This window comes from Acinetobacter sp., from assembly GCF_045628685.1.
Lineage (GTDB): Bacteria > Pseudomonadota > Gammaproteobacteria > Pseudomonadales > Moraxellaceae > Acinetobacter.
In genome coordinates this window covers 1-48,755 of sequence record NZ_JAZQPV010000058.1, presented here as the reverse complement: position 1 = coordinate 48,755, position 48,755 = coordinate 1, and the positions used below count along the sequence as shown (strand labels likewise).

Annotated in this window: 48 protein-coding genes and 2 pseudogenes; 20 read left to right on the top strand and 30 right to left on the bottom strand. The window is 40.5% G+C overall.

Annotation, left to right across the window (positions count from 1 at the left end):
- The first annotated feature begins 82 nt into the window (after nucleotides 1–82).
- From tnpA to ACKI4H_RS08650, 7 genes are all read left to right on the top strand, one after another.
- The gene (gene tnpA, locus ACKI4H_RS08680; RefSeq protein ID WP_407305122.1) at nucleotides 83–544 is read left to right on the top strand and encodes an IS66-like element accessory protein TnpA; all 462 of its coding nucleotides are present in this window, start codon (nucleotides 83–85) and stop codon (nucleotides 542–544) included.
- The gene (gene tnpB, locus ACKI4H_RS08675; protein ID WP_171545822.1) at nucleotides 541–876 is read left to right on the top strand and encodes an IS66 family insertion sequence element accessory protein TnpB; all 336 of its coding nucleotides are present in this window, start codon (nucleotides 541–543) and stop codon (nucleotides 874–876) included. Before tnpA ends, tnpB begins: the two co-directional genes overlap by 4 nt.
- Nucleotides 877–950: 74 nt before the next feature.
- Nucleotides 951–2,576 (top strand): IS66 family transposase, encoded by a 1,626-nt coding sequence (gene tnpC, locus ACKI4H_RS08670; protein ID WP_407305130.1) that lies wholly within the window; start codon nucleotides 951–953, stop codon nucleotides 2,574–2,576.
- Nucleotides 2,577–2,965: 389 nt separating this feature from the next.
- On the top strand, nucleotides 2,966–4,975 hold the full coding sequence (locus tag ACKI4H_RS08665) for a TniQ family protein (protein WP_407305120.1): 2,010 nt from the start codon (nucleotides 2,966–2,968) through the stop codon (nucleotides 4,973–4,975).
- A 232-nt stretch (nucleotides 4,976–5,207) separates the two neighbouring features.
- Complete coding sequence (locus ACKI4H_RS08660) at nucleotides 5,208–6,344, top strand: hypothetical protein (RefSeq protein WP_407305118.1); 1,137 nt, start codon at nucleotides 5,208–5,210, stop codon at nucleotides 6,342–6,344.
- A gap of 137 nt (nucleotides 6,345–6,481) precedes the next feature.
- Nucleotides 6,482–6,961: a hypothetical protein gene (locus ACKI4H_RS08655; RefSeq protein WP_407305116.1), complete on the top strand. Its 480-nt coding sequence runs from the start codon at nucleotides 6,482–6,484 to the stop codon at nucleotides 6,959–6,961.
- A 137-nt stretch (nucleotides 6,962–7,098) separates the two neighbouring features.
- Nucleotides 7,099–7,704 (top strand): DUF805 domain-containing protein, encoded by a 606-nt coding sequence (locus ACKI4H_RS08650; RefSeq protein ID WP_407305115.1) that lies wholly within the window; start codon nucleotides 7,099–7,101, stop codon nucleotides 7,702–7,704.
- A 45-nt stretch (nucleotides 7,705–7,749) separates the two neighbouring features.
- Here ACKI4H_RS08650 and ACKI4H_RS08645 read toward each other — a convergent pair whose 3' ends face one another.
- The 8 genes from ACKI4H_RS08645 to rutD all read right to left on the bottom strand — a co-directional run bounded on the left by ACKI4H_RS08645 (nucleotide 7,750) and on the right by rutD (nucleotide 14,804).
- Entirely contained in the window at nucleotides 7,750–8,163 is a 414-nt protein-coding gene (locus tag ACKI4H_RS08645; protein WP_407305114.1) for a TM2 domain-containing protein, read from the bottom strand.
- Between the two features lie 244 nt (nucleotides 8,164–8,407).
- A complete protein-coding gene (locus tag ACKI4H_RS08640; protein WP_407305113.1) occupies nucleotides 8,408–9,280 on the bottom strand; it encodes an NAD(P)-dependent oxidoreductase in 873 nt (290 codons plus the stop codon).
- A 9-nt stretch (nucleotides 9,281–9,289) separates the two neighbouring features.
- Nucleotides 9,290–10,651 carry a pyrimidine utilization transport protein G gene (gene rutG, locus ACKI4H_RS08635; RefSeq protein ID WP_407305112.1) on the bottom strand — a complete coding sequence of 454 codons (1,362 nt, stop codon included), beginning with the start codon at nucleotides 10,649–10,651 and terminating at the stop codon, nucleotides 9,290–9,292.
- A 34-nt stretch (nucleotides 10,652–10,685) separates the two neighbouring features.
- On the bottom strand, nucleotides 10,686–11,195 hold the full coding sequence (gene rutF / locus ACKI4H_RS08630; RefSeq protein WP_407305128.1) for an NADH-dependent FMN reductase RutF: 510 nt from the start codon (nucleotides 11,193–11,195) through the stop codon (nucleotides 10,686–10,688).
- Between the two features lie 172 nt (nucleotides 11,196–11,367).
- Complete coding sequence (rutC, locus tag ACKI4H_RS08625; protein ID WP_407305111.1) at nucleotides 11,368–11,748, bottom strand: pyrimidine utilization protein C; 381 nt, start codon at nucleotides 11,746–11,748, stop codon at nucleotides 11,368–11,370.
- A gap of 20 nt (nucleotides 11,749–11,768) precedes the next feature.
- Nucleotides 11,769–12,524 carry a pyrimidine utilization protein B gene (gene rutB, locus ACKI4H_RS08620; RefSeq protein WP_407305126.1) on the bottom strand — a complete coding sequence of 252 codons (756 nt, stop codon included), beginning with the start codon at nucleotides 12,522–12,524 and terminating at the stop codon, nucleotides 11,769–11,771.
- A 2-nt stretch (nucleotides 12,525–12,526) separates the two neighbouring features.
- Nucleotides 12,527–13,642, bottom strand: coding sequence for a pyrimidine utilization protein A (gene rutA / locus ACKI4H_RS08615; protein ID WP_407305109.1), 1,116 nt, complete (start codon nucleotides 13,640–13,642; stop codon nucleotides 12,527–12,529).
- A 340-nt stretch (nucleotides 13,643–13,982) separates the two neighbouring features.
- Complete coding sequence (gene rutD / locus ACKI4H_RS08610; protein ID WP_407305107.1) at nucleotides 13,983–14,804, bottom strand: pyrimidine utilization protein D; 822 nt, start codon at nucleotides 14,802–14,804, stop codon at nucleotides 13,983–13,985.
- Between the two features lie 467 nt (nucleotides 14,805–15,271).
- Between rutD and ACKI4H_RS08605 the strand changes: the two genes are divergently transcribed.
- On the top strand, nucleotides 15,272–15,868 hold the full coding sequence (locus ACKI4H_RS08605) for a hypothetical protein (protein ID WP_407305106.1): 597 nt from the start codon (nucleotides 15,272–15,274) through the stop codon (nucleotides 15,866–15,868).
- Nucleotides 15,869–15,908: 40 nt separating this feature from the next.
- Here the strand turns inward: ACKI4H_RS08605 and lysM are convergent, their stop codons facing one another.
- From lysM to ACKI4H_RS08575, 6 genes are all read right to left on the bottom strand, one after another.
- Nucleotides 15,909–16,391, bottom strand: a complete 483-nt coding sequence (gene lysM, locus ACKI4H_RS08600; protein WP_407305105.1) for a peptidoglycan-binding protein LysM — start codon at nucleotides 16,389–16,391, stop codon at nucleotides 15,909–15,911.
- Between the two features lie 201 nt (nucleotides 16,392–16,592).
- Entirely contained in the window at nucleotides 16,593–16,829 is a 237-nt protein-coding gene (acpP, locus tag ACKI4H_RS08595) for an acyl carrier protein (protein ID WP_004651013.1), read from the bottom strand.
- An 86-nt stretch (nucleotides 16,830–16,915) separates the two neighbouring features.
- Nucleotides 16,916–17,650: a 3-oxoacyl-ACP reductase FabG gene (gene fabG, locus ACKI4H_RS08590; RefSeq protein ID WP_407305103.1), complete on the bottom strand. Its 735-nt coding sequence runs from the start codon at nucleotides 17,648–17,650 to the stop codon at nucleotides 16,916–16,918.
- Nucleotides 17,647–18,633 (bottom strand): ACP S-malonyltransferase, encoded by a 987-nt coding sequence (gene fabD, locus ACKI4H_RS08585; protein ID WP_407305101.1) that lies wholly within the window; start codon nucleotides 18,631–18,633, stop codon nucleotides 17,647–17,649. Before fabD ends, fabG begins: the two co-directional genes overlap by 4 nt.
- Before the next feature lie 158 nt (nucleotides 18,634–18,791).
- On the bottom strand, nucleotides 18,792–18,977 hold the full coding sequence (gene rpmF, locus ACKI4H_RS08580; protein WP_407305099.1) for a 50S ribosomal protein L32: 186 nt from the start codon (nucleotides 18,975–18,977) through the stop codon (nucleotides 18,792–18,794).
- 75 nt (nucleotides 18,978–19,052) lie between these two features.
- Nucleotides 19,053–19,610 carry a DUF177 domain-containing protein gene (locus ACKI4H_RS08575; RefSeq protein ID WP_131382668.1) on the bottom strand — a complete coding sequence of 186 codons (558 nt, stop codon included), beginning with the start codon at nucleotides 19,608–19,610 and terminating at the stop codon, nucleotides 19,053–19,055.
- Nucleotides 19,611–19,707: 97 nt separating this feature from the next.
- Here ACKI4H_RS08575 and ACKI4H_RS08570 point away from each other — a divergent pair, with 97 nt between their 5' ends.
- Nucleotides 19,708–20,370 (top strand): elongation factor P hydroxylase, encoded by a 663-nt coding sequence (locus ACKI4H_RS08570; RefSeq protein ID WP_407305098.1) that lies wholly within the window; start codon nucleotides 19,708–19,710, stop codon nucleotides 20,368–20,370.
- 84 nt (nucleotides 20,371–20,454) lie between these two features.
- On the top strand, nucleotides 20,455–21,072 hold the full coding sequence (locus tag ACKI4H_RS08565) for an L-threonylcarbamoyladenylate synthase (protein WP_407305097.1): 618 nt from the start codon (nucleotides 20,455–20,457) through the stop codon (nucleotides 21,070–21,072).
- Between the two features lie 340 nt (nucleotides 21,073–21,412).
- Here ACKI4H_RS08565 and ACKI4H_RS08560 read toward each other — a convergent pair.
- Nucleotides 21,413–22,138, bottom strand: a pseudogene (locus ACKI4H_RS08560) (GNAT family N-acetyltransferase).
- 273 nt (nucleotides 22,139–22,411) lie between these two features.
- On the opposite strand from ACKI4H_RS08560, the gene ACKI4H_RS08555 reads away from it, so the two are divergent.
- Genes ACKI4H_RS08555 through rluB form a run of 3 tightly spaced genes read left to right on the top strand, consistent with a single transcriptional unit; the run spans nucleotide 22,412 to nucleotide 24,977 of the window.
- Complete coding sequence (locus tag ACKI4H_RS08555) at nucleotides 22,412–23,206, top strand: segregation and condensation protein A (protein ID WP_407305094.1); 795 nt, start codon at nucleotides 22,412–22,414, stop codon at nucleotides 23,204–23,206.
- The gene (scpB, locus tag ACKI4H_RS08550) at nucleotides 23,203–23,793 is read left to right on the top strand and encodes an SMC-Scp complex subunit ScpB (RefSeq protein ID WP_407305093.1); all 591 of its coding nucleotides are present in this window, start codon (nucleotides 23,203–23,205) and stop codon (nucleotides 23,791–23,793) included. The genes ACKI4H_RS08555 and scpB overlap by 4 nt, the downstream gene beginning before the upstream one ends.
- 41 nt (nucleotides 23,794–23,834) lie before the next feature.
- Nucleotides 23,835–24,977: a 23S rRNA pseudouridine(2605) synthase RluB gene (gene rluB, locus ACKI4H_RS08545; RefSeq protein ID WP_407305092.1), complete on the top strand. Its 1,143-nt coding sequence runs from the start codon at nucleotides 23,835–23,837 to the stop codon at nucleotides 24,975–24,977.
- A 68-nt stretch (nucleotides 24,978–25,045) separates the two neighbouring features.
- Here the strand turns inward: rluB and ACKI4H_RS08540 are convergent.
- Nucleotides 25,046–26,080, bottom strand: a pseudogene (locus ACKI4H_RS08540) (ATP-binding cassette domain-containing protein); the annotation flags it as partial.
- Between the two features lie 43 nt (nucleotides 26,081–26,123).
- Here ACKI4H_RS08540 and ACKI4H_RS08535 point away from each other — a divergent pair.
- Together ACKI4H_RS08535 and ACKI4H_RS08530 are read left to right on the top strand one after the other, a co-directional pair.
- A complete protein-coding gene (locus ACKI4H_RS08535; RefSeq protein WP_407305091.1) occupies nucleotides 26,124–26,549 on the top strand; it encodes an ExbD/TolR family protein in 426 nt (141 codons plus the stop codon).
- Nucleotides 26,550–26,569: 20 nt separating this feature from the next.
- Nucleotides 26,570–26,995: an ExbD/TolR family protein gene (locus ACKI4H_RS08530; protein ID WP_407305089.1), complete on the top strand. Its 426-nt coding sequence runs from the start codon at nucleotides 26,570–26,572 to the stop codon at nucleotides 26,993–26,995.
- 163 nt (nucleotides 26,996–27,158) lie between these two features.
- Here the strand turns inward: ACKI4H_RS08530 and bioD are convergent, their stop codons facing one another.
- The 5 genes from bioD to ACKI4H_RS08505 all read right to left on the bottom strand — a co-directional run bounded on the left by bioD (nucleotide 27,159) and on the right by ACKI4H_RS08505 (nucleotide 31,847).
- The gene (bioD, locus tag ACKI4H_RS08525; protein ID WP_407305087.1) at nucleotides 27,159–27,806 is read right to left on the bottom strand and encodes a dethiobiotin synthase; all 648 of its coding nucleotides are present in this window, start codon (nucleotides 27,804–27,806) and stop codon (nucleotides 27,159–27,161) included.
- On the bottom strand, nucleotides 27,803–28,576 hold the full coding sequence (bioC, locus tag ACKI4H_RS08520; RefSeq protein WP_407305086.1) for a malonyl-ACP O-methyltransferase BioC: 774 nt from the start codon (nucleotides 28,574–28,576) through the stop codon (nucleotides 27,803–27,805). The genes bioD and bioC overlap by 4 nt, the downstream gene beginning before the upstream one ends.
- Nucleotides 28,577–28,582: 6 nt before the next feature.
- Nucleotides 28,583–29,740, bottom strand: coding sequence for an 8-amino-7-oxononanoate synthase (locus tag ACKI4H_RS08515; RefSeq protein WP_407305085.1), 1,158 nt, complete (start codon nucleotides 29,738–29,740; stop codon nucleotides 28,583–28,585).
- Nucleotides 29,737–31,032 (bottom strand): adenosylmethionine--8-amino-7-oxononanoate transaminase, encoded by a 1,296-nt coding sequence (gene bioA, locus ACKI4H_RS08510; RefSeq protein ID WP_407305084.1) that lies wholly within the window; start codon nucleotides 31,030–31,032, stop codon nucleotides 29,737–29,739. Before bioA ends, ACKI4H_RS08515 begins: the two co-directional genes overlap by 4 nt.
- An 86-nt stretch (nucleotides 31,033–31,118) precedes the next feature.
- Nucleotides 31,119–31,847, bottom strand: coding sequence for a hydrolase (locus ACKI4H_RS08505; RefSeq protein ID WP_407305082.1), 729 nt, complete (start codon nucleotides 31,845–31,847; stop codon nucleotides 31,119–31,121).
- A gap of 193 nt (nucleotides 31,848–32,040) precedes the next feature.
- Between ACKI4H_RS08505 and ACKI4H_RS08500 the strand changes: the two genes are divergently transcribed.
- Nucleotides 32,041–32,571: a peroxiredoxin gene (locus ACKI4H_RS08500; protein WP_407305125.1), complete on the top strand. Its 531-nt coding sequence runs from the start codon at nucleotides 32,041–32,043 to the stop codon at nucleotides 32,569–32,571.
- A 125-nt stretch (nucleotides 32,572–32,696) separates the two neighbouring features.
- Here ACKI4H_RS08500 and bfr read toward each other — a convergent pair whose 3' ends face one another.
- The gene (gene bfr / locus ACKI4H_RS08495) at nucleotides 32,697–33,161 is read right to left on the bottom strand and encodes a bacterioferritin (protein ID WP_407305080.1); all 465 of its coding nucleotides are present in this window, start codon (nucleotides 33,159–33,161) and stop codon (nucleotides 32,697–32,699) included.
- A gap of 474 nt (nucleotides 33,162–33,635) precedes the next feature.
- Between bfr and ACKI4H_RS08490 the strand changes: the two genes are divergently transcribed.
- On the top strand, nucleotides 33,636–34,703 hold the full coding sequence (locus ACKI4H_RS08490) for an SDR family oxidoreductase (RefSeq protein WP_407305079.1): 1,068 nt from the start codon (nucleotides 33,636–33,638) through the stop codon (nucleotides 34,701–34,703).
- A 73-nt stretch (nucleotides 34,704–34,776) separates the two neighbouring features.
- On the opposite strand, the gene ligA is transcribed toward ACKI4H_RS08490, so the two are convergent.
- The 5 genes from ligA to ACKI4H_RS08465 all read right to left on the bottom strand — a co-directional run bounded on the left by ligA (nucleotide 34,777) and on the right by ACKI4H_RS08465 (nucleotide 43,010).
- The gene (gene ligA / locus ACKI4H_RS08485; RefSeq protein WP_407305077.1) at nucleotides 34,777–36,816 is read right to left on the bottom strand and encodes an NAD-dependent DNA ligase LigA; all 2,040 of its coding nucleotides are present in this window, start codon (nucleotides 36,814–36,816) and stop codon (nucleotides 34,777–34,779) included.
- Between the two features lie 90 nt (nucleotides 36,817–36,906).
- Complete coding sequence (locus ACKI4H_RS08480) at nucleotides 36,907–37,839, bottom strand: cell division protein ZipA C-terminal FtsZ-binding domain-containing protein (RefSeq protein ID WP_407305075.1); 933 nt, start codon at nucleotides 37,837–37,839, stop codon at nucleotides 36,907–36,909.
- A 1-nt stretch (nucleotide 37,840) separates the two neighbouring features.
- Complete coding sequence (smc, locus tag ACKI4H_RS08475) at nucleotides 37,841–41,293, bottom strand: chromosome segregation protein SMC (protein ID WP_407305123.1); 3,453 nt, start codon at nucleotides 41,291–41,293, stop codon at nucleotides 37,841–37,843.
- A 10-nt stretch (nucleotides 41,294–41,303) separates the two neighbouring features.
- The gene (locus tag ACKI4H_RS08470; protein WP_407305074.1) at nucleotides 41,304–41,999 is read right to left on the bottom strand and encodes a GntR family transcriptional regulator; all 696 of its coding nucleotides are present in this window, start codon (nucleotides 41,997–41,999) and stop codon (nucleotides 41,304–41,306) included.
- Between the two features lie 201 nt (nucleotides 42,000–42,200).
- Nucleotides 42,201–43,010, bottom strand: coding sequence for a sulfite exporter TauE/SafE family protein (locus ACKI4H_RS08465; protein ID WP_407305073.1), 810 nt, complete (start codon nucleotides 43,008–43,010; stop codon nucleotides 42,201–42,203).
- Between the two features lie 30 nt (nucleotides 43,011–43,040).
- Here ACKI4H_RS08465 and ACKI4H_RS08460 point away from each other — a divergent pair, with 30 nt between their 5' ends.
- Both ACKI4H_RS08460 and ACKI4H_RS08455 read left to right on the top strand, forming a co-directional pair.
- Complete coding sequence (locus tag ACKI4H_RS08460) at nucleotides 43,041–43,799, top strand: biotin--[acetyl-CoA-carboxylase] ligase (protein WP_407305071.1); 759 nt, start codon at nucleotides 43,041–43,043, stop codon at nucleotides 43,797–43,799.
- 9 nt (nucleotides 43,800–43,808) lie between these two features.
- Nucleotides 43,809–44,546, top strand: coding sequence for a type III pantothenate kinase (locus ACKI4H_RS08455; RefSeq protein ID WP_407305070.1), 738 nt, complete (start codon nucleotides 43,809–43,811; stop codon nucleotides 44,544–44,546).
- Here the strand turns inward: ACKI4H_RS08455 and ACKI4H_RS08450 are convergent.
- From ACKI4H_RS08450 to ffh, 3 genes are all read right to left on the bottom strand, one after another.
- Nucleotides 44,525–45,112 (bottom strand): RBBP9/YdeN family alpha/beta hydrolase, encoded by a 588-nt coding sequence (locus ACKI4H_RS08450; protein ID WP_407305069.1) that lies wholly within the window; start codon nucleotides 45,110–45,112, stop codon nucleotides 44,525–44,527. The two genes, ACKI4H_RS08455 and ACKI4H_RS08450, sit on opposite strands and share 22 nt — an antisense overlap.
- A gap of 130 nt (nucleotides 45,113–45,242) precedes the next feature.
- A complete protein-coding gene (locus ACKI4H_RS08445; protein WP_407305068.1) occupies nucleotides 45,243–45,818 on the bottom strand; it encodes an RBBP9/YdeN family alpha/beta hydrolase in 576 nt (191 codons plus the stop codon).
- Between the two features lie 187 nt (nucleotides 45,819–46,005).
- Nucleotides 46,006–47,412, bottom strand: coding sequence for a signal recognition particle protein (gene ffh / locus ACKI4H_RS08440; protein WP_407305067.1), 1,407 nt, complete (start codon nucleotides 47,410–47,412; stop codon nucleotides 46,006–46,008).
- A gap of 138 nt (nucleotides 47,413–47,550) precedes the next feature.
- On the opposite strand from ffh, the gene ACKI4H_RS08435 reads away from it, so the two are divergent.
- Nucleotides 47,551–48,357 carry an inner membrane protein YpjD gene (locus ACKI4H_RS08435; protein ID WP_407305065.1) on the top strand — a complete coding sequence of 269 codons (807 nt, stop codon included), beginning with the start codon at nucleotides 47,551–47,553 and terminating at the stop codon, nucleotides 48,355–48,357.
- Nucleotides 48,358–48,755 lie beyond the last annotated feature (398 nt).

The following is a 48,755-nucleotide window of genomic DNA, read 5'->3' as shown; positions in this document are numbered from 1 at the left end:
GTAAGCGTCCGCTGAACCCCACTTTTCTTATTTTCTCAATATCCCGATAGTGTCCATTATTTATTAAATGGACATTATGTTTATGGCCTTAGACACTTTTATAGACACTGAACAAACGACAGAAAGAACCCGCAGAATCTTCGCAACTGATTTTAAACAGCACCTGGTCGAGCTTTGCCTGCAGCCAGACACATCGGTGGCCAAGGTGGCAATGCAACATCAGATCAATGCCAATCTGCTGCATAAATGGATTCGCCAGTCCAGATCAATGGTCCCGGCATTAAAAAGCCCACCCAGTCCACAGACCGACTTTCTTCCCGTCATTCTTCACCCGACTCCAGTCAGACAAGAAGCACCTCTGCCACCTGACGCAACTAAACAAGAAACACCTCCACCACCTGTGCCGGAGAAGAATGCTGTCGCTCATATCAGGATTCCATTGCATAAGGAACAAGGTTCCGCAAGGGATCAGATGATCGAGATCGACTGGCCGCTGGAATCAGCAAAGGAATTACTGCCTTTAATTCAGGGCTTGATCAAATGATCCGTATCGATGAAATCTGGCTCTCTACCCAGCCGATGGATATGCGTGCAGGTATGGATACTGCCATGGCTCAGGTGCTGAGAGCCTTTGGCTATATCAAACCGCATTGTGCTTACCTGTTCTGTAATAAACGTGGCCATCGCATGAAAGTACTGGTGCATGATGGACTGGGCATCTGGCTGTGTGCCCGACGGCTGGAACAGGGCAAATTTCACTGGGCTCAGGTTCACCAAGGTGAAACAGTAGCCATCAGTCGGGAGCAGTTACAGGCACTGATCCAAGGTTTAGCTTGGCAAAGAATCGGTCTGCAGCAAGTGGTAACAATGCTCTAAACCAAGCTCATCCATTCTGCTATTCTCCAAACGTTTTATTTACACATATTCATGATCTCAGCCATACTGCGGTCATGAAAATGCTGCCTGATTTAAGCCAACTGACCCATGAACAACTGCTGGAATTTACCCGGCAGTTGGCGCTGCAGCATCAACAACTCGCAGAAGATAAACAACAATTAGATGCCAAAGTTCAGCATCTTGAAGTATCAAATAAGCAATTAGATGCTCAAGTTCAACATCTTTCTATTCTCAACCAAAAATACGAGCATGAACTTGCGCTATTTAAACAGCATAAATTCGGCAGTAAAAACGAACATCTAACCGCAAAACAAATCCACCTATGGGACGAAGCGGTTGAAGAAGATATTGCTGCGGTTGATCTGGAACTGGAACGACTGAATGCAGATAAAACGAATGCAGCTGCGCAGAAAGCCCCAGCCAACAAACCTAAACGTCGACTGCTGCCAGATCATCTGCCAACCCTCCGTATTGAGCATGAACCTGCATCAACCCAATGTGCTTGTGGCTGCACCTTGCGTCGTATCGGTGAAGATATCAGTGAAAAACTGAATTTCAGACCGGCACAGTTCTATAAGGAACAGCATATTCGAGGCAAATGGGTGTGTGATCAATGTGACACACTGACCCAACAAGCAATGCCGGCATATGTGATTGAGAAAGGAATCGCCAGTCCTGAATTACTCAGCCATGTACTGGTATCGAAGTATGCAGATCATTTACCGCTGTACCGTCAGCGCCAGATCTTTCTACGCGCAGGTGTTGATCTGTCCAGATCAACGTTATCTGACTGGATTGGTCGCTGTGGTGTAGAGTTAGAACGCCTAACCGATGCATTAAGAAAGGTGATCCTACAGCAAGCGGTGATTCATGCAGATGAAACACCCGTCACCATCATGCGGATGGATGATAAAGATAAAAAACCGAAGAAAGGTTATGTCTGGGCTTATGCAACAACCCAATATAATCCAATTCAAGCCGTGATTTATGACTTTCAAGACAGTCGCTCTGGTGAACATGCCGAAGCCTTTCTAAAAGATTGGCAAGGTCATTTAGTCTGTGATGATTACAGTGGCTACAAAGCACGCTTTAGATCAGGTCAGGTCATTGAGGTGGGCTGCATGGCACATGCACGACGTAAATTTCATGAGTTGCATGTGACCAAAAAAAGTCAGGTCGCTGAACAGGCATTAGTGCTGATTCAGAAACTGTATGCCATAGAAGCAGAACTCAGGAAAAAGACGGATGGTACAGCGCAACACCGCCGCGAATACCGACAACAGCATAGTCAACCGGTGATGCAACAACTATATGAATGGCTCAACCAACATTATCTGACGGTGCCGTCGAGTTCTCCAATTGCCAAGGCTATCAATTACACTCTGAAGCGTTGGCCAGCTTTAAGTCGCTATTTGGATGATGGCAACCTACCGATTTGCAATAATTGGGTCGAGAATCAAATGCGGCCTTGGGCTTTGGGGCGCAAGAACTGGTTATTTGCAGGTTCGCTGCGTAGTGGTCAACGAGCGGCCAATATCATGACTTTAATCCAGTCAGCAAAACTGAATGGGCTGGATCCGTATGCCTATTTAAGTGATGTCCTAAAAAGACTACCCACCCATAAAGTCACAGAAATTGAGGATTTGCTACCACACCGCTGGAAACCTGAACCTCGTTAAAACATAGCAATGGGGTTCAGCGGATGCTTACGTTTTACAGCTCAAGCCTTTGACTTTAAATCTAAACGATCAATCTGGGACACTTAATCCTTTTCTGAAACAGACCTCTTCATATATTGCAAAGAACTTTAATCTTACGTTTGATCCAGAAATTTGCTCGAGAGATCTCTCTAAGCGCATTTTTTTAGCCACTAGTGGCTATCAAGCTTATGTCATGCAACTCATATATCAAAGCTGCCTAAGTGCGATGAGCAACAACCGTGTAGTTGTTTCAATGGGTGACTTTCATACAGCTTATGCCTTAAAAAGTATCTTGTATAAGCCTCAGACTAGGAAAGATATTTTCCTGCTTAACTCTTCTCAAATTACTGAAATCCTAATTTAAAATCATGAAAAAATTATCTCTATCCCATACTCCAATTCCATTCCCTGATGAATTCATAGGGAGCTTTTTAATTAGAGCATCTTACGTTAATGGTTATGAATCCCCTAAAAAAATGTTAAATAGTGCTGGAATTCCAGTTTATACATCATCCTATGAATCAATATTTACTGATGAAAATAAATTTAAAAAAGTTATTGAACAATTAGAGCTTTCAAATGACTTATTAGATTTAGTAATTAAAAAAGTTCCTCCTACATACCAGAGTTTTTTTTGGAATAGTAATCAAGTAATTCAGGCTCCATTGGTTATAACTGAATTAAATAAATTCTGTCCAATTTGTTTAAATAGTAATGGATACTGGAAGAAGAACTGGTTGCTAAAACCGTTAGGAGTTTGTTTAGATCATCAGGTAAATTTGATAACTAACTGCCCAGAATGCCATGAACACTTACCAATAGATCGTAGATCATTATTTGTGTGCCCAAATTGTAATTTTGATCTTCGAACTCACAAAAGTATCCCTTCTACTGTCGATGATATTAAAATTAATAATTGGTTTTTAGAAAATCTCTATTCTGATGATGAGAGTTTTATAAAGATATTTTTCGATATATGGATCGCACTGTTTGAATATTTCTCAAATTTAGACATTCAGGTGAATAAATCTTATCTTTTAAAATTATGTCATACTTTCTTTCATAACGAAGATATTTTTATATCATCCCTTATTAAGGAAATCGAAAATAATTTAGATTATGCTCACCCGCAGATCCAGTTGCTTCCATTTTCTAGAAATAAGTCTAGGTTCAAATCTATTTTGACTAGAGTTCAATCTCAATTTAGCGACTATAAGCAATTTTCAGCGCAACCAATTGATAAAAAATTTAATAAAAATGAATCAATACATATACTTGGTGTTAGTTTCAGGTCGTTTCATAAAAGATTAAAAGAAGGGGTTCTATATCATGATCAACGTGGAAACCATGAAAAAAATAGTTTTAGTACCAAAATACTTGAGGATTGGTTGATTAATGATACAAGGAATATAAATGGTACTTATGAATATCAACATCCACCACAACTAGCTGATGAGTCAAACCACTATTACACTATTCCTGAAATTATGAAAATACTTAATCTTAATGATAGAAATACACGACTATTTCTTAAAATTCCAGATATTCCAACGACCAAGAAGTATCTCAATCGTTATACACAATTTTGTCTTGCAAAAGAATTTGTTAATGATTTTCATAAAAAATATATTTTTCTAGCCCCTCTTGCTAAATATTTTGGCGTTTCGACTCTTACACTAAGATATAAACTTTCTAGTTTGAAAATTGATCCTATATATAGCAATAAACTTTATCCTGCCTATTATGCAAGAAAAGATATTCATCATTTAGATAAATCCATGATTGAAAGTATTGTTACTTTCAAAAATAATTTAGGACGTAAAAAAGCAGGAACTGTAAATAAGAGTAAGAATAATGCTTTTGTTAGCCTTAATGAAGCAGCTCATCTTCTGAGTATTTCACCATCTCAAACAGCTCAACTCATTCAATACAAATGGCTCAAAGTAGAAAATTTAGATGAACGTCCTTATCGTATTCCGAGAAGAAGTATCGATAAATTAATACAACAAAAGAATGACCCTTCTTTTGTGGATATAGAGGTAGTTCTCAAAGCGCTAAATTGCTCATATAAACAACTACAAAAGAATTGGATTATGACAGGCTATTTGAAACTCCGGCATATAGGGTATTGGCAATTGTTCTCCAAAACAGAATTCAATAATGTGCTAGAAATTCATAAAGAATTCTTCACAGCTTCGGAGGCAAATAACTATTTAGGCATGCATCGAACTCATATTACTAATTTAGTGAGTCGCGGATTAATCAAACCCCACTTTTATGGCAATAAAAATTACTCCATAAGATTATTCAAAAAGGAGGATGTCAAAAAATTACTAAAAGAAGGATATGGAGTTCAAACACCATCCGGAAAATCTTAACTTATGTGTCATAAATTACTAGAAAATCTTAACTTATGTGGCAAAAACAAGTTGAGATTGAATGTCATAAAAACTTAAATGACTTTGATTTAATTAAAAAAATCAATCTCACATTATCTGTCTTTTACTGTTCAAAAATCCCGTCTATATGGCGGGATTTTTTATACTTAACAATTATGATAAATTGATAAAACACAAAAACTTAAATCCTAAAAATCGCAAGAACAACAATATGATGAAAAATATAAATCCCGCTCAGCCACCAAATTCCCCTGAACGTGAATTACTCAATATCTATCCTAAGACTTATAAATTCTGCGCTGCTTTAATGATGGTTGCAGTAGTGATCATCTTGATGATCCGCTGGCCAAGCCTAATCGAAAATAACTTTCCCTTAGGCAAAATTTTAGATTTAGTGGTGGTTTTTATTGGTGCTCTGTGGCTTTCTACAATGCGGGTCATTCTCACCATGCATCGTATTGTTCAGCGGATTCCATTTCTGAAGTATCAAATTAAACGGCAATATATAGAAGATATCAAAGTCGTACCAGATGTACGATCGCAACTACAAATGAAACACCCTCTTTGGTTAAAGCCTTTATTCAAAAAATTACCACAGCAGGATGATGACCATTGGCGTGAACATGGTTGTCTATGGTTTAAACATCAGCAACAACACTTGAGTTTATGGTCCATACGTATGGTAATACTACCCTTGCATATTTTTTCAACAGAACAGCGGCATGAATTGATCAGTGCAATTCAACGTCATTGGGGCTTTGATGCCACACAAGTAGAGCGCACTGTGGTACAGCCGATTCAAGCTAAATATGCGAGTGAGGATATTGGCAATCGCACCCCTTCGCTGATTATATTCAGTGTCCTCTTGGTGATTGCTGCGATGTTTGCCCCCGTATATCTATTCAAGGCACAACATTTTGCAGTTGAATCTTATTTATGGGTACTTCCATTGATCATGGTGATGACATTATTAGCCTACCCTTTTATTCGGGCAGAAAATAAAAAATATCCATACATTGGAACCATCTGTAGCGGTATTTTTTTAGGTGCTGCTCTTTATTTTGTCAGCTTGCAATTGAACCGTTGGTATAGTGAATCCCATCATTCGACTTTGAACAGTACGCTCACTCTAGAAAGTATAGAGAATAATGTACAAATTTGGCGTTTACCTCCAAACTTAGCAGAAAATGTGGGTACAGATAAAATTTATGTCTCAGACCGTATATCTGGATTTAACAACAAACTACAACCGCAGCAAAACTATAATATCGAAATTAAACAGGGTTTCTTTCAAGATTATTTTATTGATTCAGCAAGCCTGAAAAACATCCGAGCAATAGCTGAATAGATGTCATTGATATAATCCCGAACAATAAAGAATATTCGCATTACCCATGCCCTACATCATCTTGGGAATGGAGCAACTCTCCAAACTCATGCGTAAAGCGAAATAATGATCTTTCAATATCAATAGTGAAAAACTCAATGAGTCAAACCATGCTACAAGAAAAACAACGTGAGATTCCCAAAGCCATTTGGGTACAGATTTATCGTAATCATATGCAAATTTTAAATTCTCAAGGTCATGCTCAACATACTATTGTTGCGACTAAAAAATATGACCATCCACGCTCAATCTTGAATCAGTTTCATATTGGAGAAACGGCATTAAGCCAATTGCTTTCCATGCAAAAACAGCCTTGGTACGACAAAAATCCACTCCTTCTCCTCCAAGTCAGTGAACCCTATGAAGGAGGACTGACCTTCGTTGAGCAACGAGCTTTTCTAGAGCTTGGTTATAATGCGGGTGCTCGACACATCTGGCTATTTGATGATAAAGGCACATGGCTGAATACCGACCAACCTACAAAAAAGCCAAGTGCGCTTGATAATACCTTGAGTAAAGTGGTCTTTATTGTGATGCTCATCTTTTTCATTCTGATTGTTAAGTTTCTAAATTCCTAAGTTCAATCAAAAATTCAATAAAGTAACGATCATTTATTCACTTCAGATAATGAACTATGATTGATCATTACCTAGGTTATGCTCAGTTTAAATTTACAACTTACGATAACAATATAAAAATCAATCGGGTGTTAAGAATGAAAGGAACAATTTTGGATTTTTCAATCCAGACCAATACAGGCATCATCAGTGGTAATGACCAAAATCGCTATCACTTTACAGGTGCAGAATGGCGAGGTCAGCGCCCGCCTTTACGTGGAGAACATGTCGATTTTAATATTGATAATGCCGGCAATGCTAGCGAGATCTACATTGTAGTAGACCAGAACCCGATCATTCAAAACCTGTCCCAACAACTCGACAAAATTTCAAATCTGAATCAGTCTGAAGAACAATTCAACATGATTGACTGGTTTGTAAAATGCTTAAAAAATTATGTCACCTTTGATGGACGTGCGCGACGTAAGGAATTTTGGTTCTTTGTACTGGTTTCTTTCATTTTAGGCATTATTGTACAAATGATTGATGCGATATTAGGTACGCATCAAACTTTAAACGGTTTATTAAATCTGGCCTTATTTCTCCCTAGTTTGGCTGTAGGTTCTCGTCGTCTACATGACACAAATCGATCGGGTTGGTGGCAACTTCTTATTCTGACTGTTATTGGAATTATTCCTCTCATTATCTGGTGGGCTTCAGATACCAAACGGGAAAATAATCAATGGGGACAACCTGCTAAATAAAACAGACAAAAAAAGGGCGATATCGCCCTTTTATTCAATCAAAATTTAGCCATATTTTCGGGCAAAATCTTCATCTGAGGTACATAAGTAAATAATGAACTCGATGAAAGCCACCAAGGCTGGAATAAAGGTCCAGAAGAAAATCAGATAAACAATGCCCCAGCCGATTTGCCCCAAATAAAATTTATGAATACCGAAGCCACCGAGGAAAAAAGCCAAGATTGCTGCAATAATCCTGTTTTTATCGCCCACCTGAGTTGGAAATACCAAAGGTGAACTCAGGATATAAATGTCATTGGCCTGACCTGTTCCATCCACTGTAAAATCAACTTTCTGGCCCCGTGCAGGTGGAACTTGCCCACGCCAATGTGCGCCAGAAAACTGATAACGGTTTTGATCATCAGCACTGATCACTCCCGAATTGGTCTGGATGGAAAAATCTAATATCTGCCCTTTCATAAATATCCTTAGTTTTCTTTATATTATCTTTTTTAAATTATAGGTTTAATTGGCTGAATTTAAAACAAATATCGAAAAATCAATGCTTCGAACAGGACTTAAAATACTTGTACTTATAATCTTCTCTAAACCATTTTATAAAATAGTCCAACTAAACAACTTAATCATAAAAGCGCTTCAAACAAAAACTCGGACTTTTCAATCCGAGTTTTTAATGAATAATTTAATTTGAGGAGCTATATATTTATCGCAATTCGATTTGAGAGATCTTTTCCAACCCTTGTACAGCAGCAGAAAAATCCAGTTGACGCGCAGATTCCTTCTCGATTAAAGCAAATTGCTCCTGAATCAAATACATACTTGGAAGATTCAACGATTCCTCCTGAATCAAATCTACGGCAATACCGATATCTTTCTGCAATAAATCCAAAGCAAAGGTTTTATCAAAACTTCGGTTGAGTACCCGCTGCGCCATGATATTTTCAGAGATACTGCTTTTGCCACTGGAGTGATTGATACAATTTAAAGCAGCAGACAAATCTACCCCTTTCGATTTCAACACGGTGAGACCTTCGGCCAAAGCCCATAAATGGGTGGCCATCAAGGTATTATTAATCGCTTTTACCGCAAAACCTGAACCGCTTTCCCCGACATATTCAATTAAACCTGAAAATGCCGCAATGATCGGTTTGGCTTTTTCAAAGGCATCAACATCACCACCGATCATGACGCTTAAAGTGCCCTTTTTCGCACCGATGGTTTGACCTGAAACAGGTGCATCCAGATATTCAACCCCTATTTTTTTTAAAGTTTGACTTAACTGTTTTGCAGATTGTGGAACACCACTGGTGCAATCAATCCAAATACTGCCTGACTTGGGTGGATGCGCTGCAATCAATTGCTCTACATCTGCACTGGTCGGCAGGCAAGAGAAAATAAAATCGGCCTGTACGGCTTTTTCTATATCGACAGATTGCGTTTGAAAGGCAATCGAATGATGATCTGCCTTGGACGAGGTTCTGTTCCAGACCCAAACTTCGTGTCCAAGTTTAGGAAGATGAGAGGCCATATACCATCCCATTGCCCCGAGTCCAATAAATGCAATTGTCTGATTCAAAATGAACTCCTATTGATTGACCACTGGTGTAACTGAATTTTCGGTATCTACACTGGCTGGAGCTGGACGAGTTGCATCTTCACCCCGACTCAAAAATAGATTCAGCACAATCGCCGCTAAAGTTGCAGTTCCAATACCACCTAAATCGAAGATGCCAATTTTTAAACTAAAGTTACCCGCCCCCATAATCAGGCTAACCGCAGCAATAATTAAGGTGCTGTTTTTGCTGAAATCGATTTTGTTATCAATCCAGATTTTTGCGCCGGCCACGGTAATCAAACCAAATACCATAATGGATGCACCACCCAGCAATGCCACAGGAATGGTACTAATCACGGCGCCAAATTTAGGTGAAAGGCCGAGTAAAATCGCAAACACACCGGCAATGACAAATATCGTCGTTGAATAGACTTTAGTCACCGCCATCACGCCAATATTTTCTGCATAAGTGGTCATACCTGTACCACCCACCGATGCTGACATTGAAGTACATATACCATCTGCAAAGAATGCACGGCCCATATATGGATCAAGATTTTTGCCGGTCATGCCGGAAACTGCTTTAAAGTGACCCAAGTTTTCAGCCACTAAAATCAGTGCCACAGGTGCAATCAATAAAATGGCATTGGCGTTAAAAACAGGACTATGGAAAGTGGGAAGACCCATCCAGGCCGCGTCTGAAATAACGCTAAAATTAATCGGTGTACCGAAACCCATGACATTGGTCATCAGGAAATAAATGAAATAGGCAGCTACAAGGCCGAGTAAAAGCAATAAACGTCGCACCATCCCACGAGTAAACACCGCGACTACGCTAATACAGATAATGGTAACCACTGCCATCCATGTATCGAATGAACTAGCAGAAACACTTTTAATGGTCACTGGCGCGAGATTCAAACCAATGATCATAACAATTGCGCCAGTCACAATCGGGGGCATTAATTTTTCAATCCAGCTGGTACCAGTTTTCATGACAATCAAACCAATACCTGCATAGATCAGGCCACAGACGATGGTTCCGCCAAGCGCTAAGGCAATATTGGGATTGGATCCTGCACCGGCATAACCCGTCGCCGCGGCGACTGCACCAATAAAAGCAAAGCTGGAACCCAGATAACTCGGCATGCGTCCGCCGGTAATCAGGAAAAATAGAATGGTTCCGATCCCGGTAATTAAAATGGTCAGGTTCGGATCAAACCCCATCAACAAAGGTGCAAGCACCGTTGCACCAAACATTGCAAAAGCATGTTGCAGCCCTAAAACAATGCTTTTCCCCGCAGGTAAATATTCATCCATTTGGACTGGTGTTGTATCTAAATTGCCTTGGTAAGGCTTAAATTCCGGAAACCACAATTCTTTTTTTTGCATGGGTTTCCCCTCCCCCTCAATTAGGAATATTGGATTAGTTCATGGGTTGTGGCTCGCAATACGCACGATTGAAATACATCAATGCATTCATACCTTGATTTTGTTTCATGGCTTTGACCTGACAAATCAGTACATCATGACTGCCGACCGACATGCTTTGCACTACTTCACAGTCAAACGAAACCAGTGCATCAGCTAAAACTGGTGCCTGCGTGAGCAGTGTCGACCATTTACCCCGCAAGAATCGTTCCGACATTGGCGTTTTTCCACCAAAAACATTTGATAATTCAGTCTGATGTGCTGCTAGTGTATTTACACAAAGCACTTGGTTGCATTTAAAGGTTTCAAATACCGAAGCTGAACGATTTAAGCACACCAGTAAAGTCGGTGGTGAATCGGTGACGCTACACACAGCGGAAGCAGTAAAACCGGCCTGCCCCGCTGTCCCATCCGTAGTAATCACATTGACGGCTGCACCTAAATTGGACATGCCCTGTCTAAAAGTCGCCTGATCAATTTCTGTATGTGCTTCATGTGCCGTCATTTGAAAACTTTGCGCATTTTTTACTAAATTTTCTGTAGATTGAACCGACATGATTTTGCTGTTCATCACCGCCTCCCTCACCAAAACTCAATTCTTGATTATGCAATTTGAATTTCAGTTTTGTCCTTTATTAATAGCAATTTACTTCTGTTTTTTGAGATTTTTTTTCAATTTAAATATGCGCAATAGATGCAATTTCAACCAAAGCCTCTGGTTTTACCAAGCCCGTTTGCACACAATAACGTGCAGGTTTATCGCCCGGAAAATACTCGGCATAGACTGTATTGATCGCAGCATAATCGGTCCAGTCTTTGACAAAGACATGATTAAAGGTTACGTCATCCATCGACCCACCTGCAGTTTCAATGACTTTTTTGATGGTTTCCAAAATATGACGGGTCTGTGCTGCAGCATCACCAATATGTACAACGTTATTATTTTCGTCAAAAGCCAAAGTGCCTGAAACGTACACAATATTGTCCGCTTTGGTGGCCGGAACATACGGTGCCAATGGTTTTCCTGTACCTGCGGGTAAAATGATTTCTTTTGGCATGAGATTTTTCCTATAACGACTTAAGCTGATTTTTCTAAAAGATTACTATTGGCTTGAAAGGTTTCGACAAAATTTGCTGTGTCCGACACCCAGCCAAAGAAGGTTTTAATGTTGTACAGACTGGCTGCATGTACTTCAGTTGACCCTGCCTGATAACAGGCATCGTCCAGTGCCACACCAAAATACTCCAGGAAAAATCCATCTCTTAAAGTCGACTCGACACAGACATTGGTGGCAATACCGACAAACACCAGATTACGAATCCCTTTGCTACGGAGCATGCTGTCTAATGCTGTATTAAAGAAACCGCTATAACGAGGCTTTTCAATCACGATGTCTTGCGCTAAAGGTCTAAGCTCATCAATCAACTCAAAGTCCCAACCGCCTTTAGCCAATAACTTGCCCTGTAATTCAGGATTTTTACGCATGGTTTTTAAGGCATTGGATTTATGAAAATTAGGAGAATTCACGCCGCCTGCTTCGACATACTGATCATCCCAGCCATTTTTGAAATAAATCACTTGAATGTTTGATGCATGCGCGGCATCCACCGCTTTTTTAATGTTCTCCACTACAGGCTTGGTTTTTGAAACGTCAAAACCCGCCAAGTCTAAATAACCGCCTTTTGAGGTATAGGCATTTTGCATGTCTATTACGATTAATGCGGTTTGCTCAGGCGCCAGTTGAATGGCTTCCGGTTCTGCTTTTAGAACTTTTCCAGTACCTGCTGCTTGGGTAAATCCTGCACAGACTACATTTTTTAAGGATTCATTGATGTTCATGCTGATTTCTCCAAAGTTGGGATTTGAGTCGCCTCACCTTCAACCACAATATGCTCACGACATTTCATCAGCGGTTGAATTTTTTGGCCAAAATCTTCTACGCCTTGAATAAAATCATCAAAAGTTAAAAGAATGCCTTCGGTTCCGTCGATTTCACCAATTTCATCGAGCATTTTTGCGACATTTTCAAAAGAACCGACAATGGTGCCCATATTGATATTGACTGGAGATACACTGGATGCCATTTGACGAATGTTGGTATCGGCGCCAGATTTGGTATCTTTTCCACCTTGGTTCATCAGCCAGTTAATCGCTTCTACATCTGCTCCATCGTTATAGTTTTGCCATTTTGCGAATGCTTCTTCATCTGTTTCTGCCGCAATCACCATAAACAGCACATAAGTCTGAACATCGCGTCCGGTTTTGTCGGTATGTGCCTTTAAGCGATCATTAATATCTGCATACGCCTTTGGTGTATTTAAGCCTTTACCAAAGACAAAGTTATAGTCTGCATATTTGGCGGAGAACTCCAGCCCCGTATCGGACTGCCCTGCACAGATGATTTTCATATCGGCTTGCGGAACTGGGCTTACGCGGCAATCCTCCATTTGGAAATGCTCGCCTTTAAAGTCCGATTTACCTGTCGCCCAAAGCTCACGTAAAATTTCCACATATTCAGATAAATAGTCATAACGTTTGGCGAAGTATTCATCGCCCGGCCACATACCCATTTGTTTATATTCAGGTGCTTGCCATCCAGTCACCACATTCAGCCCAAAACGCCCATTTGAAATTGAGTCAATAGTAGATGCCATACGTGCCACAATTGCAGGCGGCATCACTAAAGTTGCAGCTGTGGCATAAATTTTAATTTTGCTGGTGACAGCAGCAAGACCCGCCATTAAAGTAAATGTTTCCAGGTTATGATCCCAAAATTCGGTTTTCCCACCAAAGCCACGCAACTTGATCATCGAGAGAGCAAAGTCGAAACCATAATGTTCTGCACGTTGCACAATTTGCTTGTTCATTTCAAAACTAGGTTTATATTGCGGTGCATTTTCAGACAGTAACCAACCATTATTTCCGATTGGACAAAAGACGCCTATTTTCATTATTAACACCTCATTTTTACCATTTGGTTATAAACATGCTTCAAGCAACCCACTTGAACTTTTATAGTTAATATTTAGCAAATGCTATGCCAACATTGTTAAAATTATATTTTTCAATAACTTGTAAATATTTTATTTTAACAAACAGTAAAATAACTCATAAGATGCCTGCACTGTTTTAGCGATAATGGCTCCAAAAAAATGCATAATCTTTAAAATTTGAAAATGCTCCATTGATCGATATCAAATTATTTTTATGAAAAAATGAATTAAAAAACCGCGATCTTAAAAATCGCGGTTGGATAAAAAATTTACTGGTTATTGCTGTAAATAAGCCTGCTTAATTCGATAATGAAACCACTTTTAAAAAATGATTGTGAAAAAATTTAAGCATGGTTTTATTTAATAATTCTGGTTCTATAACCGTGGAAGCATGTGCTCCTGAAACCAGCATAGTCAGTTGTCCATGTCCGAATATTTGTTTTAAATCGCTCGACTTGTGTACGGGTACCAAAAAGTCATCCTGATTGGCAATGAAATGTAGTTGGCTATGCTGCAACGCTTGTATATGCTGCTCATTGATTTTAAATTGCCGGGCAGCTTGAATCCGCTTCATTACATTGTGAATAGGCGGGAAATCTTCAAGTTGAATATTTTCTAAACTATTCAAATGCTGATGATTTTTTGAAATCCAGGCTGCGGGATATAGAAATAATCCCTGTGCTCGCACATAGGCTTCAGCACCTGCTGATTTTAATAAATCCAGACGGGCTTCAAAGCATTTTCTGGTATGCGGATCGAGTTCATCCCATGAATTGATACAGGTTAAACTTAATATTTTGGTTTCAGATGTTCCTATTAATACAGCCAGTTCTGCCCCGATAAATCCGCCAATGGCATGTCCAATAAAATGAAACTGCTGAATTTTTTCTAATTTTATTATTTCCAATAACTGCTGTGCCAGATCGGTAATTGAATACTCATCGGCTAGAAGAGCTGAATCAGCATGGCAACCTTGCTGATCATAACTTAATACATGAAAATATCGAGTGAATGCTTCAATTTGTGGCTTCCAAAAACTGGCATGACCGCCTAAACCTGAAGATAAAATTAAGAACTCAGCTGCTGAATTTTCTGTACATCGATGAATTTTATAGCTCATTTTTTACCATTCATTAAAATAGATTTAATAAGAAACAGCAAAATCTGTGCCTAAACTTCCGCATAAGTTTAGCCTCTAGGATCAATATCAAATCTCGATTACCGGGAAATATAGAAAACAAAATTTTATAAAAAGAAAAAAAGAAAAAAAGAAAAAAAGAAAAAATTTAATCAAGCAAATTTCATAACCACAAGGTTTACTTTCCTACTCAAATCTATAACAAAAATAGCTAAACTCAATTCAAGCCAAAAACTTAAAATAGATGAATACCACAAAGATGAATATAAGAAAATTATGAGATAAAACAAGTATTAAAAATCAAAATTCCCCTTACTCAACTGGAGTCCAGTTTATAACAATCTCAAGTACTCTCTGTCTCGTAATGAATCTGTCTCGTCATGGAACAGTCGGTGCGCTAGAAATAACAATCACACCCTATCTATACTTTTCTTGCAAGGTGATGGTTTATGGAAATAACAACTGAATATCCACTATTTCAATGTCACTATCTGCCGCGTTATTTCATTGGTCTGATCTTCATCCCCGCCATATTTATGGTTTTAGCACAACATTCACTCAGCAACTTCAATATGATTCAGGATTTCAGTAGCCTGATTCAGTATTTATTACATCAATCCTTGTCGGGTTGGTTAATGGTCATGCTCATCATCATGCTGGCGTGTATTGCTATAAATATAAAACTTGTGGTCACTAACCAGAGCATCTCCCTACAAAGTATTGGAATAAAGCTTAATAACATGGTGCAGCGTAATACCCTGTCCAAAGCCCAACTCTATTCTTCGCATGCCTTAAAATATCGTCTACTTAAGCCCCTTACAATAAAAGGATTAAGCCAACAACAGTGGAGAACCTGCAGTATCGGTTTTATCTTAAAACCTGAATTTCGCAAGCAATATAAAATGGCACATATTGATCTGAATATGTTGAATAAAGACAATCGGCAACAACTGATCCAGATTTTGGTGCAGCACTATCATTTAGACCTTAAATTTTTCCTAGGCAGAGAACAACTCGCCAGAAGAAAACTACAGCATAAATTTTAATAACAGAAGGCGCTTACAGCGCCTTTTTGTCTTTTAACATTTAAGCTGGAATACGAAGTACTTGTCCGGGATAAATATCATTAGCATCCTTTAACAAAGGACGGTTGGCTTCAAAAATTTTGTTATATTGATTTGCATCCCCATAATATTCTTTTGAAATTTTAGACAGGGTATCGCCAGATTTAACCGTATAAAATTTGCTTGCAGGTTCTGGCGTTGCAACAGTCATTTGATCATCAACTTTTGCCACATGATCTATATTACCGACTGCCAATACAATTTTTTCACGGTCTGCCTGGCTTTGTACTTGCCCTTTAATGGTCGCAAGATCAGAAGTTCCATTATAACTTACAGATAAGCCGGTTATAGGTAAGCCTAAAGCTTTGATATGACCAAGTAGCTTATTTGCAATTTCTTGTGCAGATGGCTCTACGGGAGTAGTTGAAGCTGCTGGAGTTGCTTGTGGTTCAGCAGGTGCTTTATTTTTCTTACCAATACCTTTTACAAAATCAAAAAGTCCCATTTTATTTCTCCATATTGTTATTTATGCTATTTCAAAAAAATAGTGTTCTATTTTTATACCTAAAATTTATCCCACTAAAGGTTGTCTTTGGTGAACCGAACGTAAAAATATGTAATAAAAGCAGTTTAAAAAAATTTGATTTCCTCATAAAAAAAGCCACCTAAAAGGTGGCTTTCATTTTCAGCAAAGCTGAAACAACAATTAACCTAATTTCTTAGAAACATAGTCAATTGCTGATTGAACAGTTGTGATTTCGTTAGAATCTTCATCAGGGATAGTGATGTCAAAATCATTTTCGAAAGACATAACAAGCTCAACCAAGTCCAAAGAGTCAGCACCTAAGTCATCCATGAAAGATGCTTCGTTTTTAATCTCTTCAGCTTTAAGACCAAGTTGTTCTGCAACCGCTTGTTTGATACGTAGTTCGATATCGCTCACAGGAATTCTCCTCATTGCTTGTGGCGTTTTTAATGCCGTTAGTTTAATTGAATATCTGGTTTTTTGAAAGTTTATCCATCAGCTAATTAGCTCATGTACAGACCGCCATTCACATGTAAAACAGTACCAGTGATATAACTTGCCTTCTCGCTAGCCAGAAAGCTCACTGCATTCGCGATATCTTGTGGGTCACCTAAACGGTTTAAGGCCACTTGATCAATCATTTTCTTACGAATTTCTTCACTTAACTGTTCTGTCATTTCTGTTGCAATAAAACCTGGCGCAACAGCATTCACCGTAATTTGGCGACTACCCATTTCTTTTGCAAGGCTACGGCCAAATGCTTCTATCCCTGCTTTTGCAGCAGAATAGTTGGCTTGTCCCGGATTTGCAAAGTGGGCAACGACAGAACTGATATTAATAATGCGTCCAAAACGTGCCTTGGTCATGCCTTTTAAAACACGCTTAGATAGACGGTATACAGCCTTCAAATGAATATTGAGAATATCATCCCAGTCATCTTCAGACATACGTAGTAACAAATTATCTTTGGTAATTCCGGCGTTATTTACCAGTACCAGAACAGAACCATATTTTTGTTCAATATCTGTAACTAAAGCATCAATTGCAGTCACATCCCGTACATCTAGCACTGCACCTGCGCCATTCTCAGCAAAGCTTGCAGATAATTTTTCTGCACCTGTTTCAGAAGTTGCCGTACCTACAACAAAATAACCGTCTAAGATTAATTGCTGAGCGATGGCAGCACCAATTCCTCTGCTAGCACCTGTGACCAATGCGACTTTACATTCTTGTGTCATGCAATTTTTCCTTCAGCCACCAAAATGGCATTTAATGCATCCTCAAGACGAGCTTTACTGTCTAGTGGAAATGCTTTTTCGATATTTGGCAAACGCTTCGCAAGATTGGCAAGAACATTGCCTGGACCACATTCAACTACATATTGCACACCTTGATCTTGCAGGTATTGCATGGTCTTGGTCCATTGTACAGATTGATACAATTGTGCAGTCAATGCCTGACGCACTCCAGCTACATCCGTGGCGATTTTCGCGTTGACATTTTGTATTACAGGAAGGTCAGGTAGCTCAATGGCCGTTTGTTCCAAAGCTGCCGCAAACTTTTCAGCCGCAGGTTTCATCAATGAACAATGTGAAGGAACAGATACCGGTAATGCAATCGCTTTACCTGACTGTTCTTTGGCCGCAGCCATCACCGCTTCTACAGGTGCTTTATCACCAGCAATGACTACTTGACCTTGAGCATTATAATTTGCAGCTTCAACCGAACCCAAACCTTGTGCATTTACCTGCTCGCAAAGTTGAATTACTTTAGCGTCATCTAGACCTAAAATAGCAGCCATTGCGCCCTGTCCTTGAGGAACAGCATCCTGCATGAGTTTGCCACGCAAATTCACAAGTTTTACTGCATCACCAAGGCTCATCGCCTCTGCAGCAACCAGTGCGCTGTACTCACCCAGTGAGTGACCTGCAAGATATTTTGGTGCAACACCACCCAATTCCAACCACACGCGCCATAAGGCGATACTTGCAGTCAGCAATACAGGTTGTGTAAATTCTGTTTGGTTTAACCCTTCACCACTTTGAGCAATGTGCCATAAATCAAAACCAATCGCTTCTGAAGCTTCAGCAAAAGTGTCGGTCACACCACTAAACTGTTCTGCAAGTTCAGCCAACATGCCTACTTTTTGCGAACCTTGACCAGGAAAAACAAAGGCGGTTTTTGTCGCTTGAGCGACTTGATCGAGTCTTTTAGCAGACATATAAAAATCCTTTCTTGAGTCTAAGCTCGTTTACGAAGCGAAATTTAACACTTAATTTTTGTTTTGGTAATTGCCAAATACAACAAAAAACAGCAACAAAAAAAGGGAGCTTTCGCTCCCATTTTTTCTACTAAGCTTGACGCTTAATACATCACCAATTATTCAGCAGCAGCTGCTTTAGCGAATAATTGACGACCACGGTAGATACCATCTTTAGTCACGTGGTGACGACGGTGAATTTCACCAGATGTTTGGTCTATAGTTAATGCATTCTCGGTTAAAGCGTCATGTGAACGGCGCATGTCACGGCGAGAGCGACTTTTACGGTTTTGCTGAACGGCCATGATGGCTCCTTACAAAGATCGAAAAATGGATCAGAACAAATTCAGTTGTCTTATACTTTACAGTATAACACAAAATTAGTTAAGTTTGCCCTTCAAACCTGCCAAAACATCAAACGGATTATCCCGTTTTTCTTCGGCAATGTCTTCATCGGCGGGTTGATGCTTATGTACACAAACTTCATGCTTGGGAGACAATGGCATCAACAATAACAATTCATCTTCTATCAGCGCGAGTAAATCAGCCGACGCAGGCGCATCAATGCTACCTTTTGTCGTTGCTTCACCTTCACCTAAGACGATGAAATCAGCATCCTCATCCAAGCGCTCTATCAGTGATTCATCATCCACAAGCGCTAAATGAAAGTCTGAAACGAGAGGAATTTCAACGGTCTGCAGACAACGCTGACATTCCATTGGGACTTTCGTTTCAACATGACCATCTAACCATACGATACGATGATACGCATCCATTGATAGTTTACAGTCTATGTTAATCAATTGATCATCAATTGATCCAACAGCTTCACGGGAAATACGAACAAAGCGAGACAATGGCAGGGTACCTGACCATGTAAAGCCTTGCTCAGCCCATTTAAACGGCTCAATCTGTGCCGGAAAGGTATTTGCTGACATAATTAAGGCGGCAATTCTACAAATTCATGGGTACTCTGTCAAAGATTAAGATACAATTTTGTACTTATTTAGACAGATCATTTGGGTAATACAAGTCATGCATCAGTTGCAGCCGCAACCTGAAGTCACCACTTCATTACGGTTAACCACTCATTCAACCTCAAATTCTGCGGTTTATTTAGACCATGTGCAACTCTCACCTTGGGCTAATTTGCAAACAGAAGTTCAACAAGTAGATTGGCTTATATTACACTTTAATCACTGGTTTTCCCACTTAAATGTGATGCTTGTACGTGGTGATTTTGAACCTGAATATTTTCCAGCAACCACAGACCTCCCTGCCCGAATTCAGTTTGCGCACGGTTTCTTTAATAGTGCATTACATGAAATCAGTCACTGGAGTATTGCTGGCGACAAAAGACGCTTACTGGCAGATTTAGGTTACTGGTATGCACCTGATGGTCGAACTGCCGAGCAACAGGCATTATTTGAACAGGTGGAAATTAAACCGCAAGCGATTGAATGGCTTTTTTCTCAAGCTTTTGGTCGAAAATTTCGTGTATCTCTGGATAATTTAACCGGTGATGGCGGTGATGGCGCGACATTTAAAGACAATGTTTATGCTCAAGTTCAGCGATATTTTAATGGAGAAGCCAAACTTCCGCGTGATGCTGCACACTTGATTCAGTGTATCTGTGCCTACACAAGAAGTGGCAAAACATTACAAAGTGATGAGTTTCGACGCGAAATGTTAGGTTGAATTACATAAAATCATCAAAGCTTAATTGCAAGACTTTGTAAATTCAACAGATAATGTCTAAAAATAAGTCGGGAGAGAATAAATATGCTTCATTTAAGAGTACATCCTGATAACCCTCAACCGCGTTTGATCACGCAGGCGGTAGAACGTATTCGTGCAGGCGATGTAGTGGTTTACCCGACCGATGCTGCTTATGCGATTGGTTGCCAGATCGGGAATAAAAATGCCATGGAACGGATTGCCCAGATTCGTGGCTTGGGACCAAAACATCAATATGCGATTCTGTGTTGTGACTTATCCGACATTGCCACTTATGCCAAAGTGGACAACGCCATGTATCGGTTGCTGAAAAGTAACACTCCCGCTGTGACCACCTTTATATTACCTGCCACCAGCGAAGTGCCTAAACGTTTGATGCACCCGAAAAAGAAAACCATTGGACTTCGCATTCCCAGTAACCCGATTTGTCGGATGTTACTGAAAGAATTGGGTGAACCGCTTTTAACCAGCACCCTGATTCTCCCCGATCACAAAGATCCTTTAGATGATCCTTATGATATTGAAATGGAGCTGGGTAAACGTATCGATGTATTTATTGATGGGGGTTTAGGTATTTTAAACACCACCAGTATTGTTGACTTATCCGGTGATCATCCCGAAGTGATCCGTCGCGGTGTTGGAGATGTAAGCGCTTTTGAATAAGGGCTTATTTTTTGGACTGTATTTAAAAATAAAGATAGAGATTGGAGAGGAATTAAATGGACTTATTTCATGTCTTAGTCAATATTCAGCAATTCTCTGCACACGATAGCATTTATGCCGAGCGTCCCTAGACATTCGAATCCGAGGCTCAAGTCCTTTCCAGTTCGGAGAATGCAAAAATGATCAGTATCGAAAATAAGGTTTTATAATACTTTCTGGACGTTTTCATTGTCGATAAATTATTAGCACAATGTATGCATCAAAATGTAGCATTTACGATACATCGCAACGTATTGTTGAATTTGCAATAAATACGGGACAACTGAAATAAGCCAAGCGCTTATTTACATAAATCGATAAAGTCTTTTAATTTCTTTATCTGCTGCCCATCAATATCAAAATTATCTGCTTTTAGCCAAGCCAGATATGCCTTTTCTAATTTAGGCCATTCCTCATCTAAAATTGAAAACCATGCCGTATTGCGGTTTCGACCTTTTGCTATACGATGTTGACGAAAGGTTCCTTCATACTGAAAGCCAAAGCGCAAAGCCGCACGTTTTGATGGCTGATTCAATTCATCACATTTCCATTCCACCCGACGAAAGCCTTGCTCAAAACACGCTTTCAATAATAGATAAACCACTTCAGTCGAGGCGGTAGACTGTTTCAACTGATGCGAAAAATAAACGTTACCAATTTCTATGACCTGATCCGCAGGACATTGATTAATTAAGCCCACCCATCCCACCATAGCGTGGTTCACTTCAATTAAATAATGGGTTGCTCTATTAAAACCAAAATGATTCTTTAAAGCGCTTCATAATTCATCTTCAGTTTCAAAACCAGAATAAGGTAAATAGTTCCAGCTGCGATCCACTTCGGTTTTTACACATGGCCAAATTTGCTTAAAATGCTCTTCACTCGGTGTGGTTGCAGACAAATCATGTAGTGTCGTACTGTTTCCATATAGATTTTATGCCAAAAGATGCACAGCTAAGAGATTAGATACTGGAATCCCAATCATTTGACCATATTCATTTTCTTGCACTTTTTGATAATTTTTCATCGCTGATTACATTGCGTTCTATTGATTTTATTTTGATCTAAAATACAGATCAAATAAGGACATCAAGTGCATTTTTTTCAGTTAAATAAAAATACCCTATTTATTTTAGGTTTTTTTGTCATTTGTTCACTTTTGTAATTTATTTGAACTCCATTTTCCTTTAGACTACGCAGATTAATTATGTGCTTTTTCTCATCATCCAGCACCTATCCTTAAAGCTGATCTGAAATAGCATCTTCATGCCTTTGAAAATTCGCGTGGCCTATAACTGTAATGAATCAACCGATCCATAATCCTATGGAGCAAGCTTCACCCATCCGAATCATGGATGAGTGGCAAGAATCAATTCCAGAGGATTTGTATATTCCTCCTGCTGCATTCGAAATTCTTTTAGAGCATTTCGAAGGACCACTCGACTTTCTGATTTACCTGATTCAAAAAAGCGGTTTCGACTTATTACAACTTGATATTGCCCCAATTGCAGCCCAGTATTTATCCTATATGGATGCAATGAAGTCTCTCAATATTGAATTAACGGCAGATTATATGGTGATGGCGGCGTTATTGGCCGATCTTAAATCACGCTTACTGCTACCAAAAACAAACTCATCCATTGTGATTGAAAAAGATCCAAAACAACAACTGATTGACCGTCTGGAAACGTATTTACGGGTGAAACAGGCGGCTGAACGTTTGAGTCAAATGCCCGTTTTAGAACGCGACACCTTCCCCACCAATGTAAGCCTCGGTCAGATTGCCCAAAACAACGAAGGCTATGATATTTGTCTGTTACGCGATGCCTTATTTTGCGTGTTTAATCGACCAGAACCGGTGATCCATCAAATTCAGCAAGAACCTGTACTGCTTGAAGAGCGCATTGCCTTTATTGAAAGCCGCTTACAGTCAGGTGAAATCCTACATTTCAAAGCCTTGCTGAAACCGAGTCAAGGGCGTCTGGGTATGGTGGTCACCTTTATGGCCATTTTAGAACTTACACGCCAACAAAAAGTGAATATTATTGCAACAGGCATTGAAGCGCCACTTGCGATTCAAGGAGTACAAGCATGATTGATGATCAAGCCTTAGCTCTATCTGTTCTAGATAACCAACATGAAGTTTTAATGCAACTGGAAGCGATTATTTTTGCCAGTGAAGCTGCGGTTTCACTTGCACGTTTAAAAGAAGCGTTCCAAAATCTATATACTCAACAAGAATTGCGTCAGTTCTTGCAACAACTTGCTATGCTACAACATGGCAGATCAATCGAACTGGTGGAAACTGCACAAGGTTTCCGTTTTCAGGTTCGTGCTAAATATCGCAATATCATTACCCAGGTTTGGCCAGAGCGACCAACTCGCTTGTCGCCAACCCTGCTCGAAACTGTTGCTGTGATTGCTTACCATCAACCCGTAACCCGAGCAGATATTGAACAGATTCGTGGGGTTTCTAACAATAGTCAAATACTAAGATCTTTGTTTGACTGGAACTGGATTAAAGAGTCCGGATTCAGAGAACTCCCTGGAAGACCCGCGTTGTTAGTTACAACGCCACAATTTTTAAATGCATTTGGCCTGTCGTCTTTAGGTCAATTGCCTCCCCTGCAGGATGCCAAGGAAGCTTTTATGGCCCTCGATGCTCACGCACCGAAGTCATAGATAGGTGAACTGTTGATGATAATTTCTAAGGTTATGCTGTCATGAGTGAAAAATTACAAAAGGTGCTTGCACGCGTTGGTTTGGGTTCTCGCCGTTATATGGAAGAAGTCATTGCCGCTGGTCGTGTAAGTATCAACGGACGCGTTGCCCAAGTGGGTGAACGCATTGAACCAGGTGATGAGCTTCGCATCGATGGTCGTAAAGTCCAATTCCAGATTGAAGACGAAATTCGTCGTCGTGTTCTGATTTACTACAAACCAGAAGGTGAAATTTGTTCACGCAATGACCCTGAATCACGTCCGACCGTATTCGAACAGCTACCATCAATCCCTGGTGATCGCTGGGTGATGGTGGGTCGTCTGGATATTAACTCTACCGGTCTTTTATTGTTCACGAACGATGGTGAATTGGCAAATCGCCTAATGCACCCTTCCAATGAAATTGAACGTGAATATGCTGTACGCGTGATGGGTGAAGTAACACCACAACTCAAAAAGAACATGACTGAAGGCGTGGTTCTTGATGATGGTCCAGCTAAGTTTGAATCATTCTCTGAAATTGGTGGTGAAGGGATTAACCGCTGGTATCAAGTGGTGGTAAAAGAAGGTCGTAACCGTGAAGTTCGTCGTATTTTCGAATCTCAAGGTCTTAAAGTCAGCCGCTTGCTTCGTACCCGTTATGGCACTGTAATTCTACCTCGCGAACTTCGTACGGGTCGCTGGATGGAACTTGATAAAGGCGATATCGACAACCTGACCAAATCTGTTGAGTTGAAACCGCGTCAAGGTACTGGCCTATTCGGTATGGCAAAACGTCGTAACGAACGTATGCAAGAAAAACCAATGGCTGCACGTCGTGGTGGTTATTTACGTCAGCAACGTCGCGATAACGAAGGTGAAGCTCAACCGGAACAGCGCCGTGACCAGCGTCAAGCGGGCACTGAAAATGGCCGTGCTGATAACCGCAGCGACAACCGTTTCAATAATCGTCCTGTTCGTACAGAAGGCACTAGCGACAACCGTTTTAACACGCGTAATGATCGTTCAGAACAACGTGGCGATGATCGTGGCAACCGTGCGCCTACTGAGCGTAATGGCAACACTTTTGAAAACCAAAACCGTGGTACAGATAAATTTGCACAACGTAAACCATTTGGTTTGAATAAAGGCTTCAAGAAATTTTAATTCTTAAATGCCTTTAAAAGAAAAGCCACTCAAATGAGTGGCTTTTTTTGTTTATTCAAAAAAATAAATTACACATGATGATAGGCACCCTGGGGGATCGCATTTAGTAACTGCTTAGTATATCCATGCTGGGGTGACTGATATAATTCATCTGAATTGGCAATCTCGACAATATCACCGTGATTCATGACCATGATCTGATCTGAAATATATTTCACCACAGACAAATCATGTGAAATAAAAATATAGCTAAGTCCGAATTCATCCTGTAAATCTTGTAGTAAATTCAGCACTTGAGCCTGCACCGACACATCCAGTGCCGACACCGATTCATCACAGATCAGAATTTCCGGTTTTAAAGTTAAACAACGTGCAATCGCAATACGCTGGCGTTGTCCTCCTGAAAACTCATGTGGATAACGGTCAAAGGCTTGAACAGGCAAACTGACTCGTTCTAGTAATTCCAGTGCTATTTTCTTACGTTCTTCGTCATTTTTACCAATGCTATGCACACGCATCGGTTCCAGCAAAATTTGCCCCACGGTAAAACGTGGATTTAATGATGCGTAAGGATTTTGGAAAATAATCTGAATTTTACGCTGATATTTGGCAAACTCTTTTTCACTCATTGAAAGAATATCTTTCCCTTCAAAAAGTGCCCTACCACCCGTTGCCTCTTGTAAGCGCATCAGTAATAAACCGATGGTAGTTTTACCAGATCCAGACTCTCCAACTAGTCCTAAAGTCTTCCCTTTGGCCAGCTGAAATGAAACGCCTTTAACAGCTTGAAATTCATCTTTTCCAAATAAGCCTTTACGGCTATAAAAAGATTTTTTTAAGCCTCGAACGTCCAGAATAATCTCTTCACCACCCACTAAGCCACGTTGTCGATCGATTTGTGTTGGATCCAAAACTTTAACATCTTCAATAAAACCTCCTTCTTCTTGTCGCATAAAATCACTAATCATCGGTAGACGATAAGGTCGCTTAGACAACTGAGGACGACAATGCAACAGAGCGCGAGTATAAATATCTTTTGGTCGCTCCAACACATCAGAAGCGAATCCTTGTTCGCGAATTTCACCGTTACGCATCACAATTAATAATCCAATCAATCGCGATCTAAAATAACAAGAGGTATCAATCATGGGAATGATGGCTAATTCAAATGAGAGCGATGATGATGTAATTGGAACCATTAATACCACTCCATTGGTTGATATTATGTTGGTTCTGCTGATTATCTTTTTAATTACGGTCCCGGTTGCCATACATACAGTTCCAGTAAAATTACCTGACGAGAAAAATACGCCTTATGTCACTACACCTGAAAATATTCAGTTGGCGGTCAACAGTGCCGGGGATATTTTCTGGAATGAAAAGTACGTGGCTGATAAAAAAACCTTATTGCTTCGCCTGCAAGCAGAGGCAGAAAAAAGACCTCAACCAGAGGTACATATACGCGGTGATCAATTAACTCATTATGAAGCGATTGATCGGGTCATCAGTGCAACGCAACAGGCAGGAATTGGCAAAATTGCTTTTGTCACCACTCCTCCTGTTTCACCTTAATTGCGCAGAAGGAATCCCTTATGAGTATGAATGTAGGTTCCAATAAACATGACGATGACGTAATAATCGATGTCAATATGACTCCGCTGATTGATGTCATGCTGGTACTTTTGATTATGTTCATTATTACCATCCCGATTCCCAACAATGCCATTAACATAAACTTGCCAAATGGCACACCGCCGCCGCAGGTTAACGATAAACCACCGGAAAGCGTCGATTTGCGTATAGATGCGCAAGGGAAAATTTTCTGGAATGAGCAACCTATAGCGGACCGTCAAGCTTTAGAAGCGTTGTTCCAAAATGTTTCTACAAAATCAGATCAGGATCAAATCAAATTGAAACCCGATCGAATGACGGAATATAAGGACGTAGCCATGGTGATGGCTTTAGCGCAAAGGCTGAATATTACAAAAATTGGGATTATCAGTAACAACACCCCTTAATACTTGTTAAAAAAATGCTAACAAAATTTTGTTAGCATTTTTTATTGTGTATAACTTTCTAATCTTCTGAATATCTCTTTACATCAAGTGATTACGGGTTATTCCAAGTAGATCATCATTTGAAATTAAACATGGGAAAATCTCTATGCTGCTTGCACCTGTTTTAAACCGAAAGATCAGGAATATCCACCCACTGCGCTTGTGGAAAATGTTTCGCCAAATACGCTTTTAAGTAATCCGAAGTGTCTTTAGAAATAAGCTGATCTTGCGATTCATCATTTAGGTTATAAGCTAATGCATACAATTCTAACCCACGACTTTTCAAAGCTTCCAAGCTCAGCAAAGTATGATTAATACTGCCTAAACGTCCTGAACTGACCAAAATCACCGGAAACTTCTTTTCAGCTAGATAATCAATCGTCAGCAATTCTGTGGTTAAAGGCACCATCAAACCACCTGCACCTTCCAGTAAAACCACATCATATTTATGAGCCAATTGCTGAGTCGCATCTTCAATTTTCTGAAAATCAATTTCGCGACCATCAATTTTGGTCGCCAAATGTGGCGAGGCGGGATAAGTGAAAATCTCAGGCATCGTCAGTTTGCTTTCATCTTCAGGAAACCAGCCCATCTGCATCATTTTACGGTGCTGTTCGATATCTTCAGAAATATCGGTATTGCCGGTTTGAATCAACTTTTGGGTAATGGTTTTTTTGCCCTGCGCATTCCATAACTTTGCCAGATAACCCGTGGTATAGGTCTTGCCAATGCCGGTATCAATACCACTGATAAAATAAACGGGTGCTGTCATGGCTTGCTCCGTGCAATGCAATAAATAGGATGATAGCTCAGCTGATAATGTCGCTGACCACGTTGATCAAGTTCTGAAAATTGCTGATAATCTTGATAAAACTGCTGCAAAGACTGTTTGCTCCAACGATGCTGCGATGCAGTTGCAGTCACGCCTGTGGCTTTTAAATGTTGCAGCACGTCTTTGGGATTTGAAAATGTCAGGGTTTCAATATTCTCTGAAAGATGCAGGATTTCAAAATTCTGCTGCATCAACTTTTGCTGAATAGATTCAATACTGAGATAATCCAGACCCTGTCCAGTCAGTGCCTTAATTTCTTTTAGGTTCTGCTGACCAAAGGTCGAAATACACAAATAGCCTTGCTGTGTTAAAGCATCAGAGCATTTTTTAAAGATGGCATCTAGATCACAGATCCATTGCAAAGCTGAACTGGACGCGATCAGGTCAAGGGATTGAGGAAAATCCAGTTGTTCAACATCGCCAATCAGCCATTCTAGTTTTTTAGATTCAGAAAAATGTTGTTGAACTTCTGGATACAGGTCATTTAAAAACAGTTGCTTGATTTGAAAATTCTGCATCAGCAAATGGCTTAAATTACCCGAACCACAACCGATTTCAAAAACACGATCTAGACTGTTTTTGGATAAGTGTTCTTGCATCAACCCAGTTAAATTCTGGCAAATCTGTTTTTGCACTACTGCGTGCTCGGTATAGCTTTGCGCTGCTTTCTCGAAGCGCTGCGCGACTTGTGATTTATCAATCTTCACCATGCAAACTCACAACAATGCCACAAGCTGTTCAAGGTCAGCCTGATTGACTTGAGAGGTCAGTGAAATACGTAATCTTGAACTGTGTTTCGGCACTGTAGGCGGACGCACCGGCATGATATAAAAACCCGCCTGCTGCAGCTGCGTGGCTTTATCCACGGTCTTTTGCGACTCGCCAATAATCACCGGCACAATATGCGAAGTAGAAGGACAATCAAAGCCTTTGCTCAGAACCACTTGCTGCAAGGACTGACTGATATTGTTTAAATGCTGTCGCTCATTTTTTAAAGTTAACACTTTTTGGAAAATAAAATCAGTCCATGCCATACACAGCGGTGGCTGTGCGGTACTGAAAATCAGCGGTCGCATGCTATTAATCAGGTATTCACGGATGATGGAATGGCAAATCAGATAACCGCCGACCGATGCCAATGCTTTACCAAAAGTCCCCACCAGCAAATCAATATCATCAATCACGCCATATTGCTCAGCGCAGCCCAAGCCCTGCTCACCACGTACACCGATGGCATGTGCTTCATCGACATACAGCATGACTTTAGCAAATTGCTTTTTAATCCGAACCAGTTCAGCCAGATCGGTTTCGTCGCCATCCATGCTAAAAATGGATTCAGTCACCACAATAATACGATCGAATGTTTCATCTACATGGTAGTTTTGCAAAAGTTGGCTCAGATGATTCAAGTCATTATGACGATATCGCACATACTTCGCTGTTGATAAACGGATGCCATCAATCATGCTGGCATGTACCAGTTTGTCTGCAAGAATTAAGGTTTTACTGTCACTTAAGGCAGGTAAAATCCCGATATTCATGTGATAACCACTGTTAAATAACAGTGCAGCACGCCCCTGAAAAGCCTGACTTAAGCTTGCTTCCAGTTGTTCATATTCAGGAAAATTCCCGGTCAACAAACGTGAAGATGATGAACTCATGATCCGCAGTTGATTTGGGGTTTCATCAAAAAACTGTTCACGAAGTTTAATATCAGATGCCAAGCCTAAATAATCATTGGATGAAAGATTGAGCATCTTCTGATTGTTAATTTCGATATAACGACCTTGCTGAATATTGGAAGTAAATTGGCGTAGATTACCCTGCTGCTTTAATTCATCCAGCTTTGCTGCATAGTCATTCAACAGGTTCATGCTGAAACCTCTTGCATCTGCTCAACCACTTCAACTAACTGTTGTAACAAGGTATTTAATTGTTGCTCACTAATCACGTATGGAGGCATCACATAGACCAGTTTTCCAAATGGACGAATCCAGATACCGCGCTGAACAAACTGTTGTTGCAGGATTTTCATATCGACATTAAAGCTCAGTTCAACCACACCAATGGCACCCAGTACCCGCACATCCTGTACATAATCCAGTTGTGACAGCGGTTGTAAATGTTGTTCTAACTGTTTTTCAATCCGCTGAATATTGGCTTGCCAATCCTGTGCCAATAAAACTTCGGTGCTTTTCAATGCAACAGCACATGCCAGTGGATTGGCCATAAAGGTTGGACCATGCATGAACACACCAGCCTCACCTTGGCTAATGGTCTGCGCAACATGCCTGGTGGTTAAGGTGGCCGAAAGCGTCATATAGCCCCCAGTTAATCCTTTACCAATGCACATAATATCCGGTTCAACTTGTGCATGTTCCCAAGCAAACAGCTTGCCGGTACGCCCAAAACCGGTGGCAATTTCATCAAAAATTAACAGTACCTGATATTGTTCACAGAGCAGTTTGGCTTGGCGTAAATATTCAGGATGATAAAACCGCATCCCGCCCGCACCTTGTACAATGGGCTCCAGAATCAAACCCGCAATCGTCTGGTGATGATTTTTTAGGACCTGTTCTAATTCAGCAATATCTGCTTGATTCCATTCATCATAAAAACCGACTTGTGGTGCCGGAACAAAGAAACGATTCGGTAGACTGGAACCAAAAATTTGATGCATGCCTGTGACGGGATCGCAGACCGACATCGCATTCCAGGTATCACCATGATAGCCAGAACGTGGCGTCACGAAATTGGTCTTCTGACTTTTCCCCTGTGAAGTCCAAAACTGTACCGCCATCTTTAACGCTACTTCAACAGCCACCGACCCTGAGTCTGCATAAAAGATTTTATCCAGGCTCGAAGGGGTAATTTTTAACAGGAGTTTGCCAAGTTCAATCGCAGGATCATGGGTAAATCCACCAAACATGATGTGCGACATCTTTTGTAATTGATCCGTTACTGCCTTGTTCAGCTCAGGATGATTATAACCATGAATGGCGCACCACCAAGATGACATCCCGTCAATCAATTGTCGTCCATCTTCCAGTTCGATGATTGCACCATAAGCCTTTTTGACTTTAAATGTTGGCAATGGATTGGTCATGGAGGTATAAGGATGCCAGATATGTTCAAGATCAAATTCTAGATCAGTTAATTCGGTCATCCTTACCTCTAACAGTACATAAAAATCCTAATTTTTAGATCTTAAACTGACACCGAATAAAAAGGAATTGCGATATAAGCCATTTCTCAAGATGTTTGTTTTATTTTCTTTAAATACTGGAAGATTTTGTCACTTGTTTCTGCTGCATGGAAGACAGGGAAACCATGCGAGCCAGAAACTAGTTCAACGTCTAAAAACTTTGCATTTAAATTTTTAAGATTATCTATAAGTTTGCAACTAACTAAAGCATCCTGCTGTGCAAACAAATGATATTGCTTCCCCTGATAGTTTTTTAATATATCTGCAACATTTAATTGCTCCAGTAAATTTAAACCTTGCTTTAATAGCTGAATTTGCTGTGGCTGAATTAAACTTTGCAAAGTGATGAAATCGGCCTTAGTAGTTTTCACACCCTGACACACCATATAGCCAAATTTCTTTAATGTCGCAATTGCATCCTGTTCAAAGGACTGTTTAAACTGCTGAAAAGTTGCTTGAGCCATTGCAGTTTGCCATGCCTCATTGGCAACAAAGCAGGGATTCGAAGCGAGCGTGATCAGCACTTTTCTTTGTGCATATTGCTGTTCAATTTGGTCCACCAGCAAAGCGGCCAGTTGCCCACCTAGAGACCAGCCCAGAATGACATCAAACTGTTTAGCCAGTTCAACCTGTTGTTGCAATATCTGCTCATCAAAGGCATTAAAGATATTGATCAATTCAACTTGATGACCTTGTTGTTGCAAGGCCTGTTTTAAAGGATTAAGTAGTCTGGTGCCACCGCCCCAGCCAGTGATGAGTAAAATACGTTGATGCAAGGTTAATCCTTAAATCTATGCTCTGCCTGACTGCAGTATATAAAATTTTATTGCTTTTAAACTGCACAAAATCCATCAAAAATAATATACGTTTGATGAATATTATTTTGTTAGTATTTGGAGAGACCCTAACAAAAAGAATATGCAGAATATTATGAACGCTTCTAAAATATGCAAAATCACTTTGCTCTGTATGAGTGTAAGCTTGAGTTTTTCTCAGCTCGCATCTGCTGAAAGCTCCATTTTTTCAAAGTCTGAAACATCTCAAAAACAATGGGTCGGAAAATCTGCACCTGCGTTTAAATTACAGGATCAAAACAGCAAATGGCATTCATTGAACCAATACAAAGGTAAATGGATCGTTCTATATTTTTATCCCAAAGACAATTCACTAGGTTGCACTCAAGAAGCCAATCAATTCAAGGCACTGTATCCACAATTTTTAAAAAGTAATGCTGTGGTTCTGGGGGTGAGTCTGGATGATGTCAAATCTCATCAAAAATTTTCAGAAAAGTTGGGTTTACCTTTTCCAATCCTGGCAGACAATAGTCATCAACTGGCACATCAATTCGGGATTGTCCGTAATCTAGGCATTACCAAAATTGCCAAGCGGGAAAGCTTTTTGATTGATCCCAAAGGAACCATTGTTTATCACTACAACAGTGTAAATACGCAATCGCATGCCGCTCAGGTCTTGGCAGATATTCAAAAGTTTTCTAAATAAATATTCAAATACTCAAAATCTAGACTATATGGATGGGTTCAAATAATAAACAAAGTTCAAATCATAAAAATGAAGATACAAAAAAACCCGACTATTGTCAGGCTTCTTTATTTTTGAAGTTAAGCTTACATTTGTGATTGAATATAGTTTTGCAAACCAATCAACTCGATTAAACGAATTTGTTTTTCCAGCCAATAGGTATGATCTTCTTCAGTATCAGACATTTGCTGACGAAGCATCTCGCGGGTTACGTAATCGCCTTTTTCTTCGCAAAGTTTTACACCTTGCGCCAATTTTTCACGTACATGATATTCGAGTTTTAAATCTGCTTTTAAACACGTTACAACATCTTCACCTGTTTCAATGTCATCACGGTTCATATTCGGTGTACCTTCCAGGAATAGTACACGGCGAATAATCGAATCGGCATGCGCTGCTTCTTCTTGCATTTCATGGTCGATCCGTTCGAAAATCTTGGTTAAACCCCAATCTTCATACATACGAGAATGAATCAAATATTGATCACGAGCTGCCAGTTCGCCACCGATCAACATATTTAGATAGTCTACGACTTCTGGATTGCCACGCATTTCAATTACTCCATACCCTTTTTCTAATATTATGGACAAAAGCTACTAGCAATGCAAAAGAAAAATTATGTAAGTTTATGATTTTTATAAAATTAAAATGAGAAACATACGCATTTGCAGTGTATTTAGCAAAACTTTCCATATAAAAAATAAGCCTTTGCGTAATTGAAGCAATTTCCGCGAGGATTATTTAAACTGTAAAAGTATATTTTTAAGATTTGTAACGATTACAAATAGTTCTTATTCCATTAACGACTAAATGACTTTAACCTAGTGCTACATGGCTTAGCTCATCATTCGGTAGCAATTGAATCTCATTTAAACAAATTAAAAATACAAGTTCCGCTGCGACTAATAACAAATAAAGTGCTGCTACATACAAATTTTAGCTGAAGTAAGCATCAATCGGTCAAAGACAACCCTGCTATTTCAATCTAAGATAGACACAAATTTAAAAACAACAATGGTTTAGCTATGACAAATCCACAACATACCGCACCCGTTCTTGTGACAGGTGCGACAGGCTACATTGCCAGTTGGGTGATTAAAAATTTACTGGAGCAAGGTCATACCGTACATGCCACTGTTCGTGACCTCAACAAAAAGCCAAGCTTTGCACATTTAGATAAAATTGCAGCAGGAACCATAGGCACACTTAAACTTTTTAAAGCCAATCTACTTGAACCTCATTCATTTGATGAAGCCATGCAAGGCTGTGAAATCGTGTTGCATATGGCCTCTCCTTTTGTGGTGAATAACTTTAAAGATGCGCTAAAAGACATTATTGAACCTGCTATTTTAGGCACTGAAAATGTGCTGAACAGTGTCAATAAAACCGAGTCAGTGAAACGTGTGATCGTAACCTCAAGTATTGCCGCAACTTATGGGGATGCCATTGATATTCAACACACTGCAAAGAATGAGTTTGATGAGTCGCACTGGAATACCACCAGCTCAGAAACACATCAGCCATATTCTTACTCCAAAGTCATGGCAGAACGTAAAGCATGGGAGATGCAAAAAACACAGCACCGTTGGGATCTGGTGTGCATTAACCCGGCGCTGGTTCTCGGTCCATCATTAACGGCAAATACCCAGTCAGGCAGCGTAGAGGTTCTACAACAATTTGCTAACGGCATGACCTTGCTTGGGGTACCGCCGATGTGGAATGGGATTGTCGATGTCCGTGATGTAGCCGAAGCACACGTTCAAGCTGCATTTAATCATGATGCCGAAGGGCGCTATATTATTAGTGGCGGCACTTTAAGCTTACTGGAAATGGGGGAAATTTTACGTCAGAACTTTGGGCCTAAGTTCCCATTCCCACGTAATAAACTCCCGAAAGCGGCTTTCAAACTGTTTGGCCCTTTGGTCGGTTTTTCCAAATCATTTGTAGAACTGAATATGGGCTATCCAATCTATTTTAATGCCCATAAAAGCCAGCAAAAACTCGGCATACAGTACCGCGACATTAAAACCAGTTTGATTGAGCATTTCCAGCAGTTACTGGATGATGGTGTGGTGAAAAAATACATTCCTTAATGTAAGGTCTAAAAAACCACATGTATTTGACATGTGGTTTTTTAACTGCACTGATTGAAACTTTAGGCACGTATTAAGCTTGTACTTGTCCGTATTCAGCCATGAAGCTTAAAAAGTCTTTTTCATTCATGACTTTTACGCCCAGCTTTTCAGCTTTTTCAAGTTTAGAACCGGCTTTTTCCCCAGCAACCACACATTTGGTTTTACTCGATACGCTACCGCTGACGCGTGCGCCTAAAGCTTGCAGTAAATGTGTCGCTTCATCACGCCCCATACTGCTGAGCGTCCCAGTGACCACCCAGCTCTCACCATTAAGAGGCTGACGTGTAGGTGCAATCGGTGCATCCCAGTGAATTCCAGCTTCAAGCAAACGATTGAGTACTTCCAGATTATGCGGCGCCTGAAAGAAATCGATAATCCATTCAGCGGTAATATCACCAACATCCGGCGTTTTCTTCAGCGCTTCAATATCTGCATGTTGTAATGCTTCAAAAGTCTGAAACGTATTGGCCAGCATACGTGCGGTGGTTTCTCCCACGCCACGGATACCAAGCGCATAAATAAAGGAAGCTAGTGTAGTTTTCTTGCTATTTTCAATGGCTTCAAGCAGGTTCTGTACCGACTTCTCCCCCATTTTTTCAATTGTCAGCAACTGTTCACGATGTTCATGCAAGCAATAAATATCGGCGACATTTTTAAGCAAGTCGAGGTGTAATAAAGATTCCACCCAACGCTCACCCAGACCTTCAATATCCATGGCCTTACGCGAAACAAAGTGACGGATGGTCTCGATTCGCTGTGCAGCACAATACAGTTCACCTGAACAGCGCGCCAAGGCTTCACCTTCTGGCATCACCACAGGCGAATCACAAACTGGACATTTTTCAGGGAGATGAATTTCTACTGCATCATCCGGACGGAATTCAGGCCAGACTTTTTCCACTTTTGGAATTACGTCACCACTACGATATACGCTTACAGTATCGCCAATACGTACATCTAGACGATGAATTTCTCCAATATTATGTAGCGTGACATTGGATACCGTTACCCCGCCCACCGCAACAGGATTTAAACGCGCAACCGGTGTTAAAGTACCAGTCCGGCCCACTTGCCAGTCAATATTTTCAACCGTGGTTAAAGCTGCAACTGCGGGGAATTTATAGGCGGTTGCCCAACGCGGTTCACGGCTCAGGAAACCCAATTGTTTTTGCTGTTTTAAGCTGTCGACTTTAATGACCATACCATCAATTTCAACACTCAAATTCGCGCGTTTCGCATTGATCTCTTCATAGCGCTGCTGCACTTCCTGAATGCTGTCACACACAAAATGACATTCACCCACCGCAAAGCCAAATTGAGTAAGCCATTCCAGACTGCCCGACATGGTGGTTTGACCATGATGTGGTTCGCACTGCGCAATGCCATAAGCATAAAATGCCAGTGGACGGGATCCTGCAATCGCTGGATCAAGCTGACGTAAACTGCCTGCAGCTGCATTACGCGGATTGGCAAAGGTTTTTTCACCTTTGGCTTCATTTTCAGCATTGAGTTTTTCAAAGCCTGCTTTCGGCATTAAAACTTCACCCCGCACTTCCAATAGCGTTGGAACTGGACCCTGAGCAGATGAAAGCACTTTGGGCAAGTTACGAATGGTTTTAACATTATGGGTAATATCTTCGCCCGTTTCGCCATCCCCTCGTGTCACCCCACGAACCAGCACCCCATTTTCATACCATAAAGAAATGGCCAGACCATCGAACTTCAATTCAACATCGTATTGGATTTTTTGATTCGGCAAACGCTCTTCTACACGGCGCGCAAAAGCAAACAGATCTTCTTGATTAAACACATTTCCCAAGGATAGCATTGGCACCGCATGGGTTACGCTTGCAAATTTAGAGAGTGCTTTGCCTCCCACCTTCTTGGTGGGGGTATCAGCCTGTACATATTCTGGATACTGCTCTTCTAAAGCCTTGAGCTGATGAAAGAGTTGATCATATTCACTATCTTCAATGCTTGGCTGATCCATCACATAATAGGCATGGTTATGCTTGGCTAAAATTTGAATCAATTGACGCATTTGCGCTTTGATAGTTGAATCTTGGGTCATACACTCACCATAAAAAAGGGCGGTGATTTCCGCCCTTAAACAATATTTTATCTACTCGCTATTATAGAAATCGAGTCCATCCGTTTCAAACTAAACTTCTGCAGTTTGTCCTGAACGATAATCGATTGCCTGATGACGCCATTGTTCACGTAACTGAGGTGTGAACTCTTGGTTGTTCTGATCATAAACGGTACCATCAATTTCACGCGCAATCAGGCGTGAAAGACTATCCATGGTATCAAAGGCATTTTGTACATCACTATGCGGCAAGGCCAGGAAGAATGCCAAACCTTTGACTTGTTCAGTGGACAAGGTTTCAAGGTCAAAACCAGCTGCGCCTTCATCGGTAATTTGCAAGACAGAAAACAGCAGTTTGCTGTCGTCTTGGCTGTAGCGATGGAAACACGCCATTTCACCAAAACGTAGACCATATTTAAGCAATACTTTTAAAGTTTTTTCACCTGAAAGAACACGACGTTCCGGGTAAACATTTAATGAAATAAACTCAACCGCAGTAGATAAGGCACTTTCCTCATCAACGCGTTGCTGTTCATGTAAATGTTCATCCAAAATACTGCTTTCATCTTCAAATTCTGAAATTTCAGCTTTTTCGATATTGGCATTTACGCTCTGTTGTGCCGAATTTTGTGCTTCGGTTTGATCAACTTGAACCGTTTGTTCTTTTACAGCTTCTGTTTTTGATTCAACTTGCGTTGTTTCTGTTGCAACTGGCGATTTCGCTTCAGCAGGTTCAGTTTTCACTACTACTTTTTTATCTTGAGCCAGCTCAACAGCTGCCTCTGTCAGCTTAGGTTCAACACGTTCTATGCTTGATGGCTCATTGGCGCTTTGTAATTGATCACGGACATGGCGAGGAATCACGGGTTGCTGGCTATCTGTGTCTATATGAAGTTCTGAATCCAATGAAGGTGCTGCATCAGCAGGTTTTTTGAACAGTATTCTTAAGCCGAATAACATAATGATAACGGCGATAACAATACCAACGACGGTGGTGATTTCCATATTATGACTCCGCGACTAAACCGTATTCTTTTGCCTGTTCCAAATCGACAGTGACTAATTTTGATGTACCAGGTTCTGGCATGGTAACACCTAACAAATCGGTTGCCATCGTCATTGCAACTTTATTGTGGGTAATGTAAATGAATTGAACTTGTTCAGACAGTTCTTTGACCAAATTACAAAACCGACCCACGTTTGCATCATCCAAAGGGGCATCGACCTCATCCAGAACACAGAACGGTGCCGGATTTAAACGGAAGATTGCAAACACCAATGCCAATGCTGTTAATGCTTTTTCACCACCAGACAATAAAGCCAAAGAGCTATTGCGCTTACCTGGCGGTCGAGCCATTAGTTTTACACCCGATTGCCAGTCATCTTCAAGACTTAAACTTGCTTCCCCGCCATTAAATACCTTAGGAAACAAATCCTGTAGCTCAAGATTGACCTGATCGAAGGTGGTCATAAACAGTTTGCGGGTTTCTTGATCAATACTTTTCATGGCCCCTTGTAATTGATCAACCGTATTTTGCAGGTCTTTAATTTGATGACTCAGTTCCTCAAAACGCTTGGACACTTCTTCATATTCTTCAGAAGCAGCCAAATTGACTGCGCCTAATTTTTCAAAGCGCTGTTGGGCTTTTTCCAGCTGTTGCTGATGTGAAACCAGGTCTATATTTAAACCGCTAATAACTTCACTATTCAAAGCATTAAGCTGTTCTGAATAATGCTGAAAGTCTGATTTGGCCACTTGCCAAGCCAGGCGTTTTTCTTCCAGTTGACCACGTAATTTCTCATCCTGCTGTTGTTGCTGATGACGCTGCTCAGTCAAATATTGCTGTTTTTCCTGAATGTTATTCAGTTCAACTTGCCACTCATTCCAGGTCTTTTGCAACTTCTCTGTGACTTGAGATTGTTGATTAAATTGTGATTCAAGTGCTGGCAGTTCCAGCTGCACCGGATCGACAATTTTTTTTGCCTGTTCCATTTGCGCAATAATCTGCTGATATTGTACTTTTGAGAATGAAGCATCTTTTTCCAGCAATTCTACCTGCTGCTGGGTTTGCGTGCTTTGACGCCGTAGCAATTCTAACTCTTGTTGAGCTTGCTGCCAGGTGTGCTGAGTATTTTCAAGCTGTTCGGTCAGTTCTTCAACCTGAAATTGCAGGGTTTTATAATTCGGTAAAGCCTGCTCAAGTTTCAGATTCAAGGCATGTAAATCAATTTCCAGATCATCTTTTTGCATCGCATCTTCTTCAAGCTGCTCATCCAGTTGCTGTAACTGATTTTGCAATTGCTGCTTTTGTACCGAAAATGCCTGAACCGTACTTTGTACTTTAGCAATATTGATATCGACCTGCTGCAACGCCTTTTGCTGCTGCTTCAACTGGTCTTGCTGTTCTTTCATATTGTTTTGCAGGGTTTGAATCTGTTGTATGACTTCCGGCAATTGTTGTTCCGCGGCTTCAAGCTGTGGTAACTGCTGTGTCAAGGCAGTTTCAATTTCATCTAGACGTATACGATGACTTAAGCGCCCTTGTCCTGCTTGACTCGCTTCGTCATAAAACAGGCCAATCACCCAATCCACACCGACATGATAGCCGTCCAAACTTAAGATAGATTTCCCTAAGCTTAATTCTGATTGTAAAGTCAATGCCTGGTTGAGATTGTCCGCAACCGCAACTTGCTGCCAGATTGAATGTTGTGGTGACTCAATCCAATCCGCCAAACAAGGCAAACCTGCGAGCTGAATTTGATCTTGTGAAACCTGAGTTTTCAGCTGACGGGCAATACTTTCAGTGAAATCAGCATTCGCATCTAATACTTGTGCAGAAAGCCATTTTGCCAAAAACTTTTCAATTAAGTTGGCATACGCTTTGGCTTGATCTTTCAGCTTGAGTACCTGCATCAACTGCATGGCATCGTTCTGAACGTTGGGAGTATTCTTCATCATCAACTGATTGAGATTATTCTGTTCCGATTGCAACACCTGAATCCCAGACTTCAAGCTCGAAACATCGTTTTTTTGCTGTGCGTATTGTGCTTGCAGCGACTCTAATGTCAGTTTCTGGGTTTGAATGTTGTGTTCTAACTGTTCAATCTGCTGGCCAAGCTGAACTTTTTCAGCTTCCAGCTGTTCAATATCATCTTGCTGATCCTGATTTTGGATCTGTGCTGACTGCTGTTGCAGGATCTGTTTTTGCTGTTCGATCCGAACAATATTTTTCGCCAACTGCTCACTTTGCACCAGCATCTGCATTTTTTGCTGTTGCTGTTTTTCTACCTGTGCTTTAACCAGTTCAAACTGTTGCTGTACTTGCTGCTGCTGTTTTTTTAAATGAGCAAAACTTTGGCTCTGATCTTGTCCCTGACTTTCTTGCTGTTGTAATTGTTCAGTCTGCTGTTCATATTGAGATTGTAAAGTTTCAATTTGCAATTCAATCAGTTGTAATCGTTCTTTGGTCTGTAGTTTTTGTTGTTCGAGCTGAGTTAAAGTTGATGTATTTTGCTGGAACAAGGACTGTTTTTGTTCCAGGGTCATTTTCAATTCAGAGAGTTTTTTCTCGGCCTGTTGCCATTCATTCCGCAGTGGCGTGGACTGCTGAATCAGACGCTGGAACAGTTCACTGGTCGATGTTAAATCATGTTCCAAGGTAGTTAATTCGGAACGAACCAGCTTAAAGGTATCCCCGAGCTCATTCATCTGCAGAGTATATTCTTGCTGCAAGCGGCTGCTTTGCTCGCATTGAAAAGACAATACTTCAACTTTGATGGTACGAATCTGAGTTTCGAGTTCTTTATATTGCACAGCAGTTTCAGACTGACGTTTCAGGGTTTTCAGCTGTGACTTGAGTTCAGAGGCAATATCTTCAAGACGCGATAAATTTTGCGTGGTGTGATCGAGATGCAATAAGGTTTCACGACGACGTGCCTGATAACGCGAAACACCTGCAGCTTCTTCAATAAACACCCTCATTTCTTCAGGTTTGGCATCTACCAGACGGTTAATCATGCCCTGTTCAATAATCGCGTATGAACGTGGACCTAGCCCGGTGCCCAAAAAAATATCAGTGATATCACGACGACGGCACTTGGTGCCATTTAGAAAGTACTCAGATTTACCATCACGGTTGACCTGACGACGTACTGCCAATTCATTATAGGCATTGTATGCACCACCGAGCTTGCCATAGGTATTATCAAAACGCAGTTCAACACTAGCTACACCGACAGGTTTACGTTTGGCGGTACCAGTAAAAATAACATCCTGCATGCTGCCACCACGGAGTTGGCGCGCACTGGACTCCCCCATCACCCAACGAATGGCATCAATCACATTAGATTTACCACAACCATTTGGCCCAACGACAGCGGTACGATTCGCCTTGAAATGTAAAGTCGTACTATCGGCAAAAGATTTAAAGCCGGAAAGTTTTAAGCTGCTTAAACGCATAATGTCCTGATCAACGTCGTGAACGTCTTGCCCATGCAAGTTCAATTTGTTTCATCCGTGTCAGAGATTCCAACACAAGGTTGCGCAAGTGTCGACAAAAATCATCCATAAATAAAGTAGCTTGTTGTGATTTTCGGATCAAAACTGCATCAGTCACCAACTTAAACAGTTCAAATGATTCCTCTAGCTCACGACGAGAGATATTTAAGGTTAAAAAATAGCTACGACGCATTGAGGGTAACAACTCTTGATAGAACTTCATCAGATAAGGATTACCCACCATTTCGTGCTGGCGTGCCATACTTTGAAAGATTAAATCGTAGAATTTTTCAGTATGTCCCTGACGCGTTTCTTCATGCAATTGGTCCAATAATGCCTGAATTCTTTCGGCTTCATAGGTGCGCCAGGTTTCTGCCACACGATGAACAATTTGTCCCAATAGCAATGCGCTCATATCAAATAAAGCACGAACTTGTTGCGCAGACATTTCTGAAACAACTGCACCACGGCGTGGGTAAATTTCGATCAGTTGCGTGCGTTCCAAGAGTAATAATGCTTCACGCACGGAACCACGACTGACATCAAGTTCAGACGATATTCGCAACTCTTGAATGCGTTCACCTTCCACCAATTCGCCACGAATAATCTGCTCACTAATATGTTTGGCAATTTGTTCGGATAAGCTGTTCTTTTCCTGTTCTTGCATACTCGTCCTATCTTGTTTTTATAAGATGCAATCGAAAAAATTTCACACGTTTGGATTGACCCTGTTATTTTTACTTGGTTTTATTGGCAAAAAACATGACATTGTCAGACAATTTTTGAGTCTTTAAAGCCAATATAAAAAAGGTGTGAACATTTAAACTGTAACACACCTTTTCATTCTATTTTTATCTCTTATTTGAAATCAAAAATAAGTCAAAAGACCTTGATAAATAAAATATAAACCCACAACACTTAAAAGGCAGGCAAAACATCTTTTTAACATGGCGGGTGACAGCTTATGGGCCACTTTTGCCCCAAATTTTGCAGTAATAAAGCTCATCACACTAATACCAATAAAAGCGTAAATATGCACATAACCAACACTATGCGGTATTTTAACTGGAGTATTCGAGCCAAACCACATAAAACCCAATGCTCCAGCAATTGCAATGGGCAAGCCACCTGCAGCGGATGTTGCTACCGCTTTTTGAATGACTACACCATGACGGATTAAATACGGTACCGTGAGACTGCCGCCCCCGATACCAAAAATAGCCGATGCGATCCCGATGCCACCACCCGCAAGCAGTTGCATTGCTTTAGACGGTAAATGATGCGAAGGATCAACGGGCTGACTTGCACCGTTAAACATGCCATATGCAACCCAAACTGCAAAGAACCCGATCAGCAACTGCAAGCCCTGACCCGACATATAGTCAGCAATGCCGGCACCTAAAAACGAACCGAAAGCTAGACCGGGTGCAAAATTACGGAATACCTCCCACATTACTGCACCACGTTTATGATGTGCTGAGACAGAGCTGATTGAAGTTACAATAATCGTCGCCAATGAAGTACCCACAGCCAAATGCATACTCACTGAAGGATCATAATGCAGCTGTTTGAACACAATATATAAAATTGGCACTATAATCAGGCCACCACCGACACCAAAAAGTCCCGCAGCAAAACCAGCCATTGCACCAATCAATAAATATATGATTAACTCCATTATTCACATTCCACTGTTGCTTAAATTTAAATGGATTTCGAGACTCGACAACTGCAAAAAACCCTCGACGAAGCTCATCAGCTCCCTGAAGTTTTAATACTGAAACCCGTCACGACTTCAACCAATGATGATGTGCGTGAAATTGCACTCAAAGGTGTTCAGAGCGTTTTAGTCTGTAGTTTGAGACAAACTCAAGGTCGTGGACAACGTCAACGACAATGGGTTTCACCTGAGGGAAATATCTATTTAAGCACATTGCTGAATACACGAACACCCATTGATGGTCGGCTTGCCCTTGAAATTGCATTAAATATTTTGCAAATGCCAAGTCTTAAAACTCTGGATTTGCAAGTGAAATGGCCGAATGATCTTTATAGTACCGAAGGAAAATGGGGCGGAATCCTGGTAGAACCGTTGTCCTCGCATCAGGTGATTGTCGGTATAGGGATTAATCTTGAAGCCGTAGCCAAAGAAAATATTGACCAACAGGCAACTTCACTCAATGAGTTGGGCTTGGCCAATATTTCACGTATTCAGCTTGTTGCAGAGTTATATATGGCGATTCAACAGGCCAGTGAATGGTTTGATCATCAGTGTTGTAATCTGGCTGCACGTTTTAATCACCATGCTGCCTTTAAAAATCAGGCTGTTGAATTTGAGCATCATTCAGGGTTATGTTCAGGGATCTTCTTAGGGATTCAGGATGATGGTGCGGTCAACATTGAAACCAGCGAAGGCTTAAAACAGTTTTATCAAGGGCGTTTACGTCGCTTAGAAACCTCTCTTTAGAGAAATGCAATGAAGAATTTATGGCTAGATATCGGTAATACCCGACTCAAATACTGGATTACGGAAAATGACCAGATTATCGAACAGGCTGCAGAATTGCATTTACAGTCTCCTGCAGAAATGCTGTTGGGTTTAATTCAGCATTTTAAAAGTTTAAGTCTGCATCAGGTTGGCGTGTCTTCTGTTCAGGACAAAAAGAACAATGAACGCATCCAGATGATTCTAAATTTTTTAGATGTGCCGGTGACCTTTGCCAAAGTCCATGCTGAATATGCAGGTTTACGCTGTGCGTATAAAGATACCAGCAAGTTTGGCATAGACCGCTGGTTACAAATGCTGGCCGTGGTCCATGATCCGAAGCAAAAATACTGTGTGGTGAGTTGTGGAACTGCCTTGACCATTGATCTGACGGATGGCATGCAACATTTAGGCGGTTACATCCTGCCAAACCTGTATTTACAGCGGGATTCTCTGATTCAGAATACAAAAGGTATTAAGATTCCCGATGCCACCTTCGATGAGCTTACGCCTGGCTGCAATACCATGGATGCTGTACATCACGGTATTCTGCTCAGCTTGGTGAGTACCATTGAAAAAGTACTGGATAAATACCCAAGCCAACTGATTCTGACTGGCGGAGATGCCTCATTATTTGCTAAATATCTTAGCCAATACCAGCCTCGAATCGAGCCAGATCTACTACTTAAAGGTCTGCAGAATTATATTTATTCGCTGGCTGAAGTCTGATCTTGGTGGATTAAATAGGGTTGTATGGCTTGCCAAACTTCAGGCAGTTCCGTACACCCTTCAGAATCGATAAAGTGTCCCTGCCATTGTGCGGAAATGAGCTCAGCATCCAAACTTTGCGCCTGTTCAATACTGAATTTTGGCGGAACATGATCATCACCTTCTGAATAGATCACCACACGCTGTTCAACCTGACGTTTCAGCAATTCAAAATCAATCTGGGCTGCATCAATGAACGGATAAACTTCTGCCAATCGCCCCAAACGTCCATTAAAACCTGCAATCAAAACCAGCTGTTTAATACGCTGATGGTCTAAATGCTTGGATAAATAATCTAATGCCGCGACAGTTCCCAGACTATGGGCAACCAGAATACTATTTTCATCAAGTTCTTCTATCTGTTCCTCCATTTGTGATTCCCATACCGACAGCTCCGGATGCGGTGAAGGATCCAAACGTAGTACTTTTAAACTATAATGCTGCTGATCTGCTATCTGCTGAATCCAGGGGTACCAGTTTTCTTCAGGACTGGCGGTATAGCCATGTATCACGTTCACTTGAGCCATTATTCTTCCCTTTTCTTAAGCTGTTCTAGTGTGCAACAAGCTTATTCTGAATTGAATAATCCAATTGTTGCTCTTTTTATAAAAATGCCATTGCAGAAAATATCTCCCAACAATTCAATCCATTTTTTATTTAAAGCAAAGGTTTCAGTACATCCCAAACCTGTTTAAACTCATCAAAACCGTCACTACGCATAAAATGCCCCCCATGATTCACCTCTTGCATCTGGGCATTAATAAAGTGCCCGAGCAAGACTGATTTAGGCGGGGAAACATAAGGATCATTGCAGGAAAACAATAAAAACCGTGTCGTAATCTGTTTTTGCAAAATGGTCATGTCTAATTTTGCCTGCCGAATAAAGCCATCCAATTCAGGTAAGGCGGTTAATTTATCTTTAAAACCAGCCACCAAAATCAGCCCTTTAATTTCGGTCTGGTTGAGCGTCTGAGTTAAAAAATGCAAGCTCGCAAGACAGCCTAAACTATGCGCAACAATAATGCTTTCAGTATCTAATTTCGGTATTTGTGTCTGTAACGCTTGTTGCCAGATCTGAAAATTAGGCGCGTTTGGATCGGGCAATATCAGACGTTTTGCAAAATGGCCTGAATGTTGAACCTGTTGACCAAGCCATGGAAACCAATGATCATTCGGTGATTCCTGATCCCCATGCACGATATAAACTTTCTTTTGTTTTTGTAATACTGACATATCTTTTCTTCTTGTTATTGACAATTTTATTATGGTTTCCAATTTATCTTATTTCATAAGCATAGGTATAACTTTTTTGTCTTCCATATTTTAATTTTATTTACCCTATAACTTCAAAAAGTTATTTTTAAATTTCAAAAACAAAAAAGGCGCATCAAGCGCCTTTTTTACGATGAGAAGTATAATTTTACTTCTTGTCGTTTCCACCGAACAAGGGACCCATACCGCCACCACCGCCGAATTTATTTTGCATACCGCTCAATGATTTCATCATTTTTGCCATCCCTGATGGATTGGCAAATTTTTTCATCATTTTTGCCATTTGCGCATGTTGTTTAATCAGTTTATTGACTTCAACCACTTCCATACCACAACCTGCTGCAATACGTTTTTTACGGCTTGGGTTCATCAGTTCGGGATTGCGGCGTTCTTTAATGGTCATCGACTGGATAATCGCTTCCATTTTTTTCACTTGCTTTTCAGGGTTCGCTTGCGCAATCGCATCCTGAATACCTGAATTGCTCATACCAGGCAACTTGTCCAAGAAGCCCATCATACCGCCCATTTTGTTCATTTGTTCAAACTGCATCAGCATGTCTTCAAAGTTGAAACTACCGCCTTTCTGCAATTTTTTCGCCATTTTTTCGGCTTTTTCTTTGTCGATCTTGCGTTCAACTTCTTCGACCAAAGAAAGCACGTCACCCATACCCAGAATACGCTGTGCAATACGCTCAGGATGGAATGGCTCCAGGGCATCGAGTTTTTCACCCATACCCAGGAATTTGATTGGCTTGCCGGTAATGGCACGAACAGAAAGTGCTGCACCACCGCGTGCATCACCATCCGTTTTGGTCAGGATTACACCGGTTAAAGGTAAAGCATCATTAAAGGCTTTTGCAGTATTTGCCGCATCCTGACCAGTCATAGCATCGACTACGAACAAGGTTTCAGTTGGGTTAATTGCTGCGTGAAGCTCTTTAATTTCGTCCATCATGTCGTCATCGACATGCAAACGACCTGCTGTATCGACAATCAGCACATCAGCAAACTGAATTTTTGCTTGTCCAATGGCACGCTTGGCAATGGTAATTGGTTTTTCGTCAGCGCTAGATTCAAAGAAAATTGCGCCCACTTCGCCTGCAACAGTTTGTAGCTGTTTGATTGCCGCTGGACGGTAAACGTCGGCAGAAACCATGGCTACTTTTTTCTTTTGGCGTTCTTGTAGGAAACGTGCAAGTTTTGCAGCAGTGGTAGTTTTACCTGCACCTTGCAAACCTGCAAGCAGTATAACCACAGGTGGTTTGGCAGCTAGGTCGAGGCTTTCATTGGCCTCACCCATCATTTTTGTCAGTTCGTCATGGACGATTTTTACGAATGCCTGGCCTGGCGATAACTGAGTCATCACTTCCTGACCCAATGCTTCTTCCTTAACTTTCGCGATGAATTCACGAGTTACAGGTAACGCAACATCGGCTTCAAGAAGTGCCATACGTACTTCACGTAACGTATCTTTAATATTGTCTTCGGTTAGCTGCCCTGAGCCAGTAACATTTCTTAAACTCTGCGTGAGTCGTTCTGTTAAGGTATCAAACATTGCAAAATCCGCTTAAAATTGCCAGTTGCAAAAAAATCTTTCTTAAAATAGAAAATTTATGCATAAGATGCTATAGGATACTGTAGTTCACGTAGAATTTATATAAATGAATATTCAACATCCTGAAAAAGGTTTGACATGATCAGTCTCCCCTTGGTCTACACGATCTTAGCATTAATCGCTTATACCACATCTTTCTGGTATTTGTTTATTCACTTAATGTCAAAGCGTGATCCGAACCATTGGTTTATAGGGCTTGTACTCGGTTTAGGCTTATTACTCCATGCAGGTGTTTTATATAGCGATATGGTGACACTCTTAGGTGTAAATTATGACGTATTTCTGTTGCTGTCATTTACATCGGGTCTGATGTTATTGCTGAGTTTAATCTTTAGTACTTACCGCCCTATTTTAGCACTCAACTTATTGGGTATTCCTGTCGCAGCGACCGGTTTAATTTTAGGTTTTACCCTCAGTAAACAGAATCAGGTGATTGATCCACATTCTTTAGGCTTGGACATTCATATTATTTTGTCTTTATCCGCCTACGCAGTTCTACTGATGGCCACCATACAAGCAGTGATTCTTTGGTTCCAAAATCGTGAATTAAAAAACAAGCAAAAAAGGATCTGGGTCAATTTACTGCCTTCATTCCAAGCTATGGAATCTTTGCTGTTTGATTTAATTATTACTGGTTTTATGTTACTGACTGTAGCCTTATGTTTTGGTTTTTTCACCATTGAAGATTTCTTTGCCCAGCACTTAGCCCATAAAACTGCCTTTAGTATAATTTCCTGGTTTGTCTATGGTTCACTTTTAATTGGTCATTACAAATTTGGATGGCGTGGCCAGAAAGCCATTCGTTTTACCCTGATTGGTTTTATGCTACTGGCGATTGGTTTTATTGGTTCCAAGTTTGTACTGGAAATGATTTTGGGGAAATAAATCCATTGTCCCTTTTAATTTGGTTTTCCTAATAAGAATATAAAATAATGAATTAAATATTCGACATAAAACCAAATAAAGTAATAAAAAGCTTAATTTGACTAAATTAAGCTTTTAACAGGGCTGGAGAAAATAATAGTTATAAAAACGATATAACAATAAAAAAGAGTTTTCTATAATCTGTACGAAGTGGACTTTAATTTATGAGATAAAAAAAATTATAAAATAATAAGCTGATTAGTTTTATTATTTCTTACTTAACCTGAATCGCGGATAAGAAATTGACTTGAAAAATAAGAGGACTAGAGCCATCAGTTGAGTTACCACACCAAACTTAAAGCTCTAGTCCTGATGTTCAATAGTACTGAATTATTCTGCATAATTGATGATTTCTTTCT

Bases quoted from the DNA above. Each gene is read 5' to 3' on its own strand.
- rluB (WP_407305092.1), top strand. From the start codon at position 23,835: ATGAGTGAAAAATTACAAAAGGTGCTTGCACGCGTTGGTTTGGGTTCT.
- ACKI4H_RS08575 (WP_131382668.1), bottom strand. From the start codon at position 19,610: ATGTCAGCAAATACCTTTCCGGCACAGATTGAGCCGTTTAAATGGGCT.
- ACKI4H_RS08605 (WP_407305106.1), top strand. From the start codon at position 15,272: ATGGAAATAACAACTGAATATCCACTATTTCAATGTCACTATCTGCCG.
- bioC (WP_407305086.1), bottom strand. From the start codon at position 28,576: ATGGTGAAGATTGATAAATCACAAGTCGCGCAGCGCTTCGAGAAAGCA.
- ACKI4H_RS08450 (WP_407305069.1), bottom strand. From the start codon at position 45,112: ATGGCTCAAGTGAACGTGATACATGGCTATACCGCCAGTCCTGAAGAA.
- ACKI4H_RS08435 (WP_407305065.1), top strand. From the start codon at position 47,551: ATGATCAGTCTCCCCTTGGTCTACACGATCTTAGCATTAATCGCTTAT.
- rpmF (WP_407305099.1), bottom strand. From the start codon at position 18,977: ATGGCCGTTCAGCAAAACCGTAAAAGTCGCTCTCGCCGTGACATGCGC.
- tnpA (WP_407305122.1), top strand. From the start codon at position 83: ATGGCCTTAGACACTTTTATAGACACTGAACAAACGACAGAAAGAACC.
- ACKI4H_RS08455 (WP_407305070.1), top strand. From the start codon at position 43,809: ATGAAGAATTTATGGCTAGATATCGGTAATACCCGACTCAAATACTGG.
- ACKI4H_RS08660 (WP_407305118.1), top strand. From the start codon at position 5,208: ATGATGAAAAATATAAATCCCGCTCAGCCACCAAATTCCCCTGAACGT.
- rutA (WP_407305109.1), bottom strand. From the start codon at position 13,642: ATGAAAATAGGCGTCTTTTGTCCAATCGGAAATAATGGTTGGTTACTG.
- lysM (WP_407305105.1), bottom strand. From the start codon at position 16,391: ATGGGACTTTTTGATTTTGTAAAAGGTATTGGTAAGAAAAATAAAGCA.
- ligA (WP_407305077.1), bottom strand. From the start codon at position 36,816: ATGACCCAAGATTCAACTATCAAAGCGCAAATGCGTCAATTGATTCAA.
- rutC (WP_407305111.1), bottom strand. From the start codon at position 11,748: ATGCCAAAAGAAATCATTTTACCCGCAGGTACAGGAAAACCATTGGCA.
- bioA (WP_407305084.1), bottom strand. From the start codon at position 31,032: ATGACCGAATTAACTGATCTAGAATTTGATCTTGAACATATCTGGCAT.
- ACKI4H_RS08530 (WP_407305089.1), top strand. From the start codon at position 26,570: ATGAGTATGAATGTAGGTTCCAATAAACATGACGATGACGTAATAATC.
- ACKI4H_RS08555 (WP_407305094.1), top strand. From the start codon at position 22,412: ATGAATCAACCGATCCATAATCCTATGGAGCAAGCTTCACCCATCCGA.
- ACKI4H_RS08570 (WP_407305098.1), top strand. From the start codon at position 19,708: ATGCATCAGTTGCAGCCGCAACCTGAAGTCACCACTTCATTACGGTTA.
- rutG (WP_407305112.1), bottom strand. From the start codon at position 10,651: ATGCAAAAAAAAGAATTGTGGTTTCCGGAATTTAAGCCTTACCAAGGC.
- ACKI4H_RS08460 (WP_407305071.1), top strand. From the start codon at position 43,041: ATGGATTTCGAGACTCGACAACTGCAAAAAACCCTCGACGAAGCTCAT.
- ACKI4H_RS08665 (WP_407305120.1), top strand. From the start codon at position 2,966: ATGAAAAAATTATCTCTATCCCATACTCCAATTCCATTCCCTGATGAA.
- ACKI4H_RS08500 (WP_407305125.1), top strand. From the start codon at position 32,041: ATGAGTGTAAGCTTGAGTTTTTCTCAGCTCGCATCTGCTGAAAGCTCC.
- ACKI4H_RS08470 (WP_407305074.1), bottom strand. From the start codon at position 41,999: ATGCAAGAACAGGAAAAGAACAGCTTATCCGAACAAATTGCCAAACAT.
- tnpB (WP_171545822.1), top strand. From the start codon at position 541: ATGATCCGTATCGATGAAATCTGGCTCTCTACCCAGCCGATGGATATG.
- ACKI4H_RS08490 (WP_407305079.1), top strand. From the start codon at position 33,636: ATGACAAATCCACAACATACCGCACCCGTTCTTGTGACAGGTGCGACA.
- ACKI4H_RS08645 (WP_407305114.1), bottom strand. From the start codon at position 8,163: ATGAAAGGGCAGATATTAGATTTTTCCATCCAGACCAATTCGGGAGTG.
- tnpC (WP_407305130.1), top strand. From the start codon at position 951: ATGAAAATGCTGCCTGATTTAAGCCAACTGACCCATGAACAACTGCTG.
- fabG (WP_407305103.1), bottom strand. From the start codon at position 17,650: ATGACACAAGAATGTAAAGTCGCATTGGTCACAGGTGCTAGCAGAGGA.
- ffh (WP_407305067.1), bottom strand. From the start codon at position 47,412: ATGTTTGATACCTTAACAGAACGACTCACGCAGAGTTTAAGAAATGTT.
- ACKI4H_RS08535 (WP_407305091.1), top strand. From the start codon at position 26,124: ATGGGAATGATGGCTAATTCAAATGAGAGCGATGATGATGTAATTGGA.
- ACKI4H_RS08480 (WP_407305075.1), bottom strand. From the start codon at position 37,839: ATGGAAATCACCACCGTCGTTGGTATTGTTATCGCCGTTATCATTATG.
- ACKI4H_RS08650 (WP_407305115.1), top strand. From the start codon at position 7,099: ATGAAAGGAACAATTTTGGATTTTTCAATCCAGACCAATACAGGCATC.
- ACKI4H_RS08655 (WP_407305116.1), top strand. From the start codon at position 6,482: ATGAGTCAAACCATGCTACAAGAAAAACAACGTGAGATTCCCAAAGCC.
- rutF (WP_407305128.1), bottom strand. From the start codon at position 11,195: ATGACGGCACATGAAGCACATACAGAAATTGATCAGGCGACTTTTAGA.
- rutD (WP_407305107.1), bottom strand. From the start codon at position 14,804: ATGAGCTATAAAATTCATCGATGTACAGAAAATTCAGCAGCTGAGTTC.
- ACKI4H_RS08465 (WP_407305073.1), bottom strand. From the start codon at position 43,010: ATGGAGTTAATCATATATTTATTGATTGGTGCAATGGCTGGTTTTGCT.
- bioD (WP_407305087.1), bottom strand. From the start codon at position 27,806: ATGACAGCACCCGTTTATTTTATCAGTGGTATTGATACCGGCATTGGC.
- scpB (WP_407305093.1), top strand. From the start codon at position 23,203: ATGATTGATGATCAAGCCTTAGCTCTATCTGTTCTAGATAACCAACAT.
- fabD (WP_407305101.1), bottom strand. From the start codon at position 18,633: ATGTCTGCTAAAAGACTCGATCAAGTCGCTCAAGCGACAAAAACCGCC.
- ACKI4H_RS08445 (WP_407305068.1), bottom strand. From the start codon at position 45,818: ATGTCAGTATTACAAAAACAAAAGAAAGTTTATATCGTGCATGGGGAT.
- bfr (WP_407305080.1), bottom strand. From the start codon at position 33,161: ATGCGTGGCAATCCAGAAGTCGTAGACTATCTAAATATGTTGATCGGT.
- smc (WP_407305123.1), bottom strand. From the start codon at position 41,293: ATGCGTTTAAGCAGCTTAAAACTTTCCGGCTTTAAATCTTTTGCCGAT.
- ACKI4H_RS08565 (WP_407305097.1), top strand. From the start codon at position 20,455: ATGCTTCATTTAAGAGTACATCCTGATAACCCTCAACCGCGTTTGATC.
- ACKI4H_RS08515 (WP_407305085.1), bottom strand. From the start codon at position 29,740: ATGAACCTGTTGAATGACTATGCAGCAAAGCTGGATGAATTAAAGCAG.